At 69.1% G+C, this 57,671-nt stretch carries 56 protein-coding genes (1 of these 56 cut by a window edge); 45 read left to right on the top strand and 11 right to left on the bottom strand.

What is annotated here, in order from left to right; genetic code table 11:
- Positions 1-2 precede the first annotated feature (2 nt).
- The 8 genes from rpmF (at position 3) to IEY60_RS05655 (ending at position 8,726) form a co-directional block, all read left to right on the top strand.
- On the top strand, positions 3-185 hold the full coding sequence (gene rpmF / locus IEY60_RS05690; protein ID WP_040708879.1) for a 50S ribosomal protein L32: 183 nt from the start codon (positions 3-5) through the stop codon (positions 183-185).
- 3 nt (positions 186-188) lie between these two features.
- The gene (rnc, locus tag IEY60_RS05685; protein ID WP_189024452.1) at positions 189-923 is read left to right on the top strand and encodes a ribonuclease III; all 735 of its coding nucleotides are present in this window, start codon (positions 189-191) and stop codon (positions 921-923) included.
- A 3-nt stretch (positions 924-926) separates the two neighbouring features.
- On the top strand, positions 927-1,787 hold the full coding sequence (mutM, locus tag IEY60_RS05680; RefSeq protein ID WP_189024450.1) for a bifunctional DNA-formamidopyrimidine glycosylase/DNA-(apurinic or apyrimidinic site) lyase: 861 nt from the start codon (positions 927-929) through the stop codon (positions 1,785-1,787).
- A 63-nt stretch (positions 1,788-1,850) separates the two neighbouring features.
- Positions 1,851-2,432 (top strand): dihydrofolate reductase family protein, encoded by a 582-nt coding sequence (locus IEY60_RS05675; RefSeq protein WP_189024448.1) that lies wholly within the window; start codon positions 1,851-1,853, stop codon positions 2,430-2,432.
- A gap of 5 nt (positions 2,433-2,437) precedes the next feature.
- Entirely contained in the window at positions 2,438-3,475 is a 1,038-nt protein-coding gene (locus IEY60_RS05670; RefSeq protein ID WP_189024447.1) for a PHP domain-containing protein, read from the top strand.
- Between the two features lie 95 nt (positions 3,476-3,570).
- Positions 3,571-5,133 (top strand): PstS family phosphate ABC transporter substrate-binding protein, encoded by a 1,563-nt coding sequence (locus tag IEY60_RS05665; protein ID WP_189024446.1) that lies wholly within the window; start codon positions 3,571-3,573, stop codon positions 5,131-5,133.
- A 282-nt stretch (positions 5,134-5,415) separates the two neighbouring features.
- Positions 5,416-6,585, top strand: a complete 1,170-nt coding sequence (locus IEY60_RS05660) for a glycosyltransferase family 4 protein (RefSeq protein ID WP_189025000.1) — start codon at positions 5,416-5,418, stop codon at positions 6,583-6,585.
- Positions 6,582-8,726, top strand: coding sequence for an amylo-alpha-1,6-glucosidase (locus IEY60_RS05655; RefSeq protein ID WP_189024445.1), 2,145 nt, complete (start codon positions 6,582-6,584; stop codon positions 8,724-8,726). The genes IEY60_RS05660 and IEY60_RS05655 overlap by 4 nt, the downstream gene beginning before the upstream one ends.
- 47 nt (positions 8,727-8,773) lie before the next feature.
- Here IEY60_RS05655 and IEY60_RS05650 read toward each other — a convergent pair whose 3' ends face one another.
- From IEY60_RS05650 to IEY60_RS35530, 5 genes are read right to left on the bottom strand one after another with little or no spacing between them, the layout of a single operon-like run.
- Entirely contained in the window at positions 8,774-9,643 is an 870-nt protein-coding gene (locus IEY60_RS05650) for a potassium-transporting ATPase subunit C (RefSeq protein ID WP_189024443.1), read from the bottom strand.
- 1 nt (position 9,644) lies between these two features.
- A complete protein-coding gene (gene kdpB / locus IEY60_RS05645; protein ID WP_189024440.1) occupies positions 9,645-11,792 on the bottom strand; it encodes a potassium-transporting ATPase subunit KdpB in 2,148 nt (715 codons plus the stop codon).
- Between the two features lies 1 nt (position 11,793).
- Positions 11,794-13,464 (bottom strand): potassium-transporting ATPase subunit KdpA, encoded by a 1,671-nt coding sequence (gene kdpA, locus IEY60_RS05640; RefSeq protein ID WP_189024438.1) that lies wholly within the window; start codon positions 13,462-13,464, stop codon positions 11,794-11,796.
- Positions 13,465-13,551 (bottom strand): potassium-transporting ATPase subunit F, encoded by an 87-nt coding sequence (locus IEY60_RS36175; RefSeq protein WP_268241456.1) that lies wholly within the window; start codon positions 13,549-13,551, stop codon positions 13,465-13,467. It abuts the gene before it with no gap.
- Positions 13,548-13,631 carry a potassium-transporting ATPase gene (locus tag IEY60_RS35530; RefSeq protein WP_110035904.1) on the bottom strand — a complete coding sequence of 28 codons (84 nt, stop codon included), beginning with the start codon at positions 13,629-13,631 and terminating at the stop codon, positions 13,548-13,550. Before IEY60_RS35530 ends, IEY60_RS36175 begins: the two co-directional genes overlap by 4 nt.
- Positions 13,632-13,904: 273 nt before the next feature.
- Between IEY60_RS35530 and IEY60_RS05630 the strand changes: the two genes are divergently transcribed.
- From IEY60_RS05630 to IEY60_RS05575, 12 genes are all read left to right on the top strand, one after another.
- The gene (locus IEY60_RS05630) at positions 13,905-14,069 is read left to right on the top strand and encodes a hypothetical protein (RefSeq protein ID WP_189024436.1); all 165 of its coding nucleotides are present in this window, start codon (positions 13,905-13,907) and stop codon (positions 14,067-14,069) included.
- The gene (locus IEY60_RS05625) at positions 14,066-16,567 is read left to right on the top strand and encodes a sensor histidine kinase (protein ID WP_189024434.1); all 2,502 of its coding nucleotides are present in this window, start codon (positions 14,066-14,068) and stop codon (positions 16,565-16,567) included. Before IEY60_RS05630 ends, IEY60_RS05625 begins: the two co-directional genes overlap by 4 nt.
- Positions 16,564-17,265 (top strand): response regulator, encoded by a 702-nt coding sequence (locus tag IEY60_RS05620; RefSeq protein ID WP_229739558.1) that lies wholly within the window; start codon positions 16,564-16,566, stop codon positions 17,263-17,265. Before IEY60_RS05625 ends, IEY60_RS05620 begins: the two co-directional genes overlap by 4 nt.
- A gap of 92 nt (positions 17,266-17,357) precedes the next feature.
- A complete protein-coding gene (locus tag IEY60_RS05615) occupies positions 17,358-17,801 on the top strand; it encodes an OsmC family protein (RefSeq protein ID WP_189024432.1) in 444 nt (147 codons plus the stop codon).
- A complete protein-coding gene (locus tag IEY60_RS05610; RefSeq protein ID WP_189024430.1) occupies positions 17,798-18,079 on the top strand; it encodes an acylphosphatase in 282 nt (93 codons plus the stop codon). Before IEY60_RS05615 ends, IEY60_RS05610 begins: the two co-directional genes overlap by 4 nt.
- 31 nt (positions 18,080-18,110) lie before the next feature.
- Positions 18,111-18,809 (top strand): hypothetical protein, encoded by a 699-nt coding sequence (locus IEY60_RS05605; RefSeq protein WP_229739557.1) that lies wholly within the window; start codon positions 18,111-18,113, stop codon positions 18,807-18,809.
- Complete coding sequence (locus tag IEY60_RS05600; RefSeq protein WP_189024428.1) at positions 18,809-19,972, top strand: glutathionylspermidine synthase family protein; 1,164 nt, start codon at positions 18,809-18,811, stop codon at positions 19,970-19,972. Before IEY60_RS05605 ends, IEY60_RS05600 begins: the two co-directional genes overlap by 1 nt.
- Before the next feature lie 35 nt (positions 19,973-20,007).
- Positions 20,008-20,463 (top strand): DUF350 domain-containing protein, encoded by a 456-nt coding sequence (locus tag IEY60_RS05595; protein WP_189024426.1) that lies wholly within the window; start codon positions 20,008-20,010, stop codon positions 20,461-20,463.
- An 89-nt stretch (positions 20,464-20,552) separates the two neighbouring features.
- On the top strand, positions 20,553-21,050 hold the full coding sequence (locus IEY60_RS05590; protein WP_189024424.1) for a DUF1707 SHOCT-like domain-containing protein: 498 nt from the start codon (positions 20,553-20,555) through the stop codon (positions 21,048-21,050).
- 138 nt (positions 21,051-21,188) lie between these two features.
- Entirely contained in the window at positions 21,189-21,596 is a 408-nt protein-coding gene (locus tag IEY60_RS05585) for a hypothetical protein (protein WP_189024422.1), read from the top strand.
- Positions 21,597-21,717: 121 nt separating this feature from the next.
- Positions 21,718-25,344 carry a chromosome segregation protein SMC gene (gene smc, locus IEY60_RS05580; protein ID WP_189024420.1) on the top strand — a complete coding sequence of 1,209 codons (3,627 nt, stop codon included), beginning with the start codon at positions 21,718-21,720 and terminating at the stop codon, positions 25,342-25,344.
- Between the two features lie 71 nt (positions 25,345-25,415).
- Entirely contained in the window at positions 25,416-26,048 is a 633-nt protein-coding gene (locus tag IEY60_RS05575) for an HAD family acid phosphatase (protein WP_189024418.1), read from the top strand.
- An 83-nt stretch (positions 26,049-26,131) separates the two neighbouring features.
- Here the strand turns inward: IEY60_RS05575 and IEY60_RS05570 are convergent, their stop codons facing one another.
- Together IEY60_RS05570 and IEY60_RS05565 are read right to left on the bottom strand one after the other, a co-directional pair.
- Positions 26,132-27,352, bottom strand: coding sequence for an MFS transporter (locus IEY60_RS05570; RefSeq protein WP_229739556.1), 1,221 nt, complete (start codon positions 27,350-27,352; stop codon positions 26,132-26,134).
- Positions 27,353-27,545: 193 nt separating this feature from the next.
- Positions 27,546-28,457, bottom strand: a complete 912-nt coding sequence (locus IEY60_RS05565) for an NmrA/HSCARG family protein (protein WP_189024416.1) — start codon at positions 28,455-28,457, stop codon at positions 27,546-27,548.
- Between the two features lie 112 nt (positions 28,458-28,569).
- Between IEY60_RS05565 and IEY60_RS05560 the strand changes: the two genes are divergently transcribed.
- Positions 28,570-29,322 (top strand): TetR/AcrR family transcriptional regulator, encoded by a 753-nt coding sequence (locus IEY60_RS05560; protein ID WP_189024414.1) that lies wholly within the window; start codon positions 28,570-28,572, stop codon positions 29,320-29,322.
- Here the strand turns inward: IEY60_RS05560 and IEY60_RS05555 are convergent, their stop codons facing one another.
- Positions 29,323-29,712, bottom strand: a complete 390-nt coding sequence (locus IEY60_RS05555; protein ID WP_019048221.1) for a DUF2237 family protein — start codon at positions 29,710-29,712, stop codon at positions 29,323-29,325.
- 155 nt (positions 29,713-29,867) lie between these two features.
- On the opposite strand from IEY60_RS05555, the gene ftsY reads away from it, so the two are divergent.
- The 6 genes from ftsY (at position 29,868) to ffh (ending at position 37,925) form a co-directional block, all read left to right on the top strand.
- Positions 29,868-31,361 carry a signal recognition particle-docking protein FtsY gene (gene ftsY / locus IEY60_RS05550; protein WP_189024412.1) on the top strand — a complete coding sequence of 498 codons (1,494 nt, stop codon included), beginning with the start codon at positions 29,868-29,870 and terminating at the stop codon, positions 31,359-31,361.
- A gap of 291 nt (positions 31,362-31,652) precedes the next feature.
- Positions 31,653-32,999, top strand: coding sequence for an ammonium transporter (locus IEY60_RS05545; RefSeq protein WP_229739555.1), 1,347 nt, complete (start codon positions 31,653-31,655; stop codon positions 32,997-32,999).
- A gap of 5 nt (positions 33,000-33,004) precedes the next feature.
- The gene (locus IEY60_RS05540; protein WP_110036141.1) at positions 33,005-33,343 is read left to right on the top strand and encodes a P-II family nitrogen regulator; all 339 of its coding nucleotides are present in this window, start codon (positions 33,005-33,007) and stop codon (positions 33,341-33,343) included.
- A 79-nt stretch (positions 33,344-33,422) separates the two neighbouring features.
- Entirely contained in the window at positions 33,423-35,867 is a 2,445-nt protein-coding gene (locus tag IEY60_RS05535) for a [protein-PII] uridylyltransferase (RefSeq protein ID WP_189024408.1), read from the top strand.
- 134 nt (positions 35,868-36,001) lie between these two features.
- On the top strand, positions 36,002-36,316 hold the full coding sequence (locus IEY60_RS05530) for a hypothetical protein (RefSeq protein ID WP_229739554.1): 315 nt from the start codon (positions 36,002-36,004) through the stop codon (positions 36,314-36,316).
- Positions 36,317-36,371: 55 nt separating this feature from the next.
- On the top strand, positions 36,372-37,925 hold the full coding sequence (gene ffh, locus IEY60_RS05525) for a signal recognition particle protein (RefSeq protein ID WP_189024406.1): 1,554 nt from the start codon (positions 36,372-36,374) through the stop codon (positions 37,923-37,925).
- Positions 37,926-37,977: 52 nt separating this feature from the next.
- Here ffh and IEY60_RS05520 read toward each other — a convergent pair whose 3' ends face one another.
- Positions 37,978-38,769 (bottom strand): phosphatidylethanolamine N-methyltransferase family domain-containing protein, encoded by a 792-nt coding sequence (locus tag IEY60_RS05520; RefSeq protein WP_189024404.1) that lies wholly within the window; start codon positions 38,767-38,769, stop codon positions 37,978-37,980.
- A 105-nt stretch (positions 38,770-38,874) separates the two neighbouring features.
- On the opposite strand from IEY60_RS05520, the gene IEY60_RS05515 reads away from it, so the two are divergent.
- From IEY60_RS05515 to trmD, 6 genes are all read left to right on the top strand, one after another.
- Positions 38,875-39,702 carry a nuclear transport factor 2 family protein gene (locus IEY60_RS05515; RefSeq protein WP_189024402.1) on the top strand — a complete coding sequence of 276 codons (828 nt, stop codon included), beginning with the start codon at positions 38,875-38,877 and terminating at the stop codon, positions 39,700-39,702.
- A 76-nt stretch (positions 39,703-39,778) separates the two neighbouring features.
- Positions 39,779-40,873, top strand: coding sequence for a metal-dependent hydrolase family protein (locus IEY60_RS05510; protein ID WP_189024400.1), 1,095 nt, complete (start codon positions 39,779-39,781; stop codon positions 40,871-40,873).
- Positions 40,874-41,079: 206 nt separating this feature from the next.
- The gene (gene rpsP / locus IEY60_RS05505) at positions 41,080-41,517 is read left to right on the top strand and encodes a 30S ribosomal protein S16 (protein ID WP_189024398.1); all 438 of its coding nucleotides are present in this window, start codon (positions 41,080-41,082) and stop codon (positions 41,515-41,517) included.
- Positions 41,517-41,759: an RNA-binding protein gene (locus IEY60_RS05500; RefSeq protein ID WP_019048210.1), complete on the top strand. Its 243-nt coding sequence runs from the start codon at positions 41,517-41,519 to the stop codon at positions 41,757-41,759. The genes rpsP and IEY60_RS05500 overlap by 1 nt, the downstream gene beginning before the upstream one ends.
- A complete protein-coding gene (gene rimM, locus IEY60_RS05495) occupies positions 41,760-42,284 on the top strand; it encodes a ribosome maturation factor RimM (protein WP_189024396.1) in 525 nt (174 codons plus the stop codon). It abuts the gene before it with no gap.
- 3 nt (positions 42,285-42,287) lie between these two features.
- Positions 42,288-42,971 carry a tRNA (guanosine(37)-N1)-methyltransferase TrmD gene (gene trmD, locus IEY60_RS05490; RefSeq protein WP_189024394.1) on the top strand — a complete coding sequence of 228 codons (684 nt, stop codon included), beginning with the start codon at positions 42,288-42,290 and terminating at the stop codon, positions 42,969-42,971.
- Positions 42,972-42,978: 7 nt separating this feature from the next.
- Here the strand turns inward: trmD and IEY60_RS05485 are convergent, their stop codons facing one another.
- A complete protein-coding gene (locus IEY60_RS05485; RefSeq protein ID WP_189024392.1) occupies positions 42,979-43,347 on the bottom strand; it encodes a VOC family protein in 369 nt (122 codons plus the stop codon).
- A 343-nt stretch (positions 43,348-43,690) separates the two neighbouring features.
- Positions 43,691-44,542, bottom strand: coding sequence for a helix-turn-helix transcriptional regulator (locus IEY60_RS05480; RefSeq protein WP_189024390.1), 852 nt, complete (start codon positions 44,540-44,542; stop codon positions 43,691-43,693).
- An 85-nt stretch (positions 44,543-44,627) separates the two neighbouring features.
- Between IEY60_RS05480 and IEY60_RS05475 the strand changes: the two genes are divergently transcribed.
- The 12 genes from IEY60_RS05475 to IEY60_RS05420 all read left to right on the top strand — a co-directional run.
- Complete coding sequence (locus IEY60_RS05475) at positions 44,628-46,256, top strand: AMP-binding protein (RefSeq protein WP_189024388.1); 1,629 nt, start codon at positions 44,628-44,630, stop codon at positions 46,254-46,256.
- Positions 46,256-47,869, top strand: coding sequence for an AMP-binding protein (locus IEY60_RS05470; protein WP_189024386.1), 1,614 nt, complete (start codon positions 46,256-46,258; stop codon positions 47,867-47,869). The genes IEY60_RS05475 and IEY60_RS05470 overlap by 1 nt, the downstream gene beginning before the upstream one ends.
- Positions 47,870-47,916: 47 nt before the next feature.
- Positions 47,917-50,307 carry a Tex family protein gene (locus IEY60_RS05465; RefSeq protein ID WP_229739553.1) on the top strand — a complete coding sequence of 797 codons (2,391 nt, stop codon included), beginning with the start codon at positions 47,917-47,919 and terminating at the stop codon, positions 50,305-50,307.
- Positions 50,308-50,328: 21 nt separating this feature from the next.
- Positions 50,329-51,219, top strand: a complete 891-nt coding sequence (locus IEY60_RS05460) for a hypothetical protein (RefSeq protein ID WP_189024384.1) — start codon at positions 50,329-50,331, stop codon at positions 51,217-51,219.
- Positions 51,220-51,383: 164 nt separating this feature from the next.
- The gene (gene rplS / locus IEY60_RS05455) at positions 51,384-51,725 is read left to right on the top strand and encodes a 50S ribosomal protein L19 (protein ID WP_019048201.1); all 342 of its coding nucleotides are present in this window, start codon (positions 51,384-51,386) and stop codon (positions 51,723-51,725) included.
- Positions 51,726-51,810: 85 nt separating this feature from the next.
- Complete coding sequence (lepB, locus tag IEY60_RS05450; protein ID WP_373291669.1) at positions 51,811-52,575, top strand: signal peptidase I; 765 nt, start codon at positions 51,811-51,813, stop codon at positions 52,573-52,575.
- A gap of 30 nt (positions 52,576-52,605) precedes the next feature.
- Positions 52,606-53,310 carry a ribonuclease HII gene (locus IEY60_RS05445; RefSeq protein WP_189024382.1) on the top strand — a complete coding sequence of 235 codons (705 nt, stop codon included), beginning with the start codon at positions 52,606-52,608 and terminating at the stop codon, positions 53,308-53,310.
- A 46-nt stretch (positions 53,311-53,356) separates the two neighbouring features.
- A complete protein-coding gene (locus tag IEY60_RS05440; RefSeq protein ID WP_011210678.1) occupies positions 53,357-53,662 on the top strand; it encodes a DUF2469 domain-containing protein in 306 nt (101 codons plus the stop codon).
- Between the two features lie 111 nt (positions 53,663-53,773).
- Positions 53,774-54,130, top strand: coding sequence for a YraN family protein (locus tag IEY60_RS05435; protein WP_189024379.1), 357 nt, complete (start codon positions 53,774-53,776; stop codon positions 54,128-54,130).
- Entirely contained in the window at positions 54,130-55,638 is a 1,509-nt protein-coding gene (locus tag IEY60_RS05430) for a YifB family Mg chelatase-like AAA ATPase (protein ID WP_189024377.1), read from the top strand. The genes IEY60_RS05435 and IEY60_RS05430 overlap by 1 nt, the downstream gene beginning before the upstream one ends.
- A complete protein-coding gene (gene dprA / locus IEY60_RS05425) occupies positions 55,635-56,801 on the top strand; it encodes a DNA-processing protein DprA (RefSeq protein ID WP_229739552.1) in 1,167 nt (388 codons plus the stop codon). Before IEY60_RS05430 ends, dprA begins: the two co-directional genes overlap by 4 nt.
- 290 nt (positions 56,802-57,091) lie before the next feature.
- A protein-coding gene (locus tag IEY60_RS05420) for a tyrosine recombinase XerC (RefSeq protein ID WP_189024375.1) crosses the window boundary here: on the top strand, positions 57,092-57,671 show its 5' portion. The gene runs 344 nt beyond the window's last position; 580 of the gene's 924 nt are visible here — the first part of the coding sequence; it begins with the start codon at positions 57,092-57,094; its stop codon lies beyond the right edge, outside the window.

Here is a 57,671-nt window from a genome sequence, read left to right as displayed (position 1 = left end):
CCGTGGCTGTTCCCAAGCGCCGGATGTCCCGTTCCAACACCCGGTCGCGGCGCAGCCAGTGGAAGGCCACTGCGCCGACCCTGGTCACCTGCCCGAACCGTGCCTGCGGTGAGAAGACCCTCCCGCACATCGCGTGCCCGTCCTGCGGCACCTACAAGGGCCGCCAGGTCACCTCTGCTGTCTGATTCGTGACAGCCAGCAAAGACACAGCGGGTTCGGCCGATCACGCCAGCCTGCTCACCGCCCTCGGTGTCGACGTACGACCGGAGCTGCTGCGCCTCGCGCTGACGCACCGGTCGTACGCGTACGAGAACGGCGGCCTGCCGACCAACGAGCGCCTCGAGTTCCTCGGCGACTCGGTGCTCGGCCTCAGCATCACCGAGCGCCTCTACACTGAGCACCCCGAGAAGTCCGAGGGTGAGCTCGCGAAGCTGCGCGCCAGTGTGGTGAACATGCACGCGCTCGCCGAGGTGGCGCGTGGTCTCGGCGACGGCGGACTCGGTCAGTACCTGCTGCTCGGCAAGGGCGAAGAGCTCACCGGCGGCCGCGACAAGCCGAGCATCCTCGCCGACGGTATGGAGTCCCTGCTCGGCGCCGTGCATCTCGAGCACGGCATCGAAGTGGCCCGTGGCGTCGTGCTTCGCCTGTTCGCCGAACTGCTCGAGCGCGGCCCCCGCATGGGCGCCGGCCTCGACTGGAAGACCAGCCTGCAGGAGCTCACGGCCGAACGCGGACTCGGTGTGCCCAGCTACGAGATCACCTCCACCGGCCCGGACCACAACAAGGAGTTCACCGCCACCACGGTGATCGCCGGTCGTCCGTACGGTCAGGGTGTCGGCCGCTCCAAGAAGGAAGCCGAGCAGAAGGCCGCGGGCACCGCCTACAAGGCACTCACCGACGAATCCGTCGCCGACGAAATCTGACCTGTGCCCGAACTGCCCGAAGTCGAGGTGGTACGGCGCGGTCTGGCCGAGCATGCGGTCGGCCGTGTCATCGATTCCGTCACCGTCACCCACCCGCGAGCTGTGCGCAGGCACGTCGCGGGTGGTGTCGATCTGGCGGCCCGGCTCACCGGGCTGAAGATCGAGAGCGCGCAGCGTCGCGGCAAGTACCTGTGGCTCACCTTCGACGAACCCGATACCGCGCTGGTCGTGCATCTGGGAATGAGCGGTCAGATGCTGGTGCAGCCCGCGGCCGCCCCTGTCGAGAAGCACGCCCACATTCGCGCCGCCCTCGGTGACGGCAGTGAGCTGCGCTTCGTCGATCAGCGCACGTTCGGCGGCTGGTCGCTGGCCGACCTGGTCGAGGTCGACGGCACCGTCGTCCCGGACACGGTCGCCCATATCGCCCGTGATCCGCTGGATCCGCGCTTCGACCGCGAAGCCGTGGTCGCGCGGATCCGCGCCAAGAACACCGAGATCAAGCGGGTGCTGCTCGACCAGACCGTGGTCTCGGGCATCGGCAACATCTACGCCGACGAGGCGCTGTGGCGGGCCGGGCTGCACGGCACCCGCGTCGCTGCCGACCTCACCCGGCCGGTGGTGCGCCTCCTGCTCGACAGTGTCACCGCGGTCATGAACGAGGCGCTGGCCGTCGGCGGCACCTCCTTCGACGCGCTGTATGTGAACGTGAACGGCGAATCCGGCTATTTCTCCCGGTCGCTGGCCGCCTACGGGCGTGTCGACGAACCGTGCGATCGCTGTGGCACGCTGCTGATCCGCGAGCAATTCATGAATCGTTCGTCGTTTTCCTGCCCGAAGTGTCAGCGGAAGCCTCGCCGCCGCTGATCCGGGCGCGCTACGGTTTCTCCTGACAGGTCGTTTCGGACCGGGTCCGTGCAGGAGGACGTTATGCGCAAGCTGACCTATTTCGTGGCATCGACGATCGACGGGTTCATCGCCGCCGAGGACGGCTCGGTGGACTTCTTCCCGGTGGGCGGTGACCACGTCCCTTCCATCACCCAGCAGTACCCGGAGACGCTGCCGACCAAGGTACGCGAGGCGCGCGGCATCTCGGCGGGCAACCTCTACTTCGACACCGTGATCATGGGCCGCAAGACCCACGACTTCGGCGTGCGCACCGGCACGGCCAGCCCGTACGAGCATCTGCGCCAATACGTGGTGTCGACGACGCTGCCCGAATCGCCTGCGCCCGGCGTCGAGGTGATCGCGCACGACCCGGTCGAGGCCGTCCGCGAGCTGAAACGCGAAGCCGGTCTCGGCATCTGGCTGTGCGGCGGCGGTGAACTGGCGCAGACCTTGCTCCCCGAGATCGATCAGGTGTTCCTGAAGCTGTACCCGGTCGTCCTCGGCACGGGCCGCCCGCTGTTCGGCGGTGGCACGAAACTACCTGCGCCGGAACGGTTCCGGGTGATTACCAGCCGCGTGTACGCCGACGGCGTCGCCTTCCTCAAGTACGGCCGGATCAGGTAGCGCCCATGACGTCGGCGGACAGTCCCGGCCCGGTGGCGGCTCTGCGCGAGATCGGGTTCTGGCTCGAACGCTCTCGCGCGCAGACCCACCGGGTGAAGGCTTACCGCCGCGCCGCCGACGTCGTCGCCGCCCTGTCCGACGCCGAGCGGGCGACCCGGGCGCGCGAGCACAGCTGGCGTGAGCTGTCCGGCATCGGACCCAAGACCGCCGCCGTGATCGAACAGGCCTACGCCGGTGAGGTACCCGGCTATCTGGCCGAATTGCGCGGCGACGCACAACCTATCGGGCCCGCCGGCGACCCGCTGCGAACCCTGCTGCGCGGTGATCTGCACACGCACTCGGACTGGTCCGACGGCGGCAGCCCGATCGCCGAGATGATGGGCGTCGCCGCCGCGCTCGGCCACGAATACTGTGCGCTGACCGATCATTCGCCCCGGCTCAAGATCGCCAACGGCCTGTCCGCCGAACGCCTGCTGCGCCAGCTCGACGTGATCGCCGAGCTCAACGACCAGCTGGCGCCCTTCCGCATCCTCACAGGCATCGAGGTCGACATCCTCGACGACGGCACCCTCGACCAGCGCGCCGATCTGCTCGAACGCCTGGATGTCGTTGTCGCCAGCGTGCATTCGCACCTGCGCGACGACAGCGCCACCATGACCAAACGCATGGTCTACGCCGTCGCGAACCCGAATGTCGACGTCCTCGGCCACTGCACCGGCCGCCTTGTCACGGGTGGGCGCGGCACCCGCCCCGAATCCAGTTTCGACGCCGAACTCGTCTTCGAAGCCTGCCGCAAGTACAGCACCGCCGTGGAGATCAACAGCCGCCCCGAACGCCGCGACCCACCCGGTCGCCTCATCGAGCTGGCCGTCGACATGGGCTGCCACTTCAGCATCGACACCGACGCCCACGCGCCCGGCCAATTGGCTTGGCAGGGTTACGGTTGCGAGCGGGCGCTGGCCCACGGCGTCCAGGCCGAGACCGTGATCAACACCTGGCCGCTCGCGCGGCTGCTGGCGTGGACACGGGAATCCGGTGAGTGAAGTGTTGCCCAACAGCTGATGTCGTTCGGCGGGTCGGATCCTTCGCCTGGTAGACATACGAGAACGTAGCGCCGGGGTGGATGAGTGGGGACGCGGTGGGCGAGTTTCCGATCGAGATAGTGCTCTCGGTCATCGGTATCGTGGTGGCCCTCGCGGCGTTCCTGCGGGAGTTCGTCCTCGTCGGGCGCAGGCGGCTCGGGTACCGGGTGCAGATGGATACGCCGGTCACCGGTGAGATCGAGTTCCCCGTGCCGAACGGAACTGCCGATCCCGATGTCACCGGGGCCCTGCGTAATTTGCGGACGACCGTGGCAGGTAACCCGGAGTGGCAGCTCAAGAACCTGTCGCTCGTGCTGGTGCGGATCGAGAACAGTGGATCACTGCGCATCGATGCCGACGACTACACGATGGACAGCCACGCGGGGAACAGGGTTGGTCTCCACATGACCTTCCCCGGCCGCGAGGTGATCGGCTTGGCGGTCACCGAACTCCACGAGGTGCCACGGGACAATCTGGGGCGCGACTCGGGCATCGCGTGGCGCCAGGAGGGGACGGCGACGCCGCCGCCGAATCAGTCGCCCGACCTGGTCGGCGTCATCGATCTGCCGAAAGTGCCGTTGGAGCGGGGTCACCACTACAAGATCCTGGCGGTGTTGAACCGGCCGAACGACGGCGTCAAGACCCCGGAACCCACGATCTCCGGCGGTATCAAGGGCGGCCGGGTGGACCGGACGAAGAGCAACGCGCGTCCACCCTGGATCCTGGTGGCGCTGAGTCTGTTCCTGCTCGCCCTGGTCGTGATCCAGCTGGTGGTGGCTGTGGTGCAACCGGATCCGCCGCCGCGTGACTGCGCCGCGGGCGAGCTCACCGTCGTCGGGTCGACCGCGATGGCGCCGATGATCCGCAAGGCCGCAGACAGCTACGAGAAGACCTGCACCGGAGCGCGATTCACCTTCGACTTCGCCGGAACCGAACCAGGACTGCGCGCCCTGACCAAGGCCGGTCCGACACCGGGGATGCTGGCCATCGGCGACGGCACCAAAGGCACCTCGTTCGCCGCGCTCACCGAACTGCCCCTGGCGCGGGCCTCGTTCTCGATGGTGCTGCATTCCGGCGTCGGGCTGAAGGACCTGTCCACCCAGCAGATCCGGGACCTGTATCGGGGGAACATCAGGAACTGGAACCAGATCGGCGGACCCGATCTCCCGGTGGTCCTGATCGATCGGACCGCGGGTTCGGGCACGCGCCGCGCCCTGGAATCGCGACTGCTCGAGGACAACCGCAAGGTGTTCCGCTACACCAGCTGCATCGGGATGGCCGCCGGTGGCGAGCAGTGCGAGGTCGACGTCACCGAGGAAGTGGCTACGTTCGTTGCCAAAATCCCTGGTGCGGTGGGTTATCTGGAAACCTCGGCGGTCGGTGACGAGGTCGGGGCCGTCACGATCGACGGGGTCGGTCCCACGCCCGACACGATCCGATCCGGGGCCTACCGGTTCACCGGGGTCGAGTACGCCTACACTCACGGATCGGTCGCCGGCGATTCGCTGGTGGCCCAGTTCCTGGACTATCTGACGCGGGGTAAGGCCAGGCTTACCATGACCGAGTTCGGCAACATCCCCTGCGTCGATCCGGTCGAACCGAAATTCTGTACGCCGTAGACCGCCTCTGACGGCGTAATCTCCTGTCGCGGCACGGAATCGCCGAAGCGAAAACCCAGCAACCCACTGGTTTACTCGCCGGTAGCGGGGTACGTTCCTCTACGGCCCCTCTGTTCAGGCGGCACCACGTGGTGCGCTCCACGTCTGACCAGGCCAACCATGCCCCATGGACGGCGGTGAAGCTTTCGTCTCCACCCCCGCCGAGGCGGCCATCTCTTGTTCGCGCAAGTGTTGCGAGGTTGTGTCCCTGGAAGGAAGGTCATGAGTGCAGATACGTCGGCAATGTCGCCGACCGGGTTCTCCACGTCCGATCTCTACTCGATCGAGCACAACGGCGGCCCACTGCGGATCGCGATGGTGGTTCCACCGTATTTCGATGTCCCCCCCAAGGCGTACGGCGGCGTCGAGGCCGTCGTAGCCGATCTGGTCGATTCGCTCTGCGAGCGCGGCCATCACGTCACCCTGTTCGGTGCGGGCGAACCGGGTACCAAGGCGAATTTCGTCCCGCTGTGGGACCGGATCGTCCCGGAACGACTCGGTGATCCGTTCCCCGAGGTGGTGCACGCCCTGCGGGTGCGCCGCGCGATCGAGCGCCTGGCCGAGACCGAAGGTATCGACCTGGTCCACGATCACACCTTCGCGGGCCCGCTGAACGCGCCCGCCTACGCCAATCTCGGCCTGCCGACCGTGGTCACCGTGCACGGTCCCGTGCAGGACGACTGCTACCGCTATTACCGCGAACTGGGCGAGGAATGCTCGCTCGTCTCGATCAGCGACCGGCAGCGCGAACTCGCGCCCGACCTGCCGTGGGCAGGACGCGTGCACAACGCGCTGCGGCCGGATCTGTGGCCGTTCCAGACCGAGAAGCAGGACTACGCGCTGTTCCTCGGCCGCTTCACGATGGACAAGGGCCCGCATCTGGCGCTCGACGCCGCTCACGCGGCCGGAATCCCGCTCATCCTGGCGGGCAAGTGTTCCGAGCCGCTGGAGAAGGCCTACTTCGAGGAGTACGTGCGCCCACGGCTGACCGACGACGATCATGTATTCGGTCTCGCCGACGCGGCGGCCAAGCGTAAACTCTTGGCTGGAGCGCGGTGTCTGCTGTTCCCCATTCGCTGGGAGGAGCCGTTCGGCATGGTGATGATCGAGGCAATGGTCTGCGGAACGCCGGTGGTCGCGTTGCGCGGCGGCGCGGTGGCCGAGGTGCTGGTCGACGGCGTCACCGGGCGCATCTGTGAGCACCCGGACGAGCTGCCCGGCGCCATCGCGGAAGTCGCGACGTTCGATCCGGCGGATTGCCGGGCGCACGTCGAAGCGAATTTCGGCGCCGACACTCTCGGCGGTGGCTACGAGCAGGTGTACCGGCAATTGTTGGCCCGCACCACGATCGGTTACGGCAACGCGTTCGCGATGCCGATGCCGTTCGGGGCGGCGGTCAGCGGGCGCGTATGAGCCTGAACAGCACGTCGTCGCCGAGCCCGTTCAACGCGGGGGAACCCGCGGGGCTCGGCGGCAACGGCGGCAACGTCACCCTCGTCGAAGGCGGCACCTTCTGCCTGTCCGACCGGCTCGGCGATATCGAGCCGGGCAAGCCGCAGGGCCTGTTCTTCCGTGACGCCAGGGTGATTTCGCGCTGGGAGCTGATGATCGACGGCAAACGGCCCGAACCGCTGTCGGTGCTGAGCCCGGAGGCCTTCGCAGCACGCTTCGTGCAGCGAAGGCCCCCGCAGCAGGGCAGGGCCGACAGCACTCTGCTCGTCGTGCGCGACCGGCTCGTCGCCGAGGGCATGCACGAGCTCGTCACGCTGGAGAACATGAGCCGCGAGGCCACCGCGGTGGTGATCGAGCTGCACGTCGACGCCGACTTCGTCGACCTGTTCTCGGTGAAGGAAGGCCGGATGGGCGGCCACCGGGCGGAGATGACGACCGCCGACGGCGAACTGCTGCTGCACGACCGGGCCGACCTCTCGCGCGGGCTCGCGCTCACCTCGACCGTCGAGCCGATGGTGCTGAACGGCACCATGATCTGGCGCGTCGTCGTCCCGGCGGGCGGACGCTGGCAGACCGAGATCACCGCCCAGCCCGCGGGCGCCGCGCAGCGCCCGCAAACCCAGGGCACCCCGGGCGAGCGGTACCGGGCCAGTGAGCCGGTGCGCAAGATCCAGGCGTGGCGGGCCACCGCCACCGACATCTCCGCCGATTCGGGCCTGCTCAATCAGATACTGCGCCGCAGCGAAAGTGACCTCGGCGCCTTGCAGATCCAGCCCGATTCGGGCACCGGCAGGCCGTTCGTCGCGGCGGGCGCGCCCTGGTTCATGACACTGTTCGGCCGAGACTCCCTGCTCACGGCATGGATGTCGCTGCCGCTGGAGACCGATCTCGCGCTCGGCACGCTGCAGCAGCTGGCCGAATTGCAGGGCCAGACGGTCGATCCGCTGGTGGAAGAGGAGCCGGGCCGGATCATGCACGAAATGCGGCGCGGTCCCGCGGTCGGGCAGGTACTGGGCGGCCAGATCTACTACGGAACCGTCGACGCCACACCGCTGTTCGTGATGCTGCTCGCCGAATGTCTGCGCTGGGGCGCTGATCCGGCCTCCATCGCGACCTTGCTGCCCGCGGCGGACGCGGCGATCGGCTGGATCACCGACTTCGGCGACCGCGACGACGACGGCTTCGTCGAGTACGTGCGCGCCACCGATCGCGGTCTGATCAACCAGGGCTGGAAGGACAGCTTCGACGGGATCAACGACGCCGCAGGACATATCGCGCAGGCACCGATCGCGCTGTGCGAGGTGCAGGGGTATGTGTACGCGGCCTACCTGGCCAGGGCCGAGCTGGCCGACGCGTTCGACGATCCCGCCCTGGCCGCCCGGATGCGCGAGCGCGCAGCCGATTTGCGGACCAAGTTCGCCGAGCAGTTCTGGCTACCCCAGTGCGGCTGGTACGCCGTGGCTTTGGACGGCAGCAAGCGGCAGGTCGACGCGTTGACCAGCAATGCCGCGCACTGTCTCTGGTCGGGCATCGCCACCGACGAGCATGCCGAGCTCCTGATCGAGAACCTGGCCAAGGCGGAGATGGATTCCGGCTTCGGCCTGCGCACGCTGTCGTCGAGCATGGGCGCCTACAACCCGATGAGCTATCACAGCGGGTCGGTGTGGCCGCACGACACGGCGATCGCGGTCGCCGGGCTCATGCGCTACCAGCACGTCCCTGGCGCGGTGGAACTGGCGACCAAGCTGTCGGCCGGACTGCTCGACGCCGCGGCCGCGTTCGACGGCAGGCTGCCCGAGTTGTTCTGCGGTTTCCCGCGTAGCCGTTTCGCGTCGCCGGTGCCCTATCCCACCTCGTGCTCGCCGCAGGCGTGGGCGAGCGCGGCGCCGCTGCTGCTGGTGCGCTCGTTCCTCGGGCTCGACCCCGACGTGCCCGCCAAGACCCTGACCCTGCGGCCGCAGGTGCCGCCGACCTGGGGGTGCGTGCGGATGTCGGAGTTCCGGCTCGGCGAGGTCACCGTCGATATCGAGGTCTGCGGGTCCGCGGTCACCGTGCGGGGTCTGCCCGACGGCTGGGCGCTGATCACCGACGAGGAGGAGTAGCGCGTCGGGGCCGGATCCGTGCTGGATCCGGCCCCGACCCGCTGTGCTCAGCCCTGGAACGGGAAGCGTTCGTCCAGTGCGAGATTGAGCTCGACGACGTTGACCCGCGGCTCACCGAGGAAACCGAGCGTGCGCCCGTCGGTGTGCGCGTCCAGCACCTCGCGAACCTGGTCGGCGGTGATGCCGCGCGCCTTCGCCACCCGCTCGACCTGGATGGCCGCGTACTCGGGGGAGATGTGCGGGTCCAGGCCGCTGCCGCTGGCCGTGACCGCGTCGGCGGGCACCGCGGCATCGGCCGGGGCGTCACCGAGGATCGGGATGATCCGGCCGACCGAGTAGTCCTGGCCCTCCTGCGCGCACTCCACGGCGACACCGCGGAACGTGGCGAGGAACGGCTGCGCCGGGCAGAGCTCGTTGACGCTGACCACCTGCACCGGCCGGGACACGTCGCCGTCGGCGTCGCGTGGCCCGATCACCGAGAGGACCGCCCCCACACCGTCTTTCGTGCAGAACTGGCGCGCGCCGTCGACCCCCTCACGGTCGCCGACCTCCTTCGAGCGGGTGCACACGGTGGTGAGCAGGCTGGTGCGGGCGGCCGTATCGACGATGTCCTCCGGGCCCAGGTTGCTCGCCGCGGTGGACAGCGGGTCGTAGCCGTCGCCCGCGGCCGACGGGCGGCTCTGGAAGTACTGCACCATGGCCTTGCCGTCGGCGTCGGTGAACGACTGCCCGATCAGGCTGGAGCCCACCAGCTTTCCGTCTCGCTCGAGGAGCGAGCCGTCGGCCTTGTCGTTCAGTCCGGGCAGTTGCGCGACCACGAAAACCGCGACGGGGTACATGATTCCGGTGATCACGGTCAGCACGAGCAGGGCGCGCAGGGCGGCCAGGTGCTGGCGGATCCAGGTTGACATACGCATTTCAGGACATCCCGGGGAGGAGTTGGACGAGCAGGTCGATGATCTTGATGCCGAGGAACGGCGCGATGATGCCGCCGAGGCCGTAGATCGTCAGGTTGCGGCTCAACAACTTCGAGGCATTGCTCGGCCGGTAGTCGACACCGCGCAGCGCCAGCGGGATGAGCGCCACTATGATGATCGCGTTGAAGATGACCGCGGACAGGATCGCCGACTGCGGGCTGGCCAGGCGCATGATGTTGAGCGCGTCCAGGCCGGGGAACAGCGCCACGAACAACGCCGGAATGATGGCGAAGTACTTGGCGATGTCGTTGGCGATGGAGAACGTGGTGAGCGCGCCGCGGGTGATCAGCAACTGCTTGCCGATCTCGACGATCTCGATCAGCTTGGTCGGGTCCGAGTCCAGGTCGACCATGTTGCCCGCCTCTTTGGCGGCCGAGGTGCCGGTGTTCATCGCCACGCCCACGTCGGCCTGGGCCAGTGCGGGGGCGTCGTTGGTGCCGTCGCCGGTCATGGCGACCAGGCGGCCGCCGTCCTGTTCGGACTTGATCAGGGCGAGTTTGTCCTCCGGCGTCGCCTCGGCGAGGAAGTCGTCCACGCCGGCTTCGTCGGCGATCGCCTTGGCGGTCAGCGGGTTGTCGCCGGTGATCATGACCGTGCGGATGCCCATGCGGCGCATCTCGTCGAAGCGTTCTCGCATGCCCTGCTTGACGACGTCCTTGAGATGGATGACGCCGAGCAGCCGCGGGGTGCCGTCCTTGAGCTCACCGACCACCAGCGGCGTGCCGCCCGAGGCGGAGATGCCGTCGACGATCACCGCCGCCTGCTCCGGCACCAAGCCTCCTCGGGCGCGAACCCATTCGGTGACCGCACCGGCTGCCCCCTTGCGCAGCTGGTGCCCGTCGGCCAGGTTCACACCCGACATGCGGGTCTGCGCGGTGAACTCCACCCACGTCGCACCGGGCAGTTCGCCCGCGCTGCGTTCGCGCTTGTCGAACGTCTGCTTGGCGAACACGACGATCGAGCGCCCCTCCGGCGTCTCGTCGGCCAGGCTCGACAGCTGGGCGGCGTCGGCGAGTTCGTCGTCGAGAATGCCCGGCATCGGGACGAATTCGGCCGCCTGGCGGTTGCCGAGGGTGATGGTGCCGGTCTTGTCGAGCAGCAGCGTGTTCACATCTCCGGCGGCTTCCACCGCGCGGCCCGACATGGCCAGCACGTTGCGCTGGACGAGGCGGTCCATGCCCGCGATGCCGATGGCCGAGAGCAGCGCGCCGATGGTGGTCGGGATGAGGCAGACCAGCAGGGAGACCAGCACGATGCCGGTGATGCCGTGCGCGTCCAGCGCCGAAGTGTCCGGCACACCGGGGTTGTTCGACTTGGCGAAGATCGCGAGGGGCTGCAACGTGGTGACCGCGAAGACGAAGATGATCGTGAGCGCGGCCAGCAGGATATTGAGCGCGATCTCGTTCGGTGTCTTCTGGCGGCTGGCGCCTTCGACGAGCGCGATCATCTTGTCGATGAAGCTGGCGCCGGGTTCCTGGGTGATCTTGACGACGATCCGGTCCGAGAGCACCGTGGTGCCGCCGGTGACGGCCGAACGGTCGCCGCCGGATTCGCGGATGACCGGGGCGGACTCACCGGTGATGGCCGATTCGTCCACCGAGGCAATGCCTTCGACGACATCGCCGTCACCCGGGATGACCTGGCCTGCCTCGACGACGACATGGTCACCGCGGCGCAGTTCGGTCGCGGCGACCCTTTCCTCGATGATGCGGCCACCGGGACTCCAGTCGGCCAGACGGCGAGCGACGGTGTCGGTCTTGGCCTTTCGCAGGGTGTCGGCCTGCGCTTTGCCACGCCCCTCCGCGACGGCCTCGGCCAGGTTGGCGAAGACGACGGTGAGCCACAGCCAGACCACGATCGCCCAGGCGAAGAAGCTCGGATCGGCGATGGCGAGGATGGTCGACCACACCGCGCCGATCTCGACGATCAGCATGACGGGGTTCTTCCACAGCGTGCGCGGGTCCAGCTTGCGCAGCGCGTCGGGCAGGGAGGTGAGCAGCAGCTTCGGATCCAGGACGCCCTTCTGGACACCCTTGGTGCGGTGCTCGGGCCGCGGCGCGGCCGGTGTTTCGAGGGTGGGACTTGTCATCTCAGTGGATTCCTTCGGCGAGCGGCCCGAGCGCGAGGGCGGGCAGGAAGGTGAGCGCGACCAGGATCACCGTCACGCCGACGACCATGCCGACGAACTGCGGCCGGTGCGTCGGCAGCGTGCCGATCGACGCGGGAGTGGTGCCCTGCTGGGCTAGTGAACCGGCCAGCGCCAGCACGAAGATGATCGGCAGGAACCGCCCGAACACCATCGCCAGGCCGAGCGCGGTGTTGAACCACTCGGTGTTGCCGGTGAGTCCGGCGAAGGCGGAACCGTTGTTGTTGGCCGCGGAGGTGAAGGCGTACAGCACTTCCGAGAGACCGTGCGGGCCGCTGTTGAGCATGCCCGCGCGCTGGCCGGGCATGGCCATCGCGATGGACGTGCCGATCAGCACGATCAGCGGGCTCACCAGGAAGTACGACGCCGCGAGCTTGATCTCGCGCGGCGTGATCTTCTTGCCCAGGTACTCGGGCGTGCGGCCGACCATCAGGCCTGCCACGAACACCGTGATCACAGCCAGAATCAGCATGCCGTAGAGACCGGAGCCGACGCCGCCGGGGGCAACCTCGCCCAGCTGCATGTTGAACAGCAGCATCATGCCGCCCAGGCTGGTGTAGGAATCGTGGAACGAATCGACGGCACCGGTGGAGGTGAGCGTCGTCGCCGCGCCGAACGTGGCCGAATTCGCGACGCCGAAGCGAGTTTCCACGCCCTCCATGGACGCGCCGATCGCGGTCGGCACCGTGCCGTGGTGCTGGAGCTGGAACAGGTTGGTCAGCGCGATGCTGGTGAGCGCGATGGTGCCCATCACCGCCACGATCGCGTAGCCCTGCTTGGTGCTGCCGACCATCCGGCCGAACGTGCGCGGCAGCGAGAAGGCGATCACCAGCAACAGGAAGATCTCCAGGAGGTTCGTCCAGGTGCTCGCGTTCTCGAAGGGGTGCGCGGAGTTGACGTTGTAGAAGCCGCCACCGTTGGTGCCGAGCTCCTTGATGACTTCCTGGCTCGCGACCGGGCCGCCGGTCAGCGTCTGCTCTGCGCCGCCGAGGGTCTGGGCGACCTGATCGTGCAGGTGGAAGTTCTGGATGACACCGCCGGCGATCAGCACGATCGCGAAGAGGAACGCGATCGGCAGCAGGATTCGCAGGCTGCCGCGCACCAGGTCCACCCAGAAGTTGCCGAGCTCCCCGGTGTGGCGGCGGGCGAAGCCGCGCACCAGCGCCACCGCCACCGCCATGCCGACGGCCGCGGAGACGAAGTTCTGCACCGCCAGGCCGGCCATCTGCACCAGGTGACCCTGGGTGGACTCGCCGGAATAGTTCTGCCAGTTCGTATTGGTGACGAAGCTGACGGCGGTGTTCCAGGCCAGCGCCGGGGTCATCTCGGTGCCGGGGTCGTTCAGGTGCAGTGGCAGCGCGCCCTGCGCCAGCTGGAAGAAGAACAGGAACAAGATGCCCACCGCCGAGAACGCCAGCACGCTGCGGGCGTAGACCGGCCAGGTCTGCTCGACTTCGGGTTTCGCGCCGATGGCGCGATAGATCAGTCGCTCGGCGCGGGAGTGCTTGTCGCTGCTGTAGACCCGGTACATGTAGTCGCCGAGCGGCACGTGTACCAGGGCCAGCGTAATGACCAGGGCCGCGACGAACGCGATCCCCGCTGTTGTCGTGTTCACCTAGAACCTCTCGGGGAAGAGCAGCGCCGCGACCATGTACACGGCGACGAGGATGGCCAGAGCCAGACCGACAAGGTTCGCGATCACAGCTTCTCCACCCCTCGCTGGATCACGCCCAGCAGCGCGAAGATCGCCACGGTGAGCACCGTGAACACCACGACAGACATTTCCAACCTCCTTGCGCTCCGAGGTGGAGCGCCTAGGTGAGTGAAACGCCGGATCAGGCCTCGGCGTGGATTCCTTACGACTTCTTGGCGCCGGGCGGCACGGCCTTTGCGGAATGTTGACGCGATGCCCGGTGGCGGGTGTGAGGATGCCGTCAAGGCAGGCCGGATAGCCGTCAACACTCCGTAAAGATCGAGATCAGGCGGCATTCGCGCGGATACAAAGGTGCACCGGCGGTCGCCGCCGGTCCCTTGTCCATGGAAAGTGAGATCGCGGTGTCTGTGGTGACCCTCGCGGTGATTTTCGGTTTCGTCGCATCGCTGCTGCTGATCCGGGTGCTCGGCAGGCTGAACACCTCGCACGCGCCGATGGTGACAGTCGGTGTGTTGCCGGTGCGCCCGCAGGCTCCGGAGCGTCGACACGCGATGATGGACAGGTGAAACGCGGACAGCTGCGCATCTACCTCGGTGCGGCGCCGGGCGTGGGCAAGACCTACGCCATGCTCGGCGAAGCGCATCGGCGGCTGGAACGCGGCCGCGATGTGGTCGCTGCCGTCGTGGAGACGCACGGCCGGAAGAAGACCGCCGAACTGCTCGAAGGCATCGAGCGGATTCCGCCGAAGCTGATCACGTACCGGGGGACCGAGCTGCCCGAGCTCGACGTCGATGCTGTGCTGGCCCGTAAGCCCGCGGTGGTGCTCGTCGACGAGCTGGCGCACACGAACGCGCCGGGCAGCGTGCACGAGAAGCGCTGGCAGGACGTGGAGCAGGTGCTCGACGCGGGCATCGACGTCATCTCGACGGTCAATGTGCAGCACCTCGAGAGCCTCAACGACGTGGTCCAGCAGATCACCGGGATCGAGCAGCGCGAGACGGTGCCCGATGCGGTCGTCCGTGCCGCCGATCAGGTGGAGCTCGTCGACCTCACGCCGGAAGCGTTGCGGCGCAGGCTCTCGCACGGCAATGTCTACGCGGCCGACAAGGTCGACGCGGCGCTGCGCAACTACTTCCGCCCCGGCAATCTGACCGCATTGCGGGAACTCGCGCTGCTGTGGCTGGCCGATCAGGTCGACGCCGCGCTCGCCAGATACCGCGCCGACCACAAGATCACCGAGCTGTGGGAGGCCCGCGAGCGGGTGGTCGTCGCGGTGACCGGCGGGCCGGAATCGGAGACGGTCGTGCGCCGGGCCGGACGGATCGCGTCGAAGTCCAGCGCCGATCTGGTCGTGGTGCACGTGGTGCGCGGCGACGGGCTGGCCGGGGTGTCGGCCGAGCGGATGGCCAAGCTGCGCGAACTCGCCGCCGGTCTCGACGCGTCGCTGCACACCGTCACCGGTGACGACGTGCCCACCGCGCTGCTCGAATTCGCACGGGAAGTCAACGCGACCCAGCTGGTGCTCGGCACGTCGCGGCGGTCGCGGTGGGCGAGGATGCTCGACGAGGGCATCGGCTCCACCGTGGTGCAACGGTCCGGGAAGATCGACGTGCACATGGTGACCCACGAGGAAGCCAACCGGGGGGTGCGCAGGCATTGGCTGCGTCCGCGCCGCCCGGTCACCGCGTGGCTGGCCGCGATCGTCGTGCCGGTGCTGGTGAGCGTGATCTGCGGTGTCCTCCTCGACGGCTGGCTGAAACTGGGCGGACTCAGCGCCATGTTCTTCGTCGGGGTCGTCGCGGTGGCGCTGTTCGGTGGCGTGGTGCCGGCCGGGCTGTCGGCGCTGCTGTCGGGGCTGCTGCTGAACTGGTACTACACCGAACCGCGCTACAGCTTCACCATCGCCGAGCCGGACAATTTCGTCACCGTGGTCGTGCTGCTCATCGTCGCCGTCGCCGTCGCCGCGCTGGTCGACGTGGCGGCCAAGCGGACAGTGCAGGCGCGCAAGGCTTCCCGCGAGGCGGAACTGCTGACCATGTTCGCCGGTTCGGTGCTGCAGGGCGCCGACCTGCCGAACCTGCTCGAGCAGGTCCGCGAGACCTACGGGCAGCGCGCGGTGAGCGTGCAGTGCGGCGATCAGATCGCGGCCGCGGTGGGGCCGGAGCCGCCGATGCGGCCGTCGGAGGCCGAGACGGTCATCGAGGCGGGGGACGCGCAGAGCCACCTGCTGCTGGCGGGCCGGTCGATCGACTCGACCGACCGGCCGGTGCTCAACGCGGTCGCCAATCAGGCGGTCGGGCTTGTCCGGCAGGCGAGGCTGGCCGAGGAGGCCAGTGCGGCGGCGGCGCTGCTGGAAGCGGATCGGTTACGCCGGGCCCTGCTGTCGGCGGTCAGCCACGATCTGCGCACCCCGCTGGCCGGGGCGAAAGCGGCCGTGTCCAGCTTGCGCAGCGACGACATCGAGTTCTCGCCGGAGGACACCGGTGAGCTGCTCGAGGCGATCGAGGAGTCGGTCGACCAGCTGACGGCGTTGGTGGGCAATCTGCTCGACTCGTCCCGGCTCGCCGTCGGCGTCGTCACCCCGCAGCTGCGCCAGGTGTACATGGACGAGGCCGTGCATCGCGCGCTGGTCAGCGTCGGCATGGGCACCCGTGGGCTGCGCCGGGCGGCGATGGACCGGGTGAAGGTCGAGGTCGGGGAGGTTTCCGTGCTCGCCGACAGCGGGCTGCTCGAGCGTGTGCTGGCCAATCTGATCGACAACGCGCTGCGCCATTCCGGCCGTGAGACACCGGTGCGGGTAACCGCCGAACACGACGGCGACCGGGTCTCGATCGCCGTCGTCGATGTCGGACCCGGCGTCCCGGCCGGCACCGAGGAGCAGCTGTTCGAACCGTTCCAGCGCCTCGGCGACCGCGACAACACCACCGGCGTCGGCCTGGGCCTGTCGGTCGTCCGCGGCTTCGTCGAAGCGATGGACGGCACCGTCCACGCCGAACCGACCCCCGGCGGCGGTCTGACGGTGCTCGTCGACCTGCCCGGATTTCGAGGAGAATCTGCCCAGTGAAGGATGATGCGCCCCCGGCCACCAAGGTGCTGGTAGTCGACGACGAGCCGCAGATCGTGCGCGCGCTGCGGATCAATCTGTCGGTGCGCGGGTATGAGGTCATCACCGCGGGCAACGGTGCCGCCGCGTTGCGTGCCGCCGCGGAGAAGCATCCCGATGTCGTGATCCTCGACCTCGGTCTGCCCGATATGGACGGCATCGAGGTGCTCGCCGGGTTGCGCGGCTGGACCTCGGCACCCGTGCTGGTGCTCTCGGCGCGCACCGATTCCGCCGACAAGGTCGAAGCGCTCGACGCGGGCGCCGACGACTACGTCACCAAGCCGTTCGGGATGGACGAGCTGCTGGCCCGGCTGCGGGCCGCGGTCCGGCGTGGCGCGACCGAGGTCGACAGTGTCGATCCGGTGGTGGTCACCGACTCGTTCACCGTCGACCTGGTCGCCAAGAAGGTCACCAAGCGGGGTGAGCCGGTGCATCTGACACCCACCGAGTGGGGGATGCTCGAGATGCTGGTGCGCCATCGTGGAAAGCTGGTTGGGCGCAAGGAACTCCTGCGCGAGGTGTGGGGTCCCGCCTATGCCACCGAGACCCACTACCTGCGGGTCTATCTCGCCCAGCTGCGCCGCAAACTCGAGGACGACCCCGCCAACCCGCGGCACCTGCTGACCGAGGCAGGCATGGGGTACCGCTTCCAGGAGTGAGCGTGCCCCGGGTCACTCCACCGGAATGCCATCCTGGGCGCAGGCGTTCCCAGGCGTGAATCGTCCTCGACGCGAATGGCAGGATCTACGGCATGGCTGAGCAGAACGCACCCGTGACCACCGCACCGACCGAACTGTGGGTCGAGCGCACCGGAACCAGGGCCTACACCGGGCGCAGCAATCGTGGCGCGGAGGTCCTGATCGCCTCGCAGGGCGTCGAAGGCGCGTTCACCCCCGGTGAGCTGCTCAAGATCGCCCTCGCCGCCTGCACCGGACTCAGCTCCGACCTGCCGCTCTCGCGCCGCCTCGGCGACGACTTCGACGCCACCATCCGCGTCTCCGGCGACGCCGACCGGGAGAACGAGCTGTACCCGCAGATCGACGAGGTCGTCGAACTGGATCTGTCCGAGCTGGACGAGGCCGCGCGTGAGCGACTACTGGTCACCGTGCAGCGCGCCGTCGACAAGGTGTGCACTGTGGGCCGCACCCTCAAGGCGGGCACCAAGGTGACCCTGAACTTCGACATCGACGCATGAGCGACGCGCCGGTTCGGCTGAGCGCCTGGGTGCACGGGATGGTGCAGGGGGTGGGTTTCCGCTGGTGGACCCGCTCGCGCGCACTGGAACTCGGGCTCACCGGCTTCGCCCGCAATCACAGTGACGGCCGGGTACACGTCGTCGCCGAAGGGCCGCGAACGGCGGGCGAGAAGCTGCTGGAACTGCTACGGTCCGGCAATGCACCCGGCCGGGTGGACCTGGTTGTGGAAAGCTGGGAGTTCGCGCGGGGCGACATGACGGGATTCGAGGAGCGCTAGTGGTGACTTCGGGGGCTAGGGGGCGGCAGCGGTGAGCACACAGAACCCTGGTCCGCCCGATCAACCTGGTGAGCCCCCGAACGGTGGCTCCGGGCAGTCGCCGTGGCAGCCACCGGATCCCGGTGCGGGCTGGCCGCCGATGCCGCAGCAGCCGCCCGCCGCGCCGGAACCCGGGCCCTCGCGGCCGGGGCGGATGGCCAGGCAGGAACCCGGCGTCACCCAGCCGCGCCCGCCCACGGTCGGCGAGGCACGGGCCCGCGACAAGGCGCGCAAGCAGGCCGAGCAGGCGCAGCGCGCGGCCGCCGAGGCAGCGGAAGCCAAGCGGCGCACCAGGAAACGCGTGATGATCGGCGGCGTCGCCATCGTCGGTGTCGCCGCGCTGGTCGGCGGTGGCTACCTGGCCTACCGGGCGATCACCGCACCGGACCAGGTGACCGCCTCGTGCGTGCAGATCGACCAGAACGGCAACGAAGTCGTCGTCCCGGACGACAACTGCGGCGAGGGCAAGTCCAACTTCCGCAGCGACAGCAGTCACGGCGGCGGTGGCAGCCTGATCCTGCTCGGCTGGCCGCAGTACCGGTACCACTACGGCGGCACCCCCACCATCGGCAAACCGCCGGTCGGCGGCAGCTCGGTGAAACCGCGCAACGCGACCATCACCACCAAGAGCGGCACCACGATCCAGCGCGGCGGGCTCGGCAGCAAGTCGACCGGCGGGAGCGGATCCTAGTGCGCCGAGTGGTGAGTACGCCGCGACCGGGCTGGCAGCAGATCATCGAGAGTCAGGGCCTCGTCTACGGCGCGCCCGGCCGCGATGCCAGCGGGCAGCCGCGACCGTACTGGGACGAATCGGTGCACTACGAGTTCTCGATGGACGAGATCCTCGCGCTGGAAGCCGATGTGGAACTGCTGCAGTCGATGTGCCTGCATGCGGCCGAGCATGTGGTGCTCACCGAGCGCTACGCCGATTTCGGTCTGCCGGAATGGAGCTGGGGGCCGATCGCCGAATCCTGGCGCCGCAGCGACCCGTACGTGTACGGGCGCTTCGATCTGCGCTACGACGCGCGCCGCCCGGCCAAGCTGCTCGAGTACAACGCCGACACCCCCACCTCGCTGCTCGAGGCCGCGATCATCCAGTGGCACTGGTTGCAGCAGGTGTATCCCGGTGGCGACCAATGGAATTCGCTGCACGAGAAGCTGGTGGAACGCTGGACCGAACTGCGTAGCGTGCTGCCCGGCACCGAGCTGCACTTCACCTGGTCGGGCGCGGACGCGACCGGCGAGGACAACGTGACCACCGCCTACATGCAGGAGACCGCGGCCGAGGCGGGCTTCGACACGGTCGCGCTGCCGATCGAGGAGGTCGGGTACGACACCGAGCTGCACCGGTTCGTCGATCTGGCCGAGGCGCCGATCGAATCGGTGTTCAAGCTGTACCCGTGGGAGTGGATCCTCGACGACGACTTCGGCAAGCGAGTGGTAGAGAGCCTGCCCGCCACGGCCTGGATCGAACCGCTGTGGACGACACTGCTCAGCAACAAAGCACTGCTGGCCGTGCTGTGGGAGATGTACCCCGGCCACCCGAACCTGTTGCCCGCCTATCTCGACAGCCCGCACGAGCTCACCGAATACATCCGCAAGCCCAAGCTCGGCCGCGAGGGCGCCAACATGACCATCGTCGGTCCCGGCATGGAGACCGCGACCGGCGGCGTCTACGGCGCCGAGGGCTTCGTCTACCAATTGCTCGACCCGCTCCCGGAATTCGACGGCATGCGTCCGGTGCTGGGCGCCTGGGTCGTCGGTGACACGGCGGCGGGCCTCGGTATCCGCGAGACTGCAGGCCTGATCACCGATGACGGCGCCGCGTTCGTCCCGCACCGCATCGTCGACTGACCCGTGACCACCCACCATTGTTCGAAAGGACCACGATGACCGCCCTCGCCCTGGAATCGGGTTATTGGAGTGCGCTCGGTGAAGGCGTCGGCGCCATCATCCTGTACTGCCTGATCGGCCTGGTATTGATGCTGATCGGCTTCTTCGCCATCGACCTGACCACGCCGGGCAAGCTGCGCGACCTGGTCGTCGCCGGCAAGCCCAACGCGCTGATCGTGTCCGCGGCGGGCATGGTGAGCATGGCGTTCATCGTCGTGTTCGCCGTGCTGGCCACCGGCGGCGTCAACAAGCTCTCGGAAGGGCTGATCGCCGCGGTCGTCTACGGCCTGGTCGGCATTGTCGCGCAGGTGATCTCGGTGCGGGTGATCGAGAAGGTCACCGGCATCGACATCGGCCGTACGCTGCACGCCGACACCTACACCCCAGAGGTGCTCGTGGTCGCCGCGGCGCACTTCGCGCTCGGTCTCGTGGTGGCCTTCGCCATCCTCTGACCCGCCGCGCGCGGGTTGACATTACACAGTGGAGGGTGGAGGCTGGAGTTCATTACTCCACTGTGGTTGGTGAACGAGAGGATGTCGGCATGGACATCACCCCCGGCACACGCGCGTCCGATGCCGAGCGCAACGCGATCGTCGCCCAGCTGGGTACCCACCTGGCCGACGGGCGCCTCGACCTGGCCGAATACGACCAGCGGGTCGCCAAGGTCTACGCGACGACCACGCGCGACGAACTCGCGGTCGTCCTGTCCGACCTGCCGCCGCTGACGAAGCAGGCCACCGCACCCGCCGAGCGCAAACCCGGCAAGCGCATCCCGGTCTGGCAGCGCATCGAGGCGGGCAGCTGGCTCGGCGTCAGCGTGATCGTGCTGGTCATCTGGGGTCTGATCTCGCTCACCGCGGGCGAGCTCACCTACTTCTGGCCCATGTGGGTCATCGGGCCGTGGGGTGCGGTCCTGGTGTTCCGCGTCATCACCGGCTGGGAAGCCACGCCGGGCACCCAGACCCACCTTCGTCAGCTCCAGAAGCAGATGAAGCACGTCCAGCACATGGACCCGCACAACCCAGATCGCCCGCACTGACGCTGTACGGCCGGTAGCGACGGGCGGCATCGGTGCCACACGAGCACAACTCCCGCCGGGTCGGCTCCACGGAGATGCCGGTATCAACTGTTCGACCGGTTCGGTGAACAACTCACTGCCGAGAACTTGGCCGAAGCGATGACTCGTGGATTCCTCCGCGCCGAGAGCGACCGCCTCTTCTTCACCAGCGAACGGCTGCTCGACTCGGTCACCCTGGTAGCGGCGGGGATCCCGCTGAACTCGCTGCTGACCTTGTCCTACGAATGGGAGGCCGCCTTCGACCGCATCGCCTTCGCGTTCGTCCAGCAGTTCCGCACGCATCTGCTCGGACCAGTCCTCGATCAGCCCTCACCGCAGCAAGTGCACCACCTCAGCCACACCCTCGACGATCTGCGCCCAGTCGTTCGTCAGGTCGCCGACGAGTTGCTGGCCAGTGCGATGGACCGCCGCATTCGCATCGATCTACCCGAGGTTTCCCAGCTACTCGGCAACGCTGCCGACGCTCCCGCCGTAGCTCCCGAACCCCCGCCCACCGCACAAGCCTAGGGTGTGGGTGTTCACGGCCGTATGCGCCGCCGCCCTTTCGCGTTCCGCGCCCGGCTCCGGCCGGAATCGGCGGGGGTCGCGGGTTAGCATGGTTGCTCGCGCGCGCAGAAGGGGCTGGGATTTGCATCTCAAGAGCTTGACGTTGAAAGGGTTCAAGTCCTTCGCGTCCGCGACCACGCTGCGCTTCGAACCCGGCATCACCTGCGTCGTCGGGCCGAACGGGTCCGGGAAATCCAATGTCGTGGACGCCCTCACCTGGGTGATGGGTGAGCAGGGTGCCAAGGCGTTGCGGGGCGGCAAGATGCAGGACGTCATCTTCGCCGGCACCACCGGGCGCGCGGCGCTCGGGCGCGCCGAGGTGACCCTGACGATCGACAATTCCGACGGCGCGCTGCCGATCGACTATGCCGAGGTCTCGATCACCCGGCGGATGTTCCGCGACGGCGCGGGCGAGTACGAGATCAACGGCAGCAGTTGCCGGCTGATGGACGTGCAGGAACTGCTGTCGGACTCCGGTATCGGCCGCGAGATGCACGTCATCGTCGGCCAGGGCCAGCTCTCGGCGATCCTGGAATCCCGGCCGGAGGATCGGCGCGCGTTCGTCGAAGAGGCCGCGGGCGTGCTCAAGCACCGGCGCCGCAAGGAGAAAGCGGTCCGCAAGCTCGACGCGATGCAGGCCAACCTCGCCCGGCTCACCGACCTCACCACCGAGCTGCGGCGCCAGCTCAAGCCGCTGGGCAGGCAGGCCGAGGTGGCGCGGCGCGCGCAGACCGTGCAGGCCGATCTGCGCGACGCGCGGCTGCGGCTGGCCGCCGACGATCTGGTCACGCGCCGCCATGAGCTGGAGTCCCAGCTCAGCAAGGAGGCCTACGCCCGCGAGCAGCAGATCACCGTGCAGTCCGAGCTCGACGCCGCCAACGCCGCACTCGCCCAGCAGGAGTTCCAGCTGTCGCGGCTCAGTCCCAGTGCCGAGGCGGCCGCGCAGACCTGGTTCCAGCTCTCGGCGCTGGCCGAGCGAGTCAACGCCACCATCCGTATCGCCGGTGACCGGGCCAGGCACCTGCACACCGAGGCCCCCGTCGGCACGGGCCGTGATCCCGACCAGCTCGAGGCCGAGGCCGACCGGATCGAGGCCGAGGAAGCCGAACTGCGCTACGCGGTGGAGATGGCCACCGAAACTCTCGAAGCCGCCCGCGAGGCACTCGCCGATCGCGAGTACGCCGCCAAGGCCGCCGAGCAGGCGCACCTGGCCGCCGTGCGTGCCATCGCCGACCGCCGCGAAGGCCTGGCCCGGCTCTCCGGCCAGGTCGAGAACCTGCGCACCAGGGCGCAATCGGTCGACGCCGAGATCGCCCGCCTGTCGGTCGCGATCGCCGATGCCCGCCATCGCGGGGAGGCCGCCCAGGTCGAATACGACTCGGTGCAGGACGAACTCGGTGAACTCGACGCGGGGGAGAAGGGGCTCGACGCCCAGCACGAACACGCCGTCGCCGCCCTGGAACTGGCCGACGAGCGCGTGCGCGAACTGCGTGAACAGGACCGCGAGGCGAGCAAGCTGGTCGCCCGGCTCGGCGCTCGCATCGAAGCGCTCGGGATGAACCTGGCCCGCAAGGACGGCGCGGCCTGGCTGCTCGAACACGGCGTGAGTGGTCTCGGTGACCGGCTGTCGGCGCAGTTGCGCGTCGAGGGTGGCTTCGAGGCCGCGGTCGCCGCGCTGCTCGGCCCGCTGGCCGACGCGATCACCGCCGATACCTCCACCGCCGCCGACGCCGCCGTGCGCGAACTGCGTTCCGGCGACGGCGGCCGGGTCGCCTTCGTCTTCGCCACCGCCGGACTGGTCCCCGCCGAGCGCGGCACTCTGCCCGCGGGTGCCCGCTGGCTCGCCGAGGTCATCGACGGCACCGAGCCGGTGCGTCCCGCCCTCGCCGCGCTCACCGCGGGCGTCGTGGTGGTCGACGATCTGGCCACCGCCACCGAGCTCGTCGCACTGCGTCCCGAACTGCGCGTGGTCACCCGCGACGGTGACCTGGCCGGTTCGGGCTGGATCGTCGGCGGCTCGGAGCGGATGCCCAGCCAGCTCGAGGTGCAGGCCGAGATCGACTCCGCCACCGCCGAATTGGCGGCCGCGCAGCGCAGGGCAGAGGAACTGGAAGCGGCGCTGGCAGGCGCGCTGGCCGAGCAGACCGACCGCAAGGACGCCGCCGATCACGCGCTGATGGCGCTGCACGAATCCGATCAGGCGCTGCTGGCGATCTACGACCGGCTGGCCCGCGTCGGCCAGACCGCTCGCGCGGCGCAGACCGAGGGCGAGCGCCACGCCGCCCAGCGCGCCGAGGCCGAATCCGCGCGGGAGATGTCCCTGGCCACCCTGGCCGAGCTCGAGGACCGGCTGCGGCACGCCGAGATGGAACACGACGGCGACGACGACAGCTACGGCGCGGCGGGCACCGAGACGGCGGGCCGGGAACGTGAGGAGGCCGCCGCCGCGCTGGCCGAGGCCCGCACCATGGAGGTCGAGGCCCGCCTGGCCGTGCGCACCGCCGAGGAACGCGCGGAATCGGTACGCGGCAAAGCGGATTCGCTGCGCCGGGCCGCCCGCGCCGAACGCGAGGCCAGGGCCCGCGCCGAACGCGCGCAGGCCGCGCGCCGTCAGGCCGCCGCCGTCGCCGCCGCTGTCGCGGAGTCGGGCGCCAAGATCGCGCACGAGCTCGAGCAGGTCGTAGCCGCCGCCGCGGCGCGCCGGGACGAGCTGGTCCGGCGGCGCGGGGAATGCGCCGCCGCGTTGGAACAGGTGAAGGAACGGGCGCGGGCGCTGACCACCCAGCTGGCCCAGCTCACCGACGCCGTGCACCGCGACGAGGTCGCCAAAGCCCAAGCGGCCCTGCGCATCGAGCAGCTCGAGACCACCATCTCCGAACAGTTCGGCATCGCCCTTGCCGATCTCGTCGCCGAGTACGGCCCCGATGTTCCGCTGCCGCCCTCGGCGCTGGAGCTGCAGGAGTACGAGGACGCCAAGGAACGCGGCGAGCAGGTCAGCGCACCGCAGCCGATGCCCTACGACCGGGCATCCCAGGAGCGCCGCGCCAAACGCGCCGAAAAGGACCTCACCACCCTCGGCAAGGTGAATCCGCTTGCGCTGGAAGAGTTCGCGGCGCTCGAGGAACGCTACAACTTCCTCGCCACCCAGCTCGAGGACGTCAAGAACGCGCGCAAGGACCTCCTCGACGTGGTCGCCGAGGTCGACGCCCGCATCCTGCAGGTGTTCACCGAGGCCTACGCCGATGTGGAGCGCGAATTCGTCGGTGTCTTCGCCAAGCTGTTCCCCGGCGGCGAGGGCAGGCTGGTGCTCACCGACCCCTCCGACATGCTCACCACCGGCATCGAGGTGGAGGCCAGGCCGCCGGGCAAGAAGGTCAAGCGGCTGTCCTTGCTTTCCGGTGGCGAGAAGTCGCTGACCGCGGTCGCGTTGCTGGTCAGCATCTTCCGGGCCAGGCCGTCGCCGTTCTATGTGATGGACGAGGTCGAGGCGGCGCTGGACGACACCAATCTGCGCAGGCTCATCGGGCTGTTCGAGCAGCTGCGGGAGAAGAGCCAGCTGATCGTGATCACCCACCAGAAGCCGACCATGGAGATCGCCGACGCGCTCTACGGTGTGAGCATGCGCGGTGACGGCATCACCCAGGTGATCTCGCAGCGGTTGAACCGGGCCGAGGTGGCCGATACCGATCCGGTGGGCGCGCCCGCATAGCAGTCCCACTGTGCGGGATTGTGAAACTGCGACGCGTTTCATTGGCTCGGTCCGCTGTTAGCGTGCGATAGATGAAACGTCTTACCGCATCGCTCGTCGCCGGTGTCGCGGCCGCGCTCCTCGCTCCACTGCCCGCCGCGGGCGCCGACACCGGGTCGTCGTCGCTGTCCGGCGGCGGCTCGTCCTCGTTGTCGGGCAACAAGTCCGAGCTGCCGCCGTACGCGCAGTGGATAGGCGAGATCACCCCCGTCGTGGCCGAGGCGAAGACCTATCTCGCCGGTCGGCTGCCCGGCGCGACCCGGCCCGCGATCGTCTTCGACATCGACAACACCACGCTGGAGACCTCCTACAACACCGGCCTGATCATCCCGGCGATCCAGCCGGTGCTCGGCCTGGCGACCTGGGCGAAGCAGAACGGCGCCGCGATCATCTTCGTCACCGGCAGGCCCGCCCTGGTCAACGCCTACTCGCAGGCGAATCTGACCTCGGTCGGCTATCCGGTCGACGCGCTGTACGGCAGCGCGCCGACCACTTTGTCGGCGGGCAATGCCGGCCTGGCCGAGTACAAGACCGCGAGCCGGGTCGATATCGAGAGCAAGGGCTACACGATCGTCGCCAATATCGGCAACAGCCCGTCGGACCTGTCGGGCGGGCATGCCGAGCGCACCTTCAAGTTCCCGGACTACAACGGCGCATTGAACTGAGCCGGGGGTGGCCCACCGGCGCCGGGCAGATCAGGATCCGCGCGGCGCCGGGGAGCACCGAAACCGGCGCACGAGATCGTCACTCAGGGTTCCTGATGGCGCCCGGCTGGAGCTGAGCCACTGGATGTGGCTGCCACGAAGATCGCCGCGACTCCGATCGCCAGGGCCGCGATGGTGGCGGTCGCGGTCCAGCCGAACCACGCGACCGCCGCTGCCCCGAAGGCGGTGCCGAGGCTGCCGCCCACGAAGTACACCAGCATGTAGACGCTGTTGAAGCGAGCGGGCGACGCCGCGTCGATGGCGAGCACGGTGCTTTGATTCGCGACCTGGGCGGCGAAGAGACCGGCGTCGAACAGCACAAGGCAGATCAGCGTCCCCGCGGTGCTGGTGAGCGTGCCGCCGACGACGAGCGCGGCGGACCCGGCCAGGGCGAGGCCGATCAGGATGACGCGTCGCGGGCCGACCCGGTCGGTCCACACGCCCGCGATCCGCGTCGCCGCGATGCCCGACAGTCCGGCCAGGGCATACAGGCCGATCCGTTCCGCCGAGTACGAGAACGGTGGCTCGGCGAGCGCGACCGCGAGTCCGCTCCACACCGCGCAGAACGCGAAGAACCACAGCGCGCCGCGGATCGCCGCGATCCGCAGCGTGGCATCGCGGGCCAGCAGGCCGGGGAGGGAGCGCAGCGTCGCGAGGTAGCCGCGGTCGGTCGTGCCCCGCGTGGTCGGCAGCGCCGCCAGGCAGCCGAGCGCGACGCACGCGCAGGCACCGGCGAACGCCAACTGCATTCCGCGCCAGCCGATCTCGTCGGTGAGCCACCCACCGACGATGCGCCCGGCCAGGATCCCGGCGGAGATCCCCGCGGTGACGATGCCGAGGATCGTCGCGCGACGCCGCGGTGGCGCGAGCCTGCCCGCCACCGAACTGAGTCCGGCGCCCACCGCCGAACACGCGCCGACGACCCCGATCACCAGCCCCAGCTGCCACGCGCTGTCGACCGTCGCGCACGCCGCCGACGCCACCGCCAGCACCCCGAATTGGATCGCGAACAGCCGCGCGGGCGAGTAGCGGTCGGCCAGCGGAACGAGGAGACCGAGCCCGACCAGATACCCGACCGGCCCGCAAGCCAACGCGAAACCGACGGCGGCGATCGACGTGCCGATGGAGTCCGCGACCGCCCCGATCGCCGGTTGCAGCGGATAGAGGGCCGCGGTCCCCAGGGCCGCGGCCAGCGACATGAACAGCACGACGGAGCCACGTAGCGCCGTTCCGGTGGGCATCGTGGCGACAGATTCAGTTTTCACAACGACCGACGGTAGGAAGCGGGCGCACCGGTCGCTGGCGGGATATCGCCACCACCGTCACTGCCCGCCGACCGGGTCGTGTGGTGTGGGGTGAGGCCGCCGGATCGCCCGGCGGCGCGCCCGGTACAGCGGGATCGCCCAGCGGTGCCGCCTGGCACGCCGGCGCGACCCGCTCGGCGGGCCGGATCGGAGGTCAGGCAGCCGGTGCCGACTCGTCGAGCCGGGCCAGGATCTTCTCGGCGCCGCCCCGAGCCAGCCACTCGGGCAGGGTCGTGAGCTGCGGATACAGCTGTCGCAGGGCGGGCAGGTCGGCCTGCCAGCCGCCGGTCTCGCGGATCAGGCGCCAGGTGTTGCCGAGCTGTGGACCGATCGCCTCGGCTTCGGCTTCGGTGACCTCGCGGTAGTGGATCGGGCGGCCGGTGGCCGCGCTGATGGCGGCTGCCGCGTCGACGGGGGTGATCGCGTCGCTTGCCAGTTCCAGGGCGCGGCCGTGCCAGCCGTCGGGGTCGGCGAAGGCGAGCGCGGCGAACGCGCCGATGTCGTCGAGGGCGATCATCTGTAGCGGCCGGTCGGCCGGGAACAGGTGCGGGTGCTCACCGCCCGCGCGGACGCCGTCGACGGGGGAGCCCTGCAGCAGGTAGTTCTCCATGAAGCGGACCGGTCGCAGCAGCGTGTAGCGCAGGCCCGAGGCGACGATCGCGTCCTCGATCTGCCGCTTGCCCTCCTGGCCCCACGAGTCGGCCGCGCCCATGGTCGCGATGCCGGAGAAGACGATCTGCTCGACGCCGGCCGCGCGAGCCGCCTCGACCATCGCGATGCCGCGCTGGGCCTCCAGGCCCGCTGTCCAACCGCTGGGACCGTAATCGGCTGGGGGAATGAGGAATACGGCACGCGCGCCGGTCGCTGCTGCGCGCAGCGAGGCAGGGTCGTCGAAATCGCCTGTCGCCAGGTCGGCGCCCGCCTCGGCCAGCGCGCGGGCCGACGGAGCGGCGGGATCGCGGACGAGGGCGCGTACCGGGTGGCCGTCGGCGAGCAGCTTCTTGGCGGTGACACCGCCCTGTTTGCCGGTCGCACCGGTGATCAGAACGGGATGTGCTGATGACATTGCGGATGAGCTCCGTTTCGTTCCCTACAATCGGGTCGGGCGACCCGTATTCCGGACGGTACGGGCGGTTCGACCCGGTTGGCCAGGTGTCGTGCAGGGAGGGCGTAACGAAATGACCGTCGACAACAGGGTGGAACCCGCGATCAGAGCGGACGCCCGGCGCAACCGCGCCCTCGTCCTCGCCGCGGCGCAACGCGCGCTCGCCGAGCGGGGGACCGCCGTCTCACTGGCCGAGGTCGCCCGGCGCGCCGGCGTCGGCGCGGGCACCGTCCACCGGCATTTCCCCACGAAAACCGATCTTCTGGAAGCGGTGATGCAACAGCGCGTCGACCGCCTGGCCGCGCTGGCCGCCGACCACCTCGCCGACCCGGACCCCGGTGCCGCCTTCTTCGCCCTGTGCGCCCATGTCATCACCACGACGCCAGGCAACAAAGACCTCTGCGACCTGGTGCAATCCGACGACGGCTGGCCGCGCGCCCTCCTGCGCGGCGCGGGCAACCGCTTCCACCGCGCCCTCGGCGCACTGCTCACCGCCGCCCAACGTCAGGGCGCGGTCCGCCCGGATGTCGCCGTCACCGACGTCCTCGACATCTACACCGGATGCGTTGCGATCCAACGACATCGGCGCGCCGACGACCCCTTGGCGCCGGCCGTCGTCCTCATCCTCGATGCCTTGCGAACCCGCCCCTCACCCGTAACGGAACCCACGAAAGTCGACCGTGACGAAACTCGTCGACATGACGAAACCTCGCCACCGCGCTGCCCCGTCTGCGCCGGAGCCGTCCACCGGTCCACCACCGGCAGACCCGCCCGCTACTGCTCACCGGCCTGCCGCCAGAAAGCGCACCGCAGGCGCCACCCCTAGCTACAGCAGATCGCTCACATCGTCCGGGACGTCGACGGCGTATTTGCGCAGGATGTCCATAGAGATGACCTCCAGCGCGTTCTCGTGCGTCGCGGCCAGCACCACCGGCGCCGCGACCCCGTCCTCGTGCGCGTGCAACCAGCGCACCGCCACCACGCACCAGCGGTCGCCCGGCTGCAGGCCGGGGAAGTTGTTCTCCGGCCGCGGAGTGCTGAGGTCGTTGCCGATGGATGCCTGATGCTCCAGGAATTCCGCCGTCACGACGGTGCACACGGTGTGGCTGCCGAGATCCTCCGGACCGGTGCTGCAGCAGCCGTCCCGGTAGAAGCCCGTGAGAGGATCGGTGCCGCACTCTTCCAGCGGCCCCCCAAGCACGTTTCGATCGGTCACGCCGCCGATCCTATGGGGCGAGCGCCAGAAGTTCCGCAGGACAACGAATCTGTAGTGTTTCCCCGGCGAGCCGACGGGCCCTTTCCCCAGCTACCGACCCGCCGCGCCGACGCCGCCGACGTGGGACGATCGGCCGCCCGAATAGACTCGGCCGGGTGAGTTCGCAAGCGTGGATCCTGATCGCCGCGATCGCCGCCGTGCTGTTGGTGGCGCTCGTCGCGGGTTTCGTCCTGTACAAGCGGCGCCAGATCTCCCTGGCGCCGCCCGAGCCGGACAAGGAGTTGACGGACAAGTCCGGTGGCTACACCGCCTCCGGGGGTTTCAACTTCAAACAGGGCGGGTCGGCGACCACGCTGCCGCGCCCCGAACCGGCGCCCGAGCGGACCGATACCGAGGGGCAGCCGCACGTCGGTGACGATGCCGCCGTCCCGCGCGACGCGCCGCGGCGCAGCATCACCGATGTCCCGCTGCCCGAGAGCGACGTGCAGGTCACCGAGGACGTGGTGGTCCCGGACGATCTGAGCACGCTCGACACACCGCCGGTCACCACCGCCCCGCCCACCGAGATCACACCCGCCGAGACCGCGCCCGCCGACACCGCCCCGGCCGAGGCGGCACCGACCGAGACCGCGCCCGTCGCGGAACCGGCCCCCACCGAAGCACCCGCCGAGACCGCGCCTGCCGAGGTCGACGCCGTCGCCGCCGCCATCGAAGAGATCGACCCCACCTCGGGCCGGCTGGTCCGCCTGCGCGGCCGCCTGTCCCGCTCGCAGAACGCCGTCGGCAAGAGCCTGCTCGGCCTGCTCGGCGGTGGCGACCTCGACGAGGACTCGTGGGAGGAGATCGAGGACACCCTCGTGCTGGCCGATATCGGCACCGCGAGCACCGCGAAGATCGTCGAACGCCTGCGCGAGGAGATGGCCACGCGCAGCGTGCGCACCCCCGAACAGGCCCGCGCGACGCTGCGCGACGTGCTGATCGAGGCGCTGCGCCCCGAGCTGGACCGGTCCATCCACGCGCTGCCGCACGCCGATCACCCGGCGATCCTGCTGGTCGTCGGCGTGAACGGCACCGGCAAGACCACCACCACCGGCAAGCTGGCCCGCGTGCTGGTCGCCGACGGCCGCCGGGTGCTGCTCGGCGCCGCCGACACCTTCCGCGCCGCCGCCGCCGATCAGCTGCAGACCTGGGGCGAACGCGTCGGCGCGGACACCGTGCGCGGTAAGGAGGCCGCCGACCCGGCCGCCGTCGCGTTCGACGCGGTCACCGCGGGCATCGACCGTGGCGTCGACGCCGTCCTCATCGACACCGCGGGCCGCCTGCACACCAAGACCGGCCTGATGGACGAGCTGGGCAAGGTCAAGCGGGTCGTCGAGAAGAAGGCCGAGGTCGACGAGGTGCTGCTCGTCCTCGACTCCACCGTCGGCCAGAACGGGCTGATGCAGGCGCGGGTGTTCGCCGACGTCGTCGACATCACCGGCGTCGTCCTGACCAAGCTGGACGGCACCGCCAAGGGCGGCATCGTGTTCCAGGTGCAGCACGAGCTCGGTGTTCCGGTGAAACTCGTCGGACTGGGTGAGGGCGCCGACGATCTGGCGCCGTTCGAGCCCGGCGCCTTCGTCGACGCCCTGCTCGGCGGTACCTCCTAGCTCCCCCCGCTGCCCGCCCGATCCCAGCGATCGGGCGGGCAGCGCTGTTTTCCAGGAGAAACGCCGCGTCGGCCTCCCACCGCGAATGCACGGTGAACCGCACACTCGTACCAGCCTCACTGTGAGCACGCAGGTGGTGGCCAACCGCACGAAACGTGGAAGCAACACAACCGCGCAATCCGTTCACTCAGGTGAAACACCACTGCTCAACGGATGAAACACCGAGTGGCGACCCTCTGTACAGGTCCTTTTGCCGTCATCGGCAGGGCCCGAGATGAGGAGGAACACAAGGTGGCATTTCCCGTAATCGGCGCACCCGACGCCGGTGACACCGCATGGTTGCTGACCGCATCAGCACTCGTGCTGCTGATGACGCCGGGCTTGGCGTTTTTCTACGGCGGTATGGTCCGTGGCAAGAACGTCCTGAACATGATCATGATGAGCATCTCGGCGATGGGTCTGGTGACCATCCTGTGGTGTCTCTACGGCTTCTCAATGGCATTCGGCGAGGACAAGGGCAACTTCCTCGGTGACCCGCTGCAGTACTTCGGCCTGAAGGGCGTCTTCGGCGGTCAGTACCTGGCCACCACCGATCCGGAGGCGCCGGCGGGTATCCCGCTCGCGGGCACCATTCCGCTGTCGGTGTTCGTCGCCTTCCAGCTCATGTTCGCGATCATCACCGTCGCACTCATCTCGGGCGCGGTCGCCGACCGCCTGAAGTTCGGTTCGTGGCTCCTGTTTGCCGGAATTTGGGTCACCGTCGTGTACTTCCCCGTCGCGCACTGGGTCTTCGCCTTCGACGGCGTCACCGCCGAGAACGGTGGCTGGATCGCCACCGGCATCAAGGCGATCGACTTCGCCGGTGGTACCGCGGTGCACATCAACGCCGGTGTCGCCGGCCTGGTCCTTGCCGTGGTCCTCGGTAAGCGCAAGGGCTGGCCGAAGACTCCGTTCCGTCCGCACAACCTGCCGTTCGTGATGCTCGGCGCCGGTCTGCTGTGGTTCGGCTGGTACGGCTTCAACGCGGGTTCGGCGGTCGGCGCCAACGGCATCGCCGGTGCCACCTTCCTCACCACCACCATCGCCACCGCGGCCGCCATGCTCGCCTGGCTGCTCGTGGAGCGTCTGCGTGACGGTCACCCGACCTCCCTCGGCGCCGCCTCGGGCATCGTCGCCGGTCTGGTCGCCATCACCCCGGCGTGTTCGTCGGTGAACGTGGTCGGCGCGCTGGCCATCGGCATCGTCTCCGGTGCGCTGTGCGCCCTGGCCGTCGGTCTGAAGTTCCGCTTCGGTTTCGACGACTCGCTCGACGTCGTCGGCGTCCACCTCGTCGGTGGTCTGGTCGGCACCCTGATGGTCGGCCTTGTCGCCACGGCCGAAGCTCCCGCGGCTGTCGATGGTCTGTTCTACGGTGGTGGAGTCGAGCAGTTGAAGCTGCAGGCTGTCGGTGCCTTCGCGGTCCTGGCCTACTCGCTCGTCGTGACGGCCGTCATCGCCTACGCGATCAAGTTCACCATCGGCCTGCGCGCGAGCGAAGAGGCCGAGTCGGCGGGTCTGGACGAGTCCGAGCACGCGGAAACCGCATACGATTTCACTGCTGTGGGTGGCACGGCACGCTCGCTCGTCAAGGAGGCATGACGAACATGAAACTGGTTACGGCAATCGTCAAACCGTTCACGCTCGAAGATGTGAAAACCGGGCTGGAACAGGCAGGCGTGCTCGGCATGACCGTCAGCGAAGTCCAGGGTTACGGACGGCAGAAGGGCCACACCGAGGTCTACCGCGGTGCGGAGTACTCGGTGGACTTCGTTCCGAAGGTCCGCGTCGAGGTCGTGGTCGACGATGCGTCGGTCGAGAAGGTCGTCGAGGTGATCGTCGAGGCCTCGCGCACCGGAAAGATCGGTGACGGCAAGGTGTGGGTGACCCCGGTGGACACCATCATCCGTGTCCGCACCGGCGAACGCGGAAGCGACGCACTGTAATTCGGTAGCGAAGCACGGTTAACGATCGAGCGGCGGCCCCGCTCCCACCGGCACGACCGGTCGGGGCGGGGCCGCCCGCATGAATGGCGGTGGGACTGTGGCACAACAGAACGGCGGTATTCAGCACAACGGGGCGGCCGACCTGGTCAAGGCCAGGGCGCAGCTGCTCGACGGGGCGGGGACCCGCAATCCGCGGCTCGATCCGGAATCCCTGCGTGCGGCGCTGGTCGACCTGTTCGAACTCTGGCTGACCAGCAAGGGCAACGAGCTGGGCATCATCGCCGACAGCGGCCTTGCCGTCGTCGCGGTGGGTGGGCTCGGGCGCCGGGAGATGCTGCCGTACTCCGACCTGGATCTGGTACTGCTGCACGACAATGTCGACCCCGCCGTGGTGTCGAAGATCGCCGATCAGCTCTGGTATCCGCTCTGGGACGCCCACATCAAGCTCGATCACAGCGTGCGCACGGTGCCGCAGGCACTGCGGGTGGCCGCCGACGACATGATCGCCGCGCTCGGCCTGCTCGAGGCCCGGCATATCGTCGGCGACGAGGATCTGTCCAACCTGCTCATCGGCGGGGTGCGCCGGGAATGGCGGACCGGCATCAGGTCCCGTTTCGACGACCTGATCGCCCAGACCACCACCCGCTGGCAGCGCAGCGGCGAGATCGCCCACCGCGCAGAGCCGGACCTGAAGAACGGCCGCGGCGGGCTGCGCGACATTCAGCTGCTCGACGCACTCGCCATCGCCCAGCTGACCGACGCCATGCCGGGCCTCGGCCCCGAGGTGCCGGGCGGCGGCCTGAAGCAGGCGCACCGCAGGCTCCTGGACGTGCGCACCGAACTGCACCGGGTCGCCGGCCGGGCCCGCGACCAGCTGCGCGCCCAGGACGCCGACGAGATCGGCGCCGCGCTGCGCATCGGCGACCGGTTCGATCTGGCCCGCACGCTGACCGATTCGGCCCGCACGGTCAGCTATTCGACCGATGTCGGCCTGCGCACCGCGGCCAACGCGCTGCCGCGCCGCGGCCTGGCCCGGCTGCGCCGGATGCCGGTGCGCCGACCACTCGATGAGGGGGTGGTCGAGCACGCCGGCGAGGTGGTGCTGGCCAGGGACGCGCGGCCACAGCGCGATCCCGGCCTGATCCTGCGGGTCGCCGCCGCCTCGGCGCAGACCGGGCTGCCGATGTCGGCGACCACGCTCAACCGGCTGTCGGAGGAGTCGCCCGAACTGCGCGAGCCGTGGCCCAAGGACGCGCTCAACGATCTGCTCGTGCTGCTCGGTGCCGGCCGCGGCAGCATCGACGCGGTCGAGGCGCTCGATCGAACCGGGCTGTGGGGCAGGCTGTTTCCCGAATGGGGCGCGGTGCGCGACCTGCCGCCCCGCGACGCGCTGCACACCTGGACCGTCGACCGGCACCTGATGGAGACCGTCGCCTACGCCGGTGCGCTGAGCACCAGGGTCGCCCGGCCCGACCTGCTCACCCTCGGTGCGCTGCTGCACGACATCGGCAAGGGCAGGGCGGGCGATCACAGCGTGGTCGGTGCCGAACTCGCCACCCATATCGGACGCAGGCTCGGCCTGTGGCCCTCGGACGTGCGCACCCTCAGCGCCATCGTGCGCCACCACCTGCTGCTGCCCGACACCGCGACCCGGCGCGATCTGGCCGACCCGGACACGGTGCGTCACGTCGCCGACGCGCTCGACGGCGATGCCGGTCTGCTCGAACTGCTGCACACGCTGGCCGAGGCCGACTCGATGGCCACCGGCCCCGGCGTCTGGGGTGACTGGAAGGCTTCGCTGATCGGCGACCTGGTCCGCCGCTGCAAGCTGGTGATGGCGGGGGAGCCACTGCCGCAACCGGAACCGATCGACCCCGTCCTGCTGGACAAGGCCAGGGCCGGTGGCGTGCACGTCACCCTCGCGCCCGGCGAGGGCAAGCACACCTACGTGGTGACGGTCATCGCTCCCGACGAGCCCGGTCTGCTCTCCGACGCGGCGGGCGTGCTGGCCCTGCACTCCCTGCGTGTCCTCTCGGCCGCGCTCGGCGCGGCGGGGGACTCGGCGATCAACACCTTCGTGGTGACCCCGAAGTTCGGTGACCCGCCCGACGCGGGCCTGCTGCGACAGGAGCTGATCCGCGCGACCTCCGGCGCGCTGAATCTGACCGAAGTGCTGGCCAAACGCGAAGCCGAGGCCGTCGGCGCCGGGCCAGGCCGCTACGCGCGGGCCGTGCCGCGGCTGATCTGGTCGACGACCAGCACACCCGGCCAGCCCATCCTCGAACTGCGCGCCGAGGACCGGGTCGGCCTGCTCAGCAGGCTGGCGGGCGCCTTCGCCGCGACCGGGGCGAACGTGCGGTGGGCCAAGGTGGTCACGATGGGTTCGGCCGTGGTCGACGCGTTCTGCCTCGATCTCGGCGACGCCGACAGCCCGCAGCTACGAGACCGCATCGAAAAGGCCGTTCTGGACGTCGTTCCGCATCCGGCGCCCGCGCCGCCGTCGACGGAGGATGTCACCGACTGAGATCAACAGGACACGGTTTACTCACCGATTGCTATCAGGTTGCCCCGCAAACCGTGATCGCTGCCCGATCGGTCGAGAATGGACCTATAGCATTCGAGAGGTCTGGCTGTCACTCGTACGAGGGGAGCAGATCTGTGGCTATCGAAGTCGTTTCCGCATCGATGATGACCAGCGACGCGACCGCGCACATCGCGCGCTGCGTCGGTGGTGACCTGTGGGTGGTTTCGTGGCTACCCGGTCGCACACTGACCGGATCCCAAGCCCTGGCCGCGATGACCATCGCGTCGACCACCGCACGGCATATCGACAGCCCCGATGCCGAATGGCAGCGCATCGAGGCACTCGCTCGCGAACTCGGCCTCACCGGCAGGGAAGCGGTGTACCTCGTGAACATCGAGAATCACGAGTTGTGCCGCACCACGCCACCGCACGTGCGCCACCGGGAATAACACCCATTACCCTGGGAGGGCAATAGACGTCCCTTTCAGATCAGGAGCGCGATCGGTGTTCGAATCCCTGTCCGACCGGCTTACCGGTGCATTGCAGGATCTGCGCGGTAAGGGGCGTCTGTCACCGGCCGACATCGACGCCACCGCGCGCGAGATCCGCCTCGCCCTCCTCGAAGCCGACGTCGCGCTGCCCGTGGTGCGCGGCTTCATCGCCAACGTCAAGGAGCGCGCCAAGGGTGCGGAGGTCTCCGCGGCGCTCAACCCGGCGCAGCAGGTTGTCAAGATCGTCAACGAGGAGCTCGTCGGCATCCTCGGCGGCGAGACCCGCAGGCTCAACCTCGCCAAGAACCCGCCGACGGTCATCATGCTGGCCGGTCTGCAGGGTGCGGGTAAGACCACCCTGGCGGGCAAGCTCGCCAAATACCTGAAGGGCCAGGGGCATCAGCCGATCCTGGTCGCCTGTGACCTCCAGCGCCCCGGCGCGGTCACCCAGCTGCAGGTCGTCGGTGAGCGCGCCGGCGTGCCCGTGTTCGCCCCGCACCCGGGCACCTCCGTCGGCGGCGGCGAGAACCCGCTGGGCATCTCGGCGGCCGACCCGGTCGGCGTCGCCCGCGCCGGTGTCGAGGAGGCCAAGGCCAAGCAGTACGACGTGGTCATCGTCGACACCGCGGGCCGGCTCGGTATCGACGCCGAGCTCATGCGCCAGGCCGCGGGCATCCGCGATGCCGTGCAGCCCGACGAGACGCTGTTCGTCCTCGACGCGATGATCGGTCAGGACGCGGTCAGCACCGCCGAGGCGTTCCGCGACGGCGTCGGCTTCACCGGTGTCGTGCTCACCAAGCTCGACGGTGACGCCCGCGGTGGTGCGGCGCTGTCGGTGCGCAATGTGACCGGTTCGCCGATCATGTTCGCCTCGACCGGTGAGAAGCTCGAGGACTTCGACGTCTTCCACCCGGACCGGATGGCCTCGCGCATCCTCGGCATGGGTGACGTGCTCACCCTCATCGAGCAGGCCGAGCAGGTCTACGACGCCCAGCAGGCCGAGGAGACCGCCCGCAAGATCGGCAGCGGCGAGCTCACCCTCGAGGACTTCCTCGACCAGATGCTGGCCATCCGCAAGATGGGCCCGATCGGCAACCTGCTCGGCATGCTGCCCGGCGCCGGTCAGATGAAGGACGTGCTCGCTCAGGTCGACGACAAGCAGCTCGACCGGGTGCAGGCCATCATCCGCGGCATGACCCCCGCCGAGCGCGACAACCCGAAGATCATCAACGCCTCCCGCCGCCTGCGCATCGCCAACGGCTCGGGCGTGCAGGTCTCGGAGGTGAATCAGCTCGTCGACCGCTTCTTCGAGGCCAAGAAGATGATGGCCATGATGGGCCGTCAGATGGGCCTGCCCGGTTCGCGCCGCGGCAACACCAAGAAGGGCAAGAAGGGCAAGAAGGGTGGCCGCGGCCCGACCCCGCCGAAGATGCGCGGTGGATTCCCCGGCATGCCCGCGGGCCTGCCGCCGGGCATGGACCTGTCGCAGATGCCGCCGGGGCTCGATCAGCTGCCGCCCGGTCTGGACGGCATCGACCTGTCGCAGCTGAAGTTCCCCAAGAACTGATTCGACACAACACCGCGGTCGAGGTTTCGGCCGCGGTGTTGCTGTGTCCGGCTCAGATCACGCCCGGGATCAGCGCCTTGCGATGCGACGGGTAGTCGACGAACTTCTCCCGGTACCAGCGATGCGTCGCGAAGGCGCGCGGCACCAGGTTGCCCGCGGTGATCAGGAAGATCGCCACACCCGCCAGCGACCAGGTGAGCAGCGCGAACCCGGCCCAGGCGATCAGTTCGCCCAGGTAGGCCGGGCTGCTGACGAACCGGAAGCCGCCGCCGTACGGGATGCGGTACTCGGCGGCGCCGGGGTTGTCCTTGTCACGCAGATTGCGCACGATCGCCTCGGACCGCACCAGCAGCGCGAATCCGCACAGATACACGACGAGCCCGATCAGGAATCGCGGGTCGGTGAGCCAGGCGGTGCCGTACTGGTTCTTGTAGTCGTTGCTGAAGAACGCGCCGTTGAGGTAGCCGTGCAGCGAGGTCACGAACACCCCGGCCGCGACCACCGAGAAGTTGAAGCTGCTCTTCTTGCCCGGCACCTGCCGGATCGACAGCGGGAAGAACCAGCCGCGATTGCCGTAGTGCAGCAGCCAGATCGCCGCCAGCACCAGCGGCACCGGTTCGAAACGGTCGGGGCCGGAGAAGTAGAACACCGCGAACACGACGGTCGCGGGCAGTTCCATCAACCACCAGCCCAGCTTGGGATTGAGATTGAAGCCGATCGAGGTCGAGGCGAAGCGGCCGTAGGGACTCTGCGCGAACAGCCCGCCCACGATCACGAACGCGGCGAAGGCGAAGGCGATGGCCAGCACCGTGTCGTAGGTGGTGTTCCCGGTGTACCAGTCCATCGAGATTCCTTTGTCCGACAGCGCGCCGGGCATGATCGCCGACGCAAAACTAGAACACGTTCTATCATGGATCGCGCAGGGGAAGCGTGACTATGGAGGACCTACATGTCGTTGGATCGGACCGCTGAAGACCTGCTGGCGGCGGTGCAGGCGTCACCGCGCGCGGTGGCCGCGCACGACAAGAACACCTGGGTCGGCCTGTTCGTGGACAACGCCGCGGTGCACGATCCGTACGGTGCGCGCGAGCACATCGGCCGGGACGCGATCTCGCGGTTCTACAACGTCTTCATCGCGCCGAACTCCATCGTCTTCCGGGTCGAACGCGATCTCGTCGCGGGGCGCACGGTGGTGCGTGACCTGCACATCGAGACGACCATGTCGACCGGCGCCACCGTCACCGTGCCCATGCATCTGCGCTACGACCTGATCGAATCCGGTGGCGGCTGGCGGATCGCGCGACTGGCCGCGCACTGGGAACTGGCGGTGATGATCCGGCGGTTGCTGGGCACGGGCCCGTCCGGGCTGCTGGCCGGGTGCAAGCTCGGCCCGCAACTCGTCACCGAGCTGGGCGCCGGTGGGGCGATGGGCATGATGCGGGGCCTGCGCGGAGTGGGCGCGACGGGTAAACGGGTCGTCGGCAGGCTGTTCGGCGCCGCCGCCGCTGGCGATGTGGCCGGTGTCCGTGACCTGCTCGGTGCGCGGGCGGAGGTCGAGCTGCCCGCCGGGCATCCGGTCGACGCGGCAACGTTCGCCGAGCTCGCGCGAGACATGGAGTGGGACAAGCTGATCGCCGCCGGGCGCACGGTCAGCGCGAGCGTGCGGATCGGCGCGGCGCGCGGCGTGGCCTTCGTCGACTTCGCGGCCGACGAGCCGCGGATCGTGGCCGTGACGGTCTTCCTCGACGGTCCGCTGTCAGGGCACCTGTCGTCCTGAGCGGCCGCGCCCGGGCCGGGTGCGGGCGCCGATCGCGCGCGGTAGGTTGGGCGCAGGCCGACGTCTGGAGGTTGCTGTGCATCTGCGTGGTGTGGTTCTCCCCGGTGACGAGGAGCGCGACCTCTGGGTCGTCGACGGTGTCGTGACGTTCGAACCGGTGCGCGGAGCCGAAACCCTGTGCCACACAGGGTGGATCGTGCCCGGTCTCGTCGATGCCCACTGCCACGTCGGCATCCGCTACGGCGGCGGCGACGAGACCCGCGACGGCGCGATCGAGCAGGCCGAGACCGAACGCGACGCGGGCGCCCTGCTGCTGCGCGACGCGGGCTCACCGATCGACACCCACTTCATCGACGAGCACACAGAACTGCCGCGCATCATCCGCGCCGGCCGCCACATCGCCCGGCCGAGGCGCTACATCCGCGAACTCGGCATCGAACTGGACGACGAACGCGACCTGCCCGAGATCGTCGCCGAACAGGCCCGCTTCGGCGACGGCTGGGTCAAGATCGTCGGTGACTGGATCGACCGCTCCGTGGGCGACCTGCGCCCGCTGTGGAGCGACGACATCCTGAAACAGGCCATCGACGCCGCCCATGCCAACGGCGCCCGCGTCACCGCCCATGTCTTCGGCGAGGATGCCCTGCCCGGCCTGATCAACGCCGGCATCGACTGCCTCGAACACGGCACCGGCATCACAGACGACACCATCGAGATGATGCTCGCCAACGGCACCGCGCTGGTCCCCACCCTGATCAATATCGACACCTTCCCCGGCATCGCCGACAGCGCCACCAGATTTCCCGTCTACGCCGCCCACATGCGCGACCTGCACCGCCGCGTCCGCGACACCGTCGGCCGCGCCCACGAAGCAGGCATCCCCATCTACGCGGGCACCGACGCGGGCGGCTCCATCCGCCACGGCCGCATCGCCGACGAGATCGCCGCCCTCACCGGCGCGGGCCTGTCCCCGCACGAAGCCCTCGGCGCCGCCTCCTGGAACGCCCGCACCTGGCTCGGCCGCCCGAGCATCGACGAAGGGGCCCCCGCCGACTTCGTCGTCTACGCCGACGACCCGCGCGTCCACCCGGCCGCCCTCACCGACCCGCAATGGGTCGTCCTGCGCGGCCTCGTCGTCAAAACCCCCAACCCCGTCACCGGCCACCGCTGAGCGGGCCCCGCCGTCGCGCCCGGAGGCGATTTCGGTCGGGGTGGGCCGGTCTGGCACAATGGTCAACCGTCCTTCCTGGACAGTGTCAGCCCGTCTCCGGTTACGTACCGCGCGGCGGTCACACACTCCATGCGCGAAACCGGACCCGCAGACCATGTGGGTCGCCGAATCGCGTGGTGACCAACTATCGAAAGAGGCAGATCAGCATGGCTGTTCGCATCAAGCTCACCCGCCTGGGCAAGATCCGCAACCCGCAGTACCGCGTCGTGGTTGCCGACGCCCGCACCCGTCGTGACGGCCGGGCCATCGAGGCCATCGGCAAGTACCACCCGAAGGAAGAGCCTTCGCTGATCGAGATCGACGCCGATCGCGTGGCGTACTGGCTGTCCGTCGGCGCGCAGCCGACCGAGTCGGTGCAGCGTCTGCTGGAGATCACCGGCGACTGGCAGAAGTTCAAGGGCCTGCCGGGCACCGAGGGCACCCTCAAGGTGAAGGCCGCCAAGCCGTCCAAGCTGGACCTGTTCAACGCCGCGCTGGCCGCCGCCGACAACGAGCCCGTCGCCGAGGCTGTCACCCCCAAGAAGAAGGCCGCCAAGAAGGACGAGGCTGCCGCTGAGGAAGCCGCCACCGAGGCTGCCGAGTAATGACTGCCGTTGTTGCCGATGCCGTCGAACATCTGGTTCGCGGCATCGTCGCCAACCCCGACGACGTCCGCGTCGAGCTGATCACCGGCCGTCGCGGACGCACCGTCGAGGTGCACGTCCATCCTGAGGACCTGGGCAAGGTGATCGGGCGCGGCGGTCGTACCGCGACCGCGCTGCGCACCCTGGTCGCCGGTATCGGCGGCCGTGGGATCCGGGTCGACGTGGTCGACACCGACGCCTAGATGGAACTCGTCGTAGGTCGAGTCGCCAAGTCGCACGGCGTGCGCGGCGAACTCGTCGTCGAGGTGCGTACCGACGAGCCGGAACTCCGGTTCGCCCCCGGTGCCACCCTGCACGGCAGGATGCCGAAATCCGCGGCGACCCGTGACTACACCGTGAAGTCGGCCCGAGAGCACTCGGGCCGGCTTCTGGTGTTCGTCGACGGCATCGACGACCGCACCGCCGCCGACGCACTGCGCGGCATGCTGTTCGTCGTCGACAGCGAGTCCCTGCCGCCGTCCGACGACGAGGACGCCTTCTACGACCACGAGCTCGAAGGCCTGCGCGTCGAGCTCACCGACGGCACCATCGTCGGCGAGGTCACCGAGGTGCTGCATTCGGCCGCGGGTGAACTGCTGTCGGTGCGCGCCGCCGACGACGGCCGCGAAATTCTCGTTCCCTTTGTCACCGCCATCGTGCCGACCGTGTCGATCGCCGATGGACTGGTGGTCATCACCCCGCCCGAGGGCCTGCTCGATCCGGAGTAATTCGTGCAACTCGACGTCGTCACGATCTTCCCGGAATATCTCGAGCCGCTGCGGACCGCGCTGCTCGGCAAGGCCGTCGACAAGGGCCTGATCTCGATCGGCGTGCACGATCTGCGGGATTGGACCCACGACGTGCACAAGTCCGTCGACGATTCGCCCTACGGCGGCGGTCCGGGCATGGTCATGAAGCCCACCGTCTGGGGCGACGCGCTCGACGCGGTGTGCCCCGACGACGCCCTGCTCGTCGTCCCCACTCCGGCCGGTGTGCCGTTCACCCAGGCCACCGCGCAACGCTGGTCCACCGAGAAGCACCTCGTCTTCGCGTGCGGTCGCTACGAGGGCATCGATCAGCGCGTGTTCGACGATGCCGCCCGCCGCGTCCGCGTCGAAGAGGTGAGCATCGGCGACTACGTCCTCATCGGCGGCGAGGCCGCCGTGCTGGTGATGACCGAGGCCGTGGTCCGGCTGATCCCCGGCGTGCTCGGCAATCAGCAGTCCCACCAGGAGGATTCGTTCTCCGACGGACTCCTGGAAGGGCCGAGCTACACCCGCCCGGTCTCGTGGCGCGGCCTGGACGTGCCGCCGATCCTGCTGTCCGGCGATCACGCCAAGGTGGCCGCGTGGCGCCACGAGCAGTCCCTGGAACGCACCCGCGAACGCAGGCCGGATCTACTGCCGGAGCAGTAACGCCTGCCTACATCGACGCGGCGCGGGTGGTGATGGCGAACGGGTGCCCGGCCGGGTCGAGCAACACCCGCCAGCGCGGATCCTGTTGCACCGGAGCGGGTTTGGCGCCGATCGCCAGCGCGTGCTGCTCACACAGATCCAGGTCGGCGTCGGCGGCCAGTTCCAGCTGTACCGCGGCGCTGCCCGGCCATTGCGGCGGGAAGTAGTTCTCGACGCGTTGCGCTGCCAGGGTCAGCCCCGACGGTATGCGGATACCCACGCTGTGGGCGTCGTTCCACAGCACACGGCCACCGAGCAGCCCGAGGTAGAAGCGAGCGAGGGACTCGGGGTCGTCACAGTCCAGCGAGACGCCGGCCAATTGAAAAGGCTCCGTCATCGGACCGACGGTACCGGTCGGGATGGACGCCGAGATTGTTTTGTCCTAAAGATGTTTGGGTATTCATCAGGGTCATTCGTTGTGTCATCGTCCAAGGTGAGGATTGCTCGTTCCATCCGGAATGTGTTCTGTGACCGCGGTACTCGGTGCGACGGACGCCCCCGACCGGTCACCACGCCTATGTGCCCTGGACAGGCCGTGCGCCCGTGGGTGATTCGGCGTCCCTGACACTCGGCGCGCTGAGCGTGAGCGAAGTGTGAAACGAGCAGCAGCCGGATCGCCGAGCTCGCGCACGGGCGCTCACCGTGACGGATCTGCGCCCGAGAGCGTGACGCATTCCACATCAGGGCAGCAGGCGATGACGCCGTGCCAGCGCCACCGCCTCGTGCCGGGTTCGCGCGTCGAGCTTGGTCATCGCCTGCCGCAGGTAGCTCTTGACGGTTTCCGCTCCGAGCGACAGGCGCAGCGCCGCTTCCTGATTCGTGCAGCCGAGCGCGATCTGCGCGAGCACGTCGAGCTCGCGCCGGGACAGCCGCGGTACCTCGTCCGCCGACTCGCCCGCCAGCACACCGGTCAGCCGATCGCACACACCCGAGAGCCGCTCGCGCAGCGCCGCATCGCCTGCGGCGGTCGCCATGGCCCGCAGTTCGGCGTGAATCTCGCGCAGTTCCTCCGCGATCGCGGGGGTGGCGGCCGGGGCCGGGGTCGTGAGTTCGAGCATCCTGACCCGTCGATCCACCTCGTCGCGGATCGCGATCTCGGTCGCCAGCCGCCTGCCTGCCTGCACGATCACCTCCGTGGTTCGATCGCCGAGCGGGCTGGTGCCCCTGGTGGCCGCGTAGAGCACGGCACGGGGTCGGTCGGCCACCACGACCGGAACGGCGACAATCGACCGCAGTCCCTCGCCACAGACCGGCCCGTCGTAGTGGTGGGTGATCGAGGACGCGCCCCGGTAGTCGGCCACCGCGGCCGGTCGGTGGTGCTCCATCACCCGCCCGCCGAGCCCGGCGGTGCGCAGTACCGACAGCCCACGCAGCCCGGTGGTGACCGTGCCGACGAACTCGGTGAGCAGCAGCGTGTCCTCGTCGACCGGCCCGCCGAAGACCACCGGGACGTTCGCCCTGCGCGCGACCCAGCGGATCTCGGCGCGCAGCGCATCGCCGTCGCGGGGACGCAACAGGGAAGTGGCCGGCATCGGTCACCCCTTTTCGGGGGTAGTGGCGTACGTGAGGTGTGCCACATTCTAGGACAGACCTGGTGGCCCGTTGAGGAGAACTGCGATGAGTACCGACCTGGACGCGCGGGTGCGCGACCTGCTCGACTGTTACGACGGACCGGAGGCCTGCGCGGCCGTGTTGCTGTGTGACCGGCATCCGGCCGATCGGGTCGCGTTCACGGTGGTCGAGTCGGATCTGAGTGCGCACGAGCTGACCTACGGCGAGCTGCGTGAGCGGTCGGCCCGGTTCGCGGCGGCGCTGGCCGAGCTCGGCGTCGGCCCCGGGGATCGGGTGGCGACGTTGATGGCGAAGTCGGCCGATCTGGTGGTCGCGCTGCTCGGCATCTGGCGCCGCGGTGCGGTGCACGTGCCGCTGTTCACCGCGTTCGCGCCGCCCGCCATCGGCTTCCGGCTCGCTGCGAGTCATGCCGAGGTGGTCGTCGTCGATGCCGATCAGGCACCGAAACTGGCTGTGGGCGAGGACATTCCCGCCGATCCCGAGCGCCGCACGATCGTCGTGGGCGCGGCTGATATCCCCGATGCGCTGTCGTTCGACGATCTGATCGCCGCGCACCGCTCCGACGATCCCCGCGCGGTCCCGGTGGTGGTCGGCGGTGACGGCCTGCTGGTCCAGCTGTTCACCAGCGGCACCACGGGTACGCCCAAGGGCGTGCCGATCCCGGTGCGCGCCCTGGCTTCCTTCCACGCCTACCAGGAGTTCGCCCTGGATGTGCGTCCCGAGGACGTCTACTGGAACGCGGCCGACCCGGGCTGGGCCTACGGCCTCTACTACGCGATCCTCGCCCCGCTGGCGACCGGCGTGCGCAGCCTGCTGCTGCACGCGGGCTTCTCCGCACCGCTCACCCTGGACGTGCTGCGCCGCTTCGGCGTCACCAACTTCGCCGCGGCGCCGACGGTCTACCGTGCGCTGCGCGCGGGCGCGGTCCCCGAGGGGATCGCGCTGCGCCGGGCATCGTCGGCGGGGGAGCCGCTCACGCCGGACGTCGTCGCCTGGTCGGAACGCGCGCTCGGCGTCGCCGTGCGCGATCACTACGGACAGACCGAGCACGGCATGGTCATCTGCCACGCCTGGCACCCCGCCGTCGACCGGCCCGCGCCGCTCGGCTCGATGGGGTCCCAGCTGCCCGGCTGGACCTGTGCGGTCCTGGCCGAGGACGCCGACACCGAGGCCGCGCCCGGCGAGATCGGCCGCGTCGCCATCGACACCGATCACAGCCCGCTGCTGTGGTTCCTCGGCTACCTCGACGCCCCCGAACGCACCGCGAGCCGTTACACCGCCGACGGCCGCTGGTACCTCACCGGTGACGTGGGCGCCCGCGACGCCGACGGCTTCTTCCACTTCAGCTCGCGCGATGACGACGTGATCATCATGGCGGGCTACCGGATCGGCCCGTTCGAGGTCGAGAGCGTGCTGGTCCTGCACGGTCAGGTCGCCGAGGCCGCCGTCGTCGGGATGCCGGACGAGCTGCGCGGCGAGGTACTCGAAGCCTTCGTCGTGCTGCGCGACGGCGCCGACGGCAGCGCCGAGCTGGCCGCCGAACTCCAGCAGCTGGTCAAGGACAAGTTCGCCGCGCACGCCTATCCGCGGACGGTCCATTTCGTACCGAGTCTGCCCAAGACCCCGAGTGGCAAGGTGCAGCGATTCGTGCTGCGCGGCAAGGAGATCCGCTGATGCCCGAACTGAGCTACACCTGTGGACTCGCCGAAACCCCGCTGCTCGGCGACACCATCGGCGCAAATCTCGACCGCACCGTCGCGGCGTATCCGGACAACGAAGCGCTGATCGACCGGCCGACCGGCCGTCGCTGGACCTATCGCGAGCTCGGCGCGGCCGTCGACGCCGTCGCGACCGGCCTGGCCGCGAGCGGTATCGCCGCGGGCGAACGGGTCGGGATCTGGGCGCCCAACTGCGCCGAATGGTTCCTGGTCCAGTACGCCACGGCGAAACTGGGCGCGATCCTGGTCAATATCAATCCCGCCTACCGCACCAGCGAACTCGAGTACGTCCTCGGTCAGGCGGGCGTGCGGCTGCTGATCGCCGCGCCGGAGTTCAAGACCTCGAACTATGTGGCGATGACCGAACAGGTGCGGCCGAACTGCCCCGCCCTGGAACAGGTGCTGATCCTCGGGACCGAACAGTGGCAGCGGGTGGTGGCCACGGCGCCCGATGCCGCGCGACTGGCCGCGATCGCCGCGACGCTGTCCGCCGACGACCCGATCAACATCCAGTACACCTCGGGGACAACGGGTTTCCCGAAGGGCGCGACGCTGAGCCACCACAACATCCTCAACAACGGCTACTTCGTCGGCGAGCTGTGCGGCTACACCGCGGCCGACCGGATCTGCGTGCCGGTGCCGTACTACCACTGCTTCGGGATGGTGATGGGCAATCTCGCGGCGACCTCGCACGGTGCGGCCGTGGTGATTCCGGCGCCGTCGTTCGATCCCGCCGCGACCCTGGCCGCTGTCGCCGCCGAGCGCTGCACCTCCCTCTACGGCGTGCCGACCATGTTCATCGCGATGCTCGCCGAGCTCGACGCCGGTGCCACCGCCGACCTGTCGAGCCTGCGCACCGGCATCATGGCGGGCTCGCCGTGCCCGGTGGAGGTGATGAAACGGGTGATCGAGCAGCTGGGGATGGCCGAGGTCGCGATCTGTTACGGCATGACCGAGACGTCGCCGGTGTCCACCCAGACCCGCCGCGACGACAGCATCGACCGCCGCACCGCCACCGTCGGCCGCGTCGGCCCGCATCTCGAGGTCAAGGTGATCGACCCGGCGAGCGGGCGCACCCTGCCGCGTGGCGAGGCGGGCGAACTGTGTACCCGCGGCTATTCGGTGATGCTCGGCTACTGGGACCAGCCCGACAAGACGGCCGAGGCGATCGACGCCGCCCGCTGGATGCACACCGGCGACATCGGCGTGATGGACGACGACGGCTACCTCTCGGTCACCGGCCGGATCAAGGACATGGTGATCCGCGGCGGCGAGAACATCTACCCCCGCGAAATCGAGGAATTCCTCTACACCCACCCCGATATCGTCGACGCCCAGGTGATCGGCGTCCCCGACGAGAAGTACGGCGAGGAACTCATGGTCTGGCTCCGGCTGCGCGAGGGCGCCCCCGTTCTCGACGCCGCCGCGATTCGCGACTTCTGCACCGGTCGCCTTGCCCACTACAAGATCCCGCGCTACGTGCATGTGGTCGACGAGTTCCCGATGACGGTCACCGGCAAGATCCGCAAAGCGGAGATGCGGGAACTGGCCAGGGATCTGCTCGCCTGACCTGGGAGTCGGCCGGGTGTCGGGGAAGCGCGGTAGTCTCTGCGGTCGTGACGACAGCGCCCGAGACCGACACACCGACCATCCTCGCCAGCGTGGGCAGGCGGATCGCCGACGAGCTGGGGGTGCGCGAGACCCAGGTCCGTGCCGCCGTCGAATTGCTCGACGGCGGCTCGACGGTGCCGTTCATCGCGCGCTACCGCAAGGAGGTCACCGGCGGCCTCGACGATGCCCAGCTGCGCCAGCTCGACGAGCGGCTCGGCTACCTGCGTGAGCTCGACGAACGCCGCGGCGCGATCATCGAATCCATCCGCGGCCAAGGCAAACTCGACCCGGCGCTGCACCAGCAGATCATGCTCGCCGAGACCAAGGCCCGCCTCGAAGACATCTACCTGCCGTACAAGCCCAAGCGCCGCACCAAGGCCCAGATCGCCCGCGAAGCCGGCCACGAGCCGGTGGCCGACGCCCTGATCGGCGACCCGACCACCGACCCGGCCGGCTACACCGCCGAACAGCTCGACGGCGCCCGCGCGATCCTCGTCGAACGCTTCGCCGAGGACGCCGACCTGGTCGGTGAACTCCGCGAGCTCATGTGGAACCGCGGCCAGGTCACCTCGACGGTGCGCGCGGGCAAGGAAGAGGCGGGCGCCAAGTTCGCCGACTACTTCGAGTTCAGCGAGCCCTTCCACAAGCTGCCGTCGCACCGGATCCTGGCGCTGCTGCGCGGTGAGAAGGAAGAGGTGCTCACCCTGCACCTGGAACCCGACACCGAAGAGCCGGAGCCCGGCGCGCGCACCATCTACGAGGGCCGCATCGCGGTCGCCTTCGGCATCGCCGATCAGGGCCGCCCGGCCGATCCCTGGCTGCTCGACACGGTGCGCTGGGCTTGGCGCACCAAGCTGCAGGTGAGCCTGGGCATCGACACCAGGATGCGGTTGCGGCAGGCGGCGGAGAAGGACGCGGTCGACGTGTTCGCCGCGAACCTGCGCGACCTGCTGCTCGCCGCACCGGCGGGCACCCGCACCACCATGGGCCTCGACCCCGGCTACCGCACCGGCGTGAAGGTCGCGGTGGTCGACGCCACCGGCAAGGCCGTGGCGACCGAGGTCATCTACCCGCACAAGCCGCAGGGCCAGACCGAGAAGTCCCTGGCCGTGCTGGCCGCGCTGGTCGCCCGGTTCAATGTCGAGCTCATCGCCATCGGCAACGGCACCGCCTCCCGCGAGACCGATGCCCTTGCCACCGAACTGATCTCGCGCATCCCCGAGAACAAGCCGACCAAGATCGTGGTGTCGGAGGCGGGCGCCTCGGTGTACTCGGCCTCGGCCTACGCCTCGGCCGAACTGCCCGACATGGACGTATCGCTGCGCGGCGCGGTCTCCATCGCCCGCCGCCTGCAGGACCCGCTCGCCGAGCTGGTGAAGATCGATCCCAAGTCGATCGGTGTCGGCCAGTACCAGCACGACGTCTCCGAGACGCTGCTGGCCCGCTCGCTGGGCGCGGTCGTCGAAGACGCGGTGAACGCGGTCGGTGTCGACGTGAACACCGCCTCGGTGCCGTTGCTCTCGCGCGTGTCGGGCGTGTCCGGCTCGGTGGCGGAAAGCATTGTGGCGCACCGCGACCAGAACGGACCGTTCCGCAGCCGGACCGCCCTGCTCGAGGTTCCCCGCCTAGGCCCCAAGGCCTTCGAGCAGTGCGCGGGCTTCCTGCGTATTCGTGGCGGCGACGACCCGCTCGACACCTCCGCGGTGCACCCCGAGGCCTACCCGGTCGTGCGCCGCATCCTCGAGCACACCGGCCGCCCGATGGCCGAGGTCATCGGCAACACCGGCACGCTGCGCGCACTGCGGCCCGCCGACTTCACCGACGAGAAGTTCGGTGTGCCGACCGTCAGCGACATCATCGCCGAGCTCGAGAAGCCGGGCCGCGACCCGCGTCCGGAGTTCAAGACCGCCGAATTCGCCGCCGGTGTGGAGAAGGTCGCCGACCTGGAGCCGGGCATGGTGCTCGAAGGTGTCGTCACCAATGTGGCCGCCTTCGGCGCGTTCGTCGATGTCGGCGTGCACCAGGACGGCCTCGTGCACGTCTCGGCGATGTCGCACACCTTCGTCAAGGACCCGCGCGAAGTGGTCAAGTCCGGTGACGTGGTGAAGGTGAAGGTCCTCGAAGTCGACGTCGCCCGGCAGCGGATCGGCCTGAGCTTGCGGCTGGATGACGAGCCGGGCAAGCCCGCGCAGGGGGACAATCGTGGTGGCGGCGCACCGCGCGGCCAGGGCCGGGGTCAGGGCCGTCCGCAGGGCGGTCGTGGACAGGGTGCGGAACGCGGCCAGGCGCAGGGTCGCAGCCAAGCCCAGGGGCGTGGCGGCAACCAGCGCAAGCCGGCGGCCGAGCCCAGCGGGTCCATGGCCGACGCGTTGCGCCGGGCGGGATTCGGCAAGTAACTCGACGACAGGGCGGGCGGCATGCAGCGGTGGCTCGAAGACGAAGTGATCGCGCGCGGCCGCCTGCCCCTGTTGTGTTTCCTGCTGGGGTTCATCCTCGGTTTCGTGGTCATCCGGATCAGCGTGCGGCTGATCAGGGCGAAGGTGCGGTGGTGGCCCGGCAACATCAAGGCGGGCGACACCCACATCCACCACATGGTGTTCGGCGTCATCACGGTGCTGCTCACCGGCATCGGGCTGATCGCGACCGCCGAGGACTCCACCCAGGTCACCTCGAGTGTGCTGGCCGCCCTGTTCGGGATCGGCGCCGCGCTGGTCCTCGACGAATTCGCCCTGATCTTCTACCTGCGTGACGTCTACTGGGAGGAGCAGGGCCGGACCTCGGTGGACGCGGTCTTCGTCGCACTGGCCGTCACCGGCCTGCTGTTGCTCGGCGTGCAACCGGCGACGTTCCTCGACTACGACGACTTCCGGCAGTCGCGCGGGATCGGCGTCCGCATCGCCCTGCTCGCCACCCTCGTGCTGAACCTGCTGCTGGCCGGGGTGGTGATCGCCAAGGGCAAGATCTGGACCGGGCTGTTCGGGATGTTCTTCACCCCGCTGCTGCTGATCGGCGCCATCCGGCTCAGCCGCCCCGGCTCGCCCTGGGCCCGGTGGCGCTACGGCAACCGGCCCAAGACGATGGGCAGGGCGATCGCCAGGGAGCGGCGATACCGGCGCCCGGTCGTGCGCGCGAAGATCTTCATCCAGGACCTCATCGCGGGGAAACCCGATGTCGAACACGCCCGCACCGCGGCCGAGGCCGAGCTGCAGCGCACCGTCGTCGCGGCGCCGCCCGCGCCGCCACCGCACCCGCACCTGCTGCCTCGCCGCCGGGCCGACGTCACGGCCGACACCTCGGCGGGGGAGTGACCGCGCTCGCCCGATTTCAGTCCGGGCAACCTGGTCTGGCACAATGAACCGGTTGCCTTGGACGAGTCATGTCCGAGAGCACTCCTGTTCTGAGCATGAACCGGTCGAGCGCGCGAGTGCCGCCAGGTTCCTCTGTTCGCGCAAAGAATCCGAAAAGGTGGAAAATGAACACCCTTGATTTCGTCGACGAGAAGTCGCTGCGTAGCGATGTCCCCGACTTCCGTCCGGGCGACACCCTGAACGTGCACGTGAAGGTCATCGAAGGCTCGAAGGAGCGCATCCAGGTCTTCAAGGGCGTCGTGATCCGGCGTCAGGGCGGCGGCATCGGCGAGACCTTCACGGTCCGCAAGGTGTCCTTCGGTGTCGGTGTCGAGCGCACCTTCCCCGTGCACAGCCCCAACATCGACCACATCGATGTCGTGACCCGCGGTGACGTGCGTCGCGCCAAGCTGTACTACCTGCGCGATCTGCGCGGCAAGGCCGCCAAGATCAAGGAAAAGCGCTGATCTTGCGGTAGCTGTTCGCAGCACAGAAATTTCCGGTAGCCCGGCGCCCCGACTTCGGTCGGGGCGCCGGGCTACTCTGTTCGGCGTGGCAGACGAAAGTGGGTCGGTGTCGGTGTCCGATTCGGGTGACGAAGGTGGACGGCGCAAGAGACAGCGCAGCGAGAAGAAGCAGCGCCCGTTCTGGCAGGAGCTGCCGATACTGATCGTGATCGCGGCGGTAATCGCCGCGCTGATGGTCACTTTCGTCGGGCGGCCCTATGTGATCCCGTCGCAGTCGATGGAGAACACGCTGCTGATCGGCGACCGCATCTATGTCGAGAAGATCAGCTACTACGGCTCCGAACCAGGCCCCGGCGATGTCGTGGTCTTCGTCGGCCCCCCGTCGTGGAACGGGCACTACAAGTCGATCCGTTCCGACAACACCGTCGTGCGCGGCGTGCAGAACTTCCTGTCCTACTTCGGCCTTGTCCCGCCGGACGAGAACGATCTCGTCAAGCGCGTCATCGCCGTCGGCGGGCAGACCGTGCAGTGCTGTGATCCGCAGGGCCGGGTGATGGTCGACGGCAAACCGCTCGACGAGCCGTACATCAAGAAGGACTACCCCTGGTTCACCGACCGCCCCAACGCGGTCTATCCGGCGGGCCGGGTATTCGGGCCGGTGAAGGTGCCCGAGGGCAACCTGTGGGTGATGGGCGACAATCGCAACGAGTCGGCCGATTCGCGCGCCCACGTCAGCGACGATCTGCAGGGCACCGTGCCGGTGGACAATGTGCGCGGCAAGACGGTGTTCAAGATCTGGCCGCCGAACCGGATGGGCCCGGTACGCAGCGAGAACGCGCAGGAAAACTGACACGCGACGAGATACGGGGACAATCGAACTGTGGGGCAGGATCGGACCAACTGGCCGCCGCGGGTGGTGATGCGCAGGGCCGGGGGACTACGCACACTCGAGGCGGCGCTCATCCGCGGCGGCCTCGGCCCGGTGGCCGGCGTCGACGAGGCGGGCCGCGGCCCGTGCGCCGGGCCGCTGGTGGTCGCCGCGTGCCTGCTGGCGCCCAAGGCCTACGACAAGCTGTCCGGGCTCGACGACTCCAAGAAACTGACCGAGGCGACCCGTGAGGAGCTGTTCCCGGTCGTCCAGCGGTTGGCGCTGGCGTGGAGCGTTGTGGTGGTGCCCGCCTGGGAGATCGACTCCATCGGCATCCACGTCGCCAATATCGAGGGCATGCGCCGGGCCGTCGCCGGTCTCGGCCACACCCCCGGCTACATCCTGACCGACGGTTTCAAGGTCCCCGGCCTGCCCGCACCGTCGCTGCCGGTCATCGGCGGCGACGGGACCGCGGCCTGTATCGCCGCGGCGAGCATCCTGGCCAAGGTGACCAGGGATCGGATGATGGTCGAGCTCGACGGGCAACTGCCCGGATACGGATTCGCCGCGCACAAGGGCTACAACACGCCCGAGCACACCGCCGCGTTGCGGCAGCTCGGACCGAGCACCGAACATCGCCGGTCCTGGCGCAATGTGCGCGAACTCGAGGTGCCGGGCGGTAGCCGAGTGGCTTCCCGCGCCGCGCATGCGCGATGATGTCCACTATGAACGCGGCGCTGCTAGAAGGAGGACGGCCCACCCGATGAGTGCTGAGGACCTCGAGAAGTACGAAACCGAGATGGAACTGTCGCTGTACCGCGAGTACAAGGACATCGTCGGCCAGTTCTCGTACGTGGTGGAGACCGAACGTCGCTTCTACCTGGCCAATTCTGTCGAATTGCGGCCGCAGAACGCCGACGGCGAGGTCTACTTCGAAGTGCGGATGAGCGATGCGTGGGTGTGGGACATGTACCGTCCCGCGCGCTTCGTCAAGCACGTGCGAGTGATCACCTTCAAGGATGTGAACATCGAAGAGCTGGAGAAGCCCGACCTCCGTCTGCCGGAGTGAGGGCGCACCGTCGGCCTGGGGTTGTCCACAGGCCGACGGTTGTCCACAGGTTTGTTGTCCGCCCAGGTCGGCGGGCGGATGCCGTCAGTGCGAGTCGGCATGCTTCGACTCGTGGCAGACAAACAGGCGCTCGGCGCATACGGGGAGAAGCTGGCCGCGCAGTACCTGCGTGAGTCGGGAATGGAGATCGTCGCCCGCAACTGGCGATGCCGGTACGGCGAGCTGGACCTGATCGTCCAGGACCCGACGATCACGGCCTTCGTCGAGGTGAAGACGCGATCGGGGCTGGGATTCGGGACACCGGCCGAATCGGTCACTTTCAGCAAACAGCAGCGGATTCGTCGGCTCGCGCTGCTGTGGCTGGCCCAGCAGGAAGGGCCGTGGCGGCGTATCCGGTTCGACGTCGTGTCGGTGCTGGTCCCGCGGGGGCATCGGCCGGTCATCGACCACCTGGCTGGGGCGTTCTGATGGCGCTCGGTCGGGCGTTGTCGGTGGCGGTGACCGGTGTCGACGGTCAGCTGGTGGAGATCGAGGCCGATATCGGTCAAGGTCTTCCTTCGGTGAATCTGGTCGGCCTGCCCGACACGGCACTGCAGGAGTCGCGCAACCGGGTGCGCTCCGCGGTCGCCAATACGGGGGAGAAGTGGCCGGACGGGCGGGTGATCCTGGCACTTTCCCCGGCCACGCTGCCGAAAGTAGGCAGTGTCTACGATCTGGCGCTGGCGGTCTCGGTGCTCGACGCCTCCGGTGCCGTGCCGGGGGAGCGGCTGGCCAAGACGGTGCTGCTCGGTGAGCTGGCCCTCGACGGCCGGGTGCGCCGGGTGCGTGGGGTGCTGCCCGCCGTCATTGCGGCGCGTACCGCGGGATTGCCGACCGTGGTGGTGCCGGCGGAAGCGGTGGCCGAAGCGGGGTTGGTCGAGGGGATCGAGGTGCTCGGCGCGACGAGTTTGCGGGCGGTGGTCACCTGGTTGCGTGGCGAAGGCAGCCTGCTGGAACCGGACGGGATCGTGCCGGGGGCGCAGGCGCCCAGCGGCGACCTGAGCGATGTGGTCGGCCAGGACGAGGCGCGCTGGGCGCTGGAAGTCGCGGCGGCGGGTGGTCACCATCTGTTGTTGACCGGTCCGCCCGGCATCGGCAAAACAATGCTGGCGCAACGGCTTCCGGGGTTGCTTCCGCCGCTGTCGGAGGTCGAGTCGCTCGAGGTCACCGCGATCCACTCGATGGCGGGGTCGCTGTCCGCCGAGCAGCCGTTGATCACCCTCGCGCCGTTCGTCGCACCGCATCACTCGACGTCGGTGACCGCGATGATCGGCGGCGGTTCCGGGATGGCCAGGCCAGGGGCGGTCAGCCGGGCGCATCGGGGCGTGCTGTTTCTCGACGAATGCGCGGAGATCGGCACGAAAGTGCTGGAGGCACTGCGTACTCCGCTCGAGGAGGGAGAGGTGCGGATCGCCCGGCGTGATGGTGTCGCGCGCTACCCGGCCCGGTTCCAGCTCATGCTGGCCGCGAACCCCTGCCCGTGCGCGCCTGCCCGGGATGTCGACTGCATCTGCGCGCCGCTGGCTCGGCGTCGCTATCTCGGCAAGCTGTCCGGTCCACTGCTGGACCGCATCGATATCTGGGTGCAGATGCGCGGTCAGGCAGGCGCGACTTTCGGTGACGAGCCGGCCGAGACCAGCGCCACCGTGGCGGCACGGGTGGCGCAGGCCAGGGCGCTGGCCGCGCAGCGCTGGAGCGCCGACGGGTGGGTGACGAATGCCGAAGTGCCCGGCCATATTCTGCGACAACGGTTCCGGCTGCCCCGCGAGTCGATCGCGCCGGTCGAGACGGCATTGCGGCTGGGCCGGATGTCGGCCCGTGGTGCGGACCGGGCGATCCGGGTCGCCTGGACGATCTGCGACCTGCGCGGCGGTGAGGTCCCGTCTGTTCAGGATGTGTTGTCGGCCTTGAACTTCCGGCAACGGGGTGCGCAGTGAGCGGGCTGTGTGCCGGAACGGTGGACCTCGACATCGACGAGCGCCGGCTCGCGTGGGTGTACCTGTCGCGGGTGGTGCAGGGGCCGTGTGCGCCGTTGTCGGCCTTGATCGCCTCGGTCGGGGTGCGCGAGGCGGCACGGGCCGTGCGCGAGCACGAACTGCCGGAAGCACTGCGCGGACCGACTGCTGCCCGCCGTGAGATCGATACGGCAGCAGCCGATCTGGACGCGATGGCGCGGCTGGGAGGGCGGGTAATCACGCCGGACGACGACGAATGGCCCGGCTGGCGGATGCTCGGACTGGATCAACTCGACACCGACCGCGATCGCGAAGGTGCGGTGCCGCTCGTGCTGTGGGCCCGCGGCCCGCTGTCCCTGCAGGCCGCGTCCGAACGCGCTGTCGCCGTGGTCGGTTCGCGATGCAGCAGCGGCTACGGCGTGCAGGTGGCCGGCGAGATCGCCTGCGAACTGGCCGGGCGGGGCTGGACCATCGTCTCCGGTGCGGCATTCGGCATCGATGCGGCCGCACACCGGGCGGCGCTCGCCGTCGGCGGTTCGACCGTCGCCGTCCTCGCCTGCGGCGTCGACCGGCCGTACCCCGCCCAGCACGACCGCCTGCTCGCCGCCATCGCCGACACCGGCCTCGTCCTCAGTGAATATCCCCCGGGAACGACCGCGCAGAAACACCGCTTCCTGGCCCGCAACCGGCTCATCGCGACCCTCGGCGACGGCGTCCTCGTCGTCGAAGCAGGCCTGCGCAGCGGCGCCCGCAACACCGTGAAATGGGCCCGCCGCCTCGGCAGACCGGCCATGGCAGTCCCCGGCCCCGTCGGGTCCGCCTCGTCGGCAGGCTGCCACCGCATGATCCGCGAGGGCGAAGCACTCCTCGTCACCCGCGCCGAAGACGTCATCGACGAAGCAGGCCCACTCCGCCTCCCGGTCGCCGACACCACCACCGACCCCGCAGCGCACCTGCGCGGCGCCGAAGCCGACGTCTACGCGGCGCTCCCCGCCATCGGCTCCCGCCTTCCCCTGGAACTAGCCCAGCAATCCGGCCTCGACCTCGCCACCGTGCGCGCCGTCCTCCCCGGCCTGGAACTCGCCGACCTGGCCGGCTGCGATTCCGACGGATGGTTCCGCACCCGAGGCCGCGGCATGAAATGAGCCCGGTGGCATCGGCAGGCGCTACCAGATCGGGTGGGGCTGCGATTCCAATGGATGGTTCCGCACCGGAGGCCGCCGCACGGAGCGAAAGGTGCGCGCAGTGTTTCGGAACTGAGGTCGGACCGGTGTGATCGGGCATGCCTGGCAGGTGTCGCGCGCGATCGAACGATGTGGACAGGCCGGGGCGAGGTCCGGTACCGGGACGTGCATCGTGGGCGCGAGGCGACGGTGGTTTGTCTGGTGCGGCGTGGTGGGTTGCGTGGGGTGATGGGAAGGGTCACGGTGGGGGAATGGATGTGTTGCCCGATGATCTGACTGCGCTGCTCACCGAGTTCGGGCGGCATTTGCGGTTGGGGCGGAATCGGTCGGCGCATACGGTGCGGGCTTATCTCGGAGATGTGCGGTCGCTGCTGGAGCATCTGTACGCGCGGTCGGCTGATTCGGCCGTGCGTGAGCTGGATCTGCCGTTGTTGCGGTCGTGGCTGGCCGAGCTCGCCGCGTCGGGCGCGGCGCGGACGACATTGTCCCGGCGTGCCTCTGCCGCAAAGACTTTCACCGCGTGGCTGACCGAGACCGGGCGCTTGGCCGTCGACCCGGGGTTGCGGTTGCAAGCGCCGCGAGCACATCGGGTATTGCCTGCCGTGCTGGCACAGGGGCAGGCGGTGCGGGCCATGGATGCCGCGGAATCCGGTGCAGCCCAGCAGGATCCGATGGCGCTACGGGATCGGCTGATCGTGGAGTTGTTGTACGCCACCGGAATCCGGGTCAGCGAGCTGTGCGGGCTCGATATCGACGACATCGATCGGGAACGCCGGCTCGTCCGGGTTCTCGGCAAGGGAAACAAGGAGCGTTCGGTGCCGTTCGGTGGTC

Source organism: Nocardia rhizosphaerihabitans (assembly GCF_014646295.1).
GTDB lineage: Bacteria > Actinomycetota > Actinomycetes > Mycobacteriales > Mycobacteriaceae > Nocardia > Nocardia rhizosphaerihabitans.
Note: the sequence above shows the minus strand (reverse complement) of the source record. Positions and strands in the feature narration are given on the sequence as shown.

Excerpts from the sequence above, each read along its gene's own strand:
- IEY60_RS05675 (WP_189024448.1), top strand. The coding sequence starts at position 1,851 with ATGCGCAAGCTGACCTATTTCGTGGCATCGACGATCGACGGGTTCATC.
- IEY60_RS05670 (WP_189024447.1), top strand. The coding sequence starts at position 2,438 with ATGACGTCGGCGGACAGTCCCGGCCCGGTGGCGGCTCTGCGCGAGATC.
- IEY60_RS05660 (WP_189025000.1), top strand. The coding sequence starts at position 5,416 with ATGTCGCCGACCGGGTTCTCCACGTCCGATCTCTACTCGATCGAGCAC.
- IEY60_RS05655 (WP_189024445.1), top strand. The coding sequence starts at position 6,582 with ATGAGCCTGAACAGCACGTCGTCGCCGAGCCCGTTCAACGCGGGGGAA.
- IEY60_RS05650 (WP_189024443.1), bottom strand. The coding sequence starts at position 9,643 with ATGCGTATGTCAACCTGGATCCGCCAGCACCTGGCCGCCCTGCGCGCC.
- kdpB (WP_189024440.1), bottom strand. The coding sequence starts at position 11,792 with ATGACAAGTCCCACCCTCGAAACACCGGCCGCGCCGCGGCCCGAGCAC.
- IEY60_RS35530 (WP_110035904.1), bottom strand. The coding sequence starts at position 13,631 with ATGTCTGTCGTGGTGTTCACGGTGCTCACCGTGGCGATCTTCGCGCTG.
- IEY60_RS05615 (WP_189024432.1), top strand. The coding sequence starts at position 17,358 with ATGGCTGAGCAGAACGCACCCGTGACCACCGCACCGACCGAACTGTGG.
- IEY60_RS05610 (WP_189024430.1), top strand. The coding sequence starts at position 17,798 with ATGAGCGACGCGCCGGTTCGGCTGAGCGCCTGGGTGCACGGGATGGTG.
- IEY60_RS05595 (WP_189024426.1), top strand. The coding sequence starts at position 20,008 with ATGACCGCCCTCGCCCTGGAATCGGGTTATTGGAGTGCGCTCGGTGAA.
- IEY60_RS05590 (WP_189024424.1), top strand. The coding sequence starts at position 20,553 with ATGGACATCACCCCCGGCACACGCGCGTCCGATGCCGAGCGCAACGCG.
- IEY60_RS05585 (WP_189024422.1), top strand. The coding sequence starts at position 21,189 with ATGACTCGTGGATTCCTCCGCGCCGAGAGCGACCGCCTCTTCTTCACC.
- IEY60_RS05575 (WP_189024418.1), top strand. The coding sequence starts at position 25,416 with ATGAAACGTCTTACCGCATCGCTCGTCGCCGGTGTCGCGGCCGCGCTC.
- IEY60_RS05565 (WP_189024416.1), bottom strand. The coding sequence starts at position 28,457 with ATGTCATCAGCACATCCCGTTCTGATCACCGGTGCGACCGGCAAACAG.
- IEY60_RS05560 (WP_189024414.1), top strand. The coding sequence starts at position 28,570 with ATGACCGTCGACAACAGGGTGGAACCCGCGATCAGAGCGGACGCCCGG.
- IEY60_RS05540 (WP_110036141.1), top strand. The coding sequence starts at position 33,005 with ATGAAACTGGTTACGGCAATCGTCAAACCGTTCACGCTCGAAGATGTG.
- IEY60_RS05535 (WP_189024408.1), top strand. The coding sequence starts at position 33,423 with ATGAATGGCGGTGGGACTGTGGCACAACAGAACGGCGGTATTCAGCAC.
- IEY60_RS05520 (WP_189024404.1), bottom strand. The coding sequence starts at position 38,769 with ATGGACTGGTACACCGGGAACACCACCTACGACACGGTGCTGGCCATC.
- IEY60_RS05515 (WP_189024402.1), top strand. The coding sequence starts at position 38,875 with ATGTCGTTGGATCGGACCGCTGAAGACCTGCTGGCGGCGGTGCAGGCG.
- rpsP (WP_189024398.1), top strand. The coding sequence starts at position 41,080 with ATGGCTGTTCGCATCAAGCTCACCCGCCTGGGCAAGATCCGCAACCCG.
- IEY60_RS05500 (WP_019048210.1), top strand. The coding sequence starts at position 41,517 with ATGACTGCCGTTGTTGCCGATGCCGTCGAACATCTGGTTCGCGGCATC.
- rimM (WP_189024396.1), top strand. The coding sequence starts at position 41,760 with ATGGAACTCGTCGTAGGTCGAGTCGCCAAGTCGCACGGCGTGCGCGGC.
- IEY60_RS05485 (WP_189024392.1), bottom strand. The coding sequence starts at position 43,347 with ATGACGGAGCCTTTTCAATTGGCCGGCGTCTCGCTGGACTGTGACGAC.
- IEY60_RS05480 (WP_189024390.1), bottom strand. The coding sequence starts at position 44,542 with ATGCCGGCCACTTCCCTGTTGCGTCCCCGCGACGGCGATGCGCTGCGC.
- IEY60_RS05475 (WP_189024388.1), top strand. The coding sequence starts at position 44,628 with ATGAGTACCGACCTGGACGCGCGGGTGCGCGACCTGCTCGACTGTTAC.
- IEY60_RS05470 (WP_189024386.1), top strand. The coding sequence starts at position 46,256 with ATGCCCGAACTGAGCTACACCTGTGGACTCGCCGAAACCCCGCTGCTC.
- IEY60_RS05460 (WP_189024384.1), top strand. The coding sequence starts at position 50,329 with ATGCAGCGGTGGCTCGAAGACGAAGTGATCGCGCGCGGCCGCCTGCCC.
- rplS (WP_019048201.1), top strand. The coding sequence starts at position 51,384 with ATGAACACCCTTGATTTCGTCGACGAGAAGTCGCTGCGTAGCGATGTC.
- IEY60_RS05440 (WP_011210678.1), top strand. The coding sequence starts at position 53,357 with ATGAGTGCTGAGGACCTCGAGAAGTACGAAACCGAGATGGAACTGTCG.
- IEY60_RS05430 (WP_189024377.1), top strand. The coding sequence starts at position 54,130 with ATGGCGCTCGGTCGGGCGTTGTCGGTGGCGGTGACCGGTGTCGACGGT.